Below are 56,442 nucleotides of genomic sequence, written 5' to 3'. Positions count from 1 at the left end.
CGGGCTCATCATCGCGATGACCATCGTCCACGTCGTCATCGCCGTCACCGGCGGACGGGTCACCGTCCTGGCCGGGGCGCTCACGGCGGTCGTCGCCCTCGGCATCGTCGTGTGGCTGCGCCGGAACCGGAAGCAGCTGCGACGTGTGCGCTTCGGAGTCGTCATCGCCCACACCCTCGCCTATGTGACGGTGACGACGTCGTTCACTCTCCATCTGGTCATCCGAGTCATCGCCTTGGGCTCCGGAGGGGACGCGAGCGGCGCGATCGGCGCCACCCTCCTCGGCGGCTCATGGTTCGGCGCCACCCTCGTCATGAGCGCACTGTGGGGGCTCGGTCTGCTCATCCACCTCATCGGCACCGTCCTCGGACGCGGCTGGGAAGACTGAGCGTGATGAGCCCAAGCAGGAAGGAGGCGGAGCACGCGGCCGAGACCCCTGGCGGCCGCCTCGGCGTAAATCGCCTCGGCGAGGAACGCCCCACGGAGGAGCAGGAATGGCTGTCCGATCGGGTCGATTCCTGGGTCGAGACCTACAAGAAGTCGATGCTCACCCCCGTCGTCCTCCACCTCGTCGCACGCCATCAGCCGACCGGGATCACCACGATCCTCACCGAACTCACCCGGAGAACAGGCTGGCAGATCACGGAACGCGGCCTCTATCGCACAATCAAACGGCTCCAGGACTCAGGGCTCCTGGTCAGCACCGACACCAGCGCCCCACGGACCGGAGCCAAGCGCAAAGAACTCTCGCTGACGACGCTCGGCCGAGCGTTCCTGTCCGGGATCGCAGAGAACCTCATCGAGCTGCCGGCTGCCGAGATTCAGCCGCCCGAGCCGCAGGACTCCCATGTAGAGTAGTCGGCATCAGACCGTGACTGTGATCACAGACCTCGAGGATGAGTCTCATGGACGACGATCAGATCCCGAACGACCGCTCGAACGAATCCCCCGCTGAGGGCACCGCGGCGAACGAGGCCCCTCCCCGCTGGAAGCTCCTGGGCCCCGGACTCGTCGTCGCCGCCACCGGCATCGGCGCGGGAGACCTGGTCGCCACCCTCGTCGCCGGATCGAAATTCGGCTACGCCCTGCTCTGGGCGGTCATCGCTGGTGTGGTCATCAAGATCTTCCTCGTCGAGGGTGCCGGACGGTGGTCGCTGGCGACGGGGCATTCGATCTTCGAAGGCTGGCGCAGACTCGGCGTATGGACGTCGATCTACTTCGGCCCCTACATCCTCATCTGGGGATTCGTCTACGGGGCCACCGCGATGTCGGCCTCCGCCCTGCCGATCTACGCCGCCTTCCCGCAGATCCCGTTCATCGCCTACGCGATCTTCTCCGGACTCGTCGGCGCAGGCCTCGTCTGGCTCGGCAAGTACCACACGCTGGAGAAGCTCGTCGCCGTCTTCGTCGGGCTGATGTTCCTCACTGTGGTGGGATCGGCCGCGTTCGCCGCGCCGAATCTCCTCGACGCCGTCAAGGGCCTCATTCCGCTCATCCCCGAGGGCGGTCTCATCAACACCCTGAGCATCGCCGGCGGGGTCGGCGGCACGATCACCCTCGCCGCCTACGGCTATTGGCTCAAGGAGAAGGGGTGGTATCAGCCGAAGTGGATGCGGGTGATGCGCATCGACAACTCTGTCGCCTATGTCATCTCCGGCGTCTTCGTCATCGCGATGCTCATCATCGGCGCCGAGCTGCTGTATTCGGCGAACATCGCCATCGAATCCGGCGATGAGGGGCTCGTCGAACTCTCCGGCGTCCTCGCCGACCGTTACGGTGCCTTCGTCGGCAACCTCTTCCTCGTCGGGTTCTGGGCGGCGTCGTTCTCCTCCGTCCTCGGCGTGTGGAACGGCGTCTCCATCATGTTCGCCGATTTCTGGGGCCGGCTGCGCAAGAAGCCCGAGGATCACCCGGACCGCCGCTCCGGTGGAAAGTACTATAAGTTCTACGTCCTCTGGCTCACCTTCCCGCCGATGCTGCTCCTCCTGCTCGGCAAACCGGTGACCATCATCATCGCCTATGGCGTGCTCGGCTCTCTGTTCATGCCCTTCCTGGCCATCACACTGCTCTTCCTCCTCAACGGTCGTCACATGCCGACACAGTGGCGCAACGGCTGGGTGCTCAACATCATCCTCGGAGTGATCGCCGCGATCTTCCTCGTCCTCGGTGTCAACGAACTCATCGGTTCGTTCTCACCGAGCTGATCCGCCAGGGCCCGAGGGGCCTCCGGGCGGCCCGGATGTGGGGGCCGCCCGGACGTGGGGGCCGCCCGGACGTGGGGGCCGCCCGGACGAGGGGCCGGGCATCCTCGTTGCTGTCATCTGAATACCGACTCCAGCGCCTCCAAGCGGGGAACGCTCACCCCGAGACGCCTCGCGTCCGCAAGCACTTCGCGCGGATAGATGCTCGTCATGTCATAGCTGCCGTGCCCGCTGTCGATCACCTGCTCCATGAGGTAGCTGTAGTCATTGTCTCCGCCGAGCACCTTCTGCAGACCGAAGGCGATGAGGCCAGCCGGCAAGCGGCGGATGGCGGCGGCCGCCCCAAGCCTCGGAGTCCCGCCTTTGGCTTCGAGGACGGCGGTCATCTCGCGAATCTGGAGCACTGATTCCTTTATGGCCGACCGCGATCGCGCGTATTCTCTGAAGCCGCCCAGACGGAGGATTCCGACCATGATGGCAGCGTCGAGGATGAAGTGGAACCACAACCAGCTCCTGAAGTCCGCCACCTCTGAGACCGAGAAGCCGGCTCCTTCGAAGAGCCCGTGCACCGCCTTGTGTCGCGCGGAGGGCTCCTCGGAGTCGATGAGCCCGAGGAAGACATTCCTGACCATGCCGCCGCGCAGAGTGCTGCCGAAGAACCCGCCGCCGGCACCGGGGAATCCCCATACGATCTGATCTTTCGGGAAGCCGGCCACCGCCTCCATAGGTTCGACCCAGATGTTGTTGAAGACAAGCACCGTCGCATCCCCGAGGCGCGGAGCGAGGAACTCGACAGCGCCGGCCAGCTGGTCATGATTGACGCTGAGGATGATGAGATCGTAGTCGTGGTCGGGCCCGAGCTCCTCGCGCATCGTGATCGCCCAGCGCTGCCTGACCTGCCGATTGCGCCGACGTTCGCGTCCGTCCCTGATCTCAAGATCGACGTGCGGGCCGAAGTCGGAGATCCGCCCGGGCCGGACATAGAAGTCGACATCGTGGCCGGCCTGCTCCAGGGCCCAGCCGTACTGCGTCGCGATCACTCCGCGTCCGAACATGAGAATCTTCATCTGCTTCTCTCTTCTCCGGCATCGCACCGGATCGTGACTCGATCGCCCCGTAGTGGACGAGGCTTTCCACTTAGACTAAGAGTCGAAGTGGTCGCATCATTCCGTTTTCGCAGAAGTGAGAGAAAGTCATGACCGAACCGACTCAGATCGAGGGCACGGACAGCACCCGACTCCGCTCGGATGCGGCACTCAACCGCCGACGCATCCTCGACGCGGCGGCAGAACTCTTCGCGCAGCGGGGACTCGACGTGCCGATGAGCGCAATCGCCCGTCGGGCAGGAGTCGGTGTAGCTACGGTGTTCCGACGGTTTCCCGATCGGAGCAGCCTCGTCAGGGAAACCTTCGACACGCAGCTCGACCATTGCGAGGCGGTGCTCGCAGATGCGGTGGCCGACCCCGACCCCTGGCGCGGCTTCCGCCGATTCCTCGAGGAGATCTGCCGCATGCAGATCGAGGACCGCGGATTCACCGACGCCTTCCTCTCGACGCGCGCCGCGGCAGACGATCGCTCCACACGCGGGGCAGGGGACAGGATCGGTGAGAGACGACGGCAGGCCGAAGTGGAGCTTTCACTCCTCATCGAACGTGCGCAGCGGGCGGGGATGCTCCGTGCGGATTTCACGGTCAGTGACCTGACGATGGTCATGTTGGCCAATTCCGGTGTGGGGACGGCCTCGAGCGACCATGCACACGAACTCTCCCGCCGTTTGGTCGCGTTCCTCCTCATTGCCTTCGGAACGGAGGCAGCGCGGGCTCAGATCAGCCTTCCGCCTCCGAGCCGAATGGGCATCGGCGACCTCTACACCGGCGAGGGCTGATCACGCCGCCGGCAGTCGGTTGATGTCGGAAGCGGACATCATCTCGCTGACCGTCTCGTCGTTGCCCCTCACATCTCTTCGTGCGTCAGCGGGTCCCGATCCTTCATCCGACCGCGCTCGAGTCCGGAGATCGCGTCCACCTCGGCGGGGGTGAGTTCGAAGTCGAAGACATCGGCGTTGAGTCGCTGTCGCTCGGGGTTCGCCGACTTCGGGATCGGGACGCTGCCGACTTCGATGTGCCAGCGCAGGACGACCTGGGCCGGGGTCACGTCGTGGTGGTCGGCCGCCTCGGTGATGGGGGCTTCGTCGAACAGTCCCTGGTCACGGTAGAGCGGGGACCAGGATTCGGTCTGCACGCCGATCGAGCGGTGGAAGGCGATGAGCTCGGCTTGCGGGAAATAGGGGTGGAGCTCGACCTGGTTGACCGCGGGCGTGACCCCGGTGGCGTCGACGAGCTCGGTGAGCATCGCCTCGGTGAAGTTCGAGACCCCGATCGATTTCACGAGCCCGCGTTCGCGCAGCTCGATGAGACCGCGCCAGGTGTCGATGTACTTCCCGACGCTGGGGTTGGGCCAGTGGATGAGGTGCAGGTCGAGGTAGTCGAGGCCGAGCCTGGCCAGGGACTCCTCGGTGCTGGCGATGGCCTCGTCGAAGCCGTGGTGGCGGCCGGGGATCTTGGACGTGACGAAGAGGTCCTCGCGGGCGACGGAGCAGTTCGCGATCGCCTCGCCGACTTCGCGTTCGTTCTCGTAGTTCACCGCGGTGTCCAGCAGACGGTAGCCGACGGTGTCGACGGCGCCCACGATCGCGTCGACGCCGGCTTCGCCCTTCATCGCATAGATGCCGAGGCCGAGCTGCGGGATCGCACGCCCGTCGTTGAGGTCGAGGGTGGGGATCGGTGAGTTCTGTGCTGAAGTGTTCGCTGAGGTCGCCATGACACCACCCTATGATCGCCGAGGTGATGTGGCCAGGGGGCGGGGGCGTTCGTGCCGTACTCTGCAGGTGTGCGCGAAAGCCAGTGGAATCTCGCCTCTCTGCGGTGGAACGTCATCGTGCCGTGGGCGCTCATCGCGGTCGCGGTTCTCACGGTCGTCACCGGACGCCTGCCGGGCGACGACCTCGCCGCACTCGCCGAGACGACTGGGCCCGTCCTCGTATTCGTCATCGCGATGACGATCGTCGCCGAGCTCGCCAGTGTCGCGGGCGTGTTCTCGGTCGTTGCCGAACGCCTGGCCGTCTGGGGACGGGGGCGGCGAGCGCTGCTGTGGGGCTTCGTCCTCGTCATGATCACACTGAGCACGGCGTTCATGTCCTTGGACACAACGGCGGTGCTCATCACCCCGGTCATCGTCGTCCTCGCCCGGCACGTCAGGGTCTCTCCGCTCCCGTTCGCACTCGCCACCGTCTGGCTGGCCAACACCGCTTCACTGTTCCTGCCGGTGTCGAACCTGACCAATCTGCTGGCCGCCGATGCACTCGGGAGTGCTCCACTGGGCTTCCTCGCCGAGTTCTGGGCTCCCGCGCTCGCAGCAGTGCTCATCACGATCGGTGCGCTCACTCTCATCCACCGCAGGAGTCTGGCGGGCCGATACGAACTCGCTGAGACCACGGTGATTCCGGACCGGCGTCTGCTCGTCATCACGGCCGTGGTCGTCGCCGTGCTGTTGCCGATGCTCGTCTCCGGGGTGCCGGTCGTGCTCGTCGCCGGTGTCGCGGCACTCGTGCTCCTGTCAGTCTTCGCCGTCCTCAGACGCAAGGTCCTCTCTCTTCGGCTTGTTCCGTGGCGGACGATCGCAATCGCGGCGAGCCTGTTCGTCATCGTCGAGGCGATCCACGTGCAGGGCTATGACGCGGCACTCGGCGCCGCAGCCGGTCACGGTGAGGGCCTGGTCGACCTGCTGCGGATCGCGACCATCGGTGCCCTCGGCGCGAACGCGGTCAACAACCTGCCGGCCTTTCTCAGCCTCTCGGCGTTCACGGACACTCCTCTGCGGCTCGGCGCTCTGCTCATCGGGGTGAACCTCGCTCCGATCATCACCCCGTGGGGGTCGCTTGCCACCCTGCTGTGGCATCAGAGGCTGACAGCGATGGGCGTCGAGATCTCGTGGCGGAAGTTCGCCATGCTCGGGTTGGGCCTGGCTCTCGTACTCGTACCCGTGACGACGCTGGCGCTGTGGCTGGGGTGAGGCGGGCGGTACTCTGGGCTCAAACGGTCCATCGAGAGGACGGACGATGAGCGGTGCAGTGGTCTCGGCGGTCGTGTGCCTTTTCCTCGCCCTGCTCATCCACCGCTCCATCGTCTCGAAGCGCACCTACGGTGTCGTGCTCGATGTCCCCGCCGCAGAGGCCGTTGCCGCCGTCGAGCCGTGCTTCCTGCGGGTGACCTGGGCGAACACCGCCGGTCCTGGACTCATCAACAAGGCCCGAGTGAACAACAGTCGACGCATGCTCATCGTCTCGGTCACCATGTGCGAACGCGACGAGGGCACCGAGGTCCGGGCCTGGGTGTCGAATCGCCACAGCATCGCCGGCCTCACGTACGCGCACGGAGCGCTCAAGGCGCTCCAGATCAGAAACCGGCTCCGCCGCCACCCGGCATATCTGCGCGACGCCAGCTGAATCGCAGTGCCCGCCCGTATGCGGCTGAAATAAGGCGAACGCACCGCAGAGCCTCCGCTGACCGCCTCAGCTTTTGCGCGTCGGGACGCTGTCGACGAGGAGATCGGCCAGCCGACGCACCGCCTCGACGCCGGTGAGCTCACCAGCCAGCAACGGCAGCTGGGCCACGGGCAGCGGATCAACGGCGGCGTGTAGGTGTGAGAGTTGCTCGTCTTCCAAGATCCGGCGGGCGGCAAGGAACTCTCCCGAATCGGCCGGAGACAGACGATTGACGATGACGCCGGTGAGGTCGACGTCGATCTCACGCAGCTGCCGCACCAATCCGAGAGTCTCGGCCACCGGCAGTCTCTCGGCCAGTGTGGTGATGAGGAAACCGGTCTGCTGAGCATCGGCGATGGTGCTGCGCAGCAGAGCGAAGCGGTCACGGCGGGCCAGCAGGGTCCGACGCATCTGGGCATCGGGGCCGGGAGTCTCCTCCTTCGGGCTGACCAGGGAGCGAGCGGCAGCCGCGAAGCGCTCCGAGCGGTCGCGGTTGGCCACCAGCGACTCAGCCCACCCGGTCAGGCGCTCCGGCAGAGACAGCAGATGGACGGTGTGCCCGGTCGGTGCCGTATCGAAGATCACGAGATCATAGGCACCCAACGCCTCTTCGCAGATCTCCGCGATCCGCTCGAGGACGGCGGACTCGTGGCTGCCCGGCGCCGTCTTCGCCGTGCGCAGATGATCCCTGGCCGCTGCGTGGGTACGTTCGGGCAGCATCCGCCGCATCATCGCTTCGACCGTGGCGAAGTGTGCGTCGATCGTCGCCTGCGGATCAACCTCGATGGCGTCGACGAAACCGGGAACCGCCTCGTCGACGGTCCCGGCCTCCGCCGTAAAGACGCGCCGAGCCTCGTCGGCCAGCTGTGTGCGCCAGATATCGCCGAGGTTGTGCGCCGGGTCCGTCGAAACCAGCAGCACACGTCCGCCGTCGAGGGCTCGGGCCATCGCCAAACCGGAGGACACCGAGGTCTTACCCGTTCCGCCCTTGCCGCCGACGAAGAGCAGTCGGCGGGAGCGTGCGATGTCTAACAGCATGCGATGTGGTCCAGGGGTGAGCGCGGCAGCCCCATGCGCCGGTGCCAGGCATGGAAGTCATCCCACAGCGCGGGTATGAGCTCAGCCGTGTAGTAGGCGGCGGGGTCGGGAACACCGAGGGCCTCGCCGAGGACGACGACGGAGAAGAAGTCGTCCTCGGCCTGCTGCTCGCGCTTGAGCGTCTGTCGGTAGGGACCGACGTAGAACTCGAGCAGGCCTGCCCGGAAAGCCGCCCACTTCTCGGGCAGCGCCCTGAGCCGGCGCGCAATCGGCCCTGTAGTCTCCCCTGACATGGGAAAGCTCAGACGTTCTCTCGCGTCGCCGTCAGCTTCTCATCCGCATCGGGCTCCTCCTGGGGTTCCTGGTAGGCCCGACGCATCGCGAGGATGGTCTCGACAGCGACCCAGATGCTGGCGATGATGATGACCACGTCGAGGGCAAAGAGCAGCCAGTCCGTGGAGCCCGGAGTGGCGAAGCTGATGAGCTGATCGATGGCCGCCCAGAACGACATCACGAAGACGAGGACCAGAGGAATCATCGCCGGAGCAGGATTGCGTCGCTTGCGGATGAGGATGACGGCGATGATCGCCAGCGACAGCGAGGCCATGAGCTGGTTGGTCGTGCCGAACAACGGCCAGATGCGCAGACCGCCCTCACCGCCGAGGCCCTGCGAGAACGTCAATCCGAGGCCGATGACGACGACGAGCAGAGTCGCGGGCACGTTGCTGATGCGCAGTTTGACGGTCTCGCCGATCTCCTGGATGACGAAGCGCAGCAGACGCATGCCCGTGTCCATGGTTGTGGCCGCGAACAGCACCGCCATGGTCGCCAGGACCGTCGCCGACAGGGAGGCGGGCAGTCCGAGGCCGTTCTCCATCAGGGCGCCTCCGCCCTGCACGAAGGCTTCCACGCCGCCTTCACCGAAGGCCGAGTAGATCTCCTTCCAAGCGGCGGTCGACTTGATGCCGCCGATGACCGCGAGGATCGTGCCCAGGGACAGCAGGCCTTCGCCGACTGCACCGAAGTAGCCGACGAAGCGAGCGTCGGTTTCCTTGTCGAGCTGCTTCGAACTCGTTCCCGAGGCGACCATGCCGTGGAAGCCGGAGATGGCACCGCAGGCGATGGTGACGAACAGCAGCGGAACCATGCTCGGCGTGCCGTCGGGAACGTTGGTGTTGATGGCGGGTGCGACGATCTCGGGCTTGATCGCGGAGAAGAGCGTAGCCGTGAGCACCGAGCCGAAGAGCAGGATGAGGCCGATGAACAGCTGGACGCCGTTGATGTAGTCACGCGGCTGCAGCAGCACCCACACCGGCAGCAGCGAGGCGATGGCGCCGTAGACGAAGAGGGTGACGATCCAGAAGGTCGCGGGGCTCATGCCCAAGAACGACTCGGGCAGGACCACGGGGACACTGTTGCCGAGGACGATGAGTCCGTAGAGGAGGATGACTCCGACGACGGTGACGGGGATCAGCGGAATCCGCAGACGGTAGACGCAGAGACCGACGAGCAGCGCCACTCCGATCGCACCCCAGGTCGGAATGACCGCGGTGGGCGTGCTGATGAGGAGGTTTTTGATGACGACTGCGAAGGCCGCGATGACCATGAGCAGCAGCAGGAAGATGACGATGAGGAAGAGGTTCGCCCCGCGCTTGCCGATATAGCGGGCGGACAGGGCGCCGATCGACCGGCCCTTGTTCCGCGCCGAGGCCCACAGAGTTCCGAAATCGTGCATTCCGGCGAAGAAGACCGTTCCGATGGTCACCCACAGCAGGGCCGGCAGCCAGCCCCAGATGACGGCGATGGCGGGACCGACGATCGGTGCAGCACCGGCCACCGAGGTGAAGTGGTGCCCCCAGAGGATGTACTTGTTCGTGGGGACGTAGTCGACACCGTCATTGAGCTCGTGCGAGGGAGTGACGAACGAGTCCTTGAGCTGGAAGATCTTACGGCCGAGGAACTTCGAATACAGGAGGTAACCGGCGACGAAAATCGCCAGTCCGATAAGCATGATGATCAGGGAACCCATAAGGCTCCTCCCTTCGCAGTGCACCGCTGCACCACATCGAGCTCAAAATGGATTGCTCCCCAATCTTAGCAGTTCCTGTGAGTTGTATCGCAGTTGCCTTCGGACTGCGGCGCCGGTGTCGGCCCGCTCGATTCTCTGCTGGCATCCGCTCCGAAGCGCGTCATTCCGGGCAGTCGCCAGCATCGCGCGAAACACCCGCTCTGAGGTGCCGAGATGTCTAGCCGAGGGCCGGGGCTGGAGCACGGACCACGAGTCGGTGTTCCTCGTCCTAACCGACGCGCCGAATATCCCAGCTGGAACTCGTCGAGCAGGTGCTCGGGTGGCAGGTCATGAACAGCGCGTATCCTTCGTCGCTGACGTGATGGAGCCGACCGCTCAAGTCGGAATCGATCACCACCCCGCGGCTGTCTATCGACGTCGCGCCCCCTGCAGCGTCGACGAAGAACCGACCGTCATACGCCCCGGATATCCCGTTGATGAAACGGTTCCGCACCTCGGCGACGTCGACTCCGGACTTCGTGCGTTCGAACACGATGGGGGACCCGAACCTCTGGCTGTCAGGGTCGGGAGTACTGTCGCACATCACTGTGGCCCCCTCTGCAGTGCACTGGCTGAGCCGCTTGCCGATCGTGCCCAAGATCGTGCCGCTGTCAGCGTCGAGGATCTCGGTGCCGTCGCTCCAGTTGACGATGAGCATGCCGGCCTCGAGCATGACGGTTCCGGGATGTTCGTCCTCCCTCACATCGGCAGAATCCCAGATGACGTCCTTGCCCTCGCCGAGGTCGAGCAGCTGAACGTCTTTGAGTTCCCTTTCGCCTCTGCTTCCGCTGGCCCTGCGCACCACCACGCTATCCTCGCCAAGAGCGACCGGGGTGACTCCGTGCTGAGTCCACACGTTCTTCGGGCTCGTCGGTGAGGAATAGTCGACGAGAACGGTTTGCTGGGAGTCGTCGTCACTGACGTCGATTGCTGCATGCGTGCTGCTCCGGACGTGCAGGTCGACATGACCATCCTCGCCACCGAGGGGGTGAAACGACTCGAGGTCGCCGGTCTTCCCGTCGACAGCCGCGGCTCCGATCTTGCCTCCGGACTTCGCCGCCATAAGAAGCGAAAACCCGTCGGAGGTGTCGATGATCGACGGATCGCCGTAGAGCCGGAAGACTGGAGCGACGTGCTCTCCCGCTGTGGTTGTCAGCTCCGTGGACTGGTCAAGAGTCCAGATCGGATCTGCCGTATCAGCCTCGATCGCTGCAACCACCGGGTCTTCATACCCCTTTCTCGAACCGCCGATGATGACCGATTCGTCCGCCAACGCGACTCCATTGACGCGGCGGAGATCGAGGGTATCGAATCCGGTCGATTCCGCAGCGCTCGACGAGAGGGGATCGCTCAGGCTGAGCGGATGGGCGCCCGTCGCCGTGGGACTGTCCGGGCCGGCTTCCGATTCGGCGGCATGGAACCCGCATTTCGCCCGTTCTTCGGCGCACGAGACGAGATAGTCCTCATTCATTGCGTGCGGAGAACCCGGGATGTCCTCCGCACGAACCTTGCCCGAGCGGTCCAGGGCTTGGAAGCGGTCGTTGTCGTCGGTCTCGTCCTTGGCGATCACCGTGTCAGCGAAGACGTCGAAGAGCTCCCAGTCCCTGCTGTCCTTGCCTGACCCATAGGGCGAGGAGCGCTCGATGCGTCCGTCGGAGGCCCCTACTGTCGTGAGCTGACCATCGTCAGCACACGCGATCATGGTTGAACTCGACGCACAGGTGGCGAAATCGCCGAGATCTTCTGCTGTCGAGCCGTCATCGATGTCGATCAGCTCAGTCGTGGGACCGACTGAGGCGTCATCCGACGCGGCTCCGTCCGCGTCGTCTCCTCCATCGGCATGGACAACGGCATAGTCTCCCGCTGCCGCCTGAACTCTGGCGCTGTCGAATCGGTCTGCGAGGTCCCAGACTGGCTTCCCCTTCTGGGCATCGACGGCTCTGGGCGCCGCGCCCTCCTTCCGCTCCGGGCCTTCGACCGTGTACAGCAGGCCGACATCGCTCGACTCCTCCACAACGACCGTATCCATGCTCAGTGCGGCCGGCCACACATCGTCCTGCGTCCAGCGGGTGCTTCCCGATTTCCCGTCGATTGCCCACGTTGTCAGCGAACCTGCTTTGTTCCGCTGGGCAGCGGCCGCCATAACGGTGTCGCCGGTTGCGACTACCGGACGAGCCATGAGCTTGTCCGCGTGTTCGTCATCGGTGATGAGCGGTTCGCTCAGCCACTCGGCCCGGCCGTCGGAACCGGACAGGGACGCCACACCGAGGCTCACAGTCTCGTCCGTCCCGCCGGCATCGACGTGGGAGACCGTCCGGTAGGGCACGAGAACCTCGAACTCGTCCTTGCCGAGGTCGCGGACGACAGGTTCGGCGGCATCATGCGGACTGCTGAGATCGACAACAGCAGAGTCGCCGCCGAGGATGGGGTCCCCATCGTCAGCGCTCCAGATCGTGCGCCCGGATTTCAGATCGATGGCGGCAAGCCTGCCACCGGAATGGTCGGTGGTTGCCACCAGCCCGATGTCACCGATCAGCTTCACACCGGAGAGGTCATCGGCCCCGACATCGGCACCGGTCAGCACGGCGGCGTCCGCGTACTCGAGCGGCTCGTCGGAGGTGTTCGTACATGCGGCAACCGCAACAAGAAGCAGGCACAGTGCCATAGCGCCCACGGCGCGCAGAGGCTGCTTCGTCGTCATGGAAGATCAACGTAGTTGACCCCGAGAGAGTCCTCCACCAGTCGACGAGACTCACGGGGGTGCCCGCAAAGCAGGGCCGCAGTCTGCCCACCACCCCCTAATTGCTACTTGACGGCGGCCCAGCAACCTTGCGCGAGGTTGCTGGGCCGCCGTCAAGTAGCAATTGGGGTCAGTTGCGGGCGGCTGCGAGGTCCTCCCGCAGCGCTCGGCCAGCCGCGCCGATGTCGCCGGCCGAGGTGATGAAGCGGAAACCCTGGTCCTTGCGCAGCTTGGCTTCCGCGCCGTCGCCGCAATGGATTCCCGGAACCACCCCGGCGGCATCGGCGGCCGAGCGGATCCGCACGAGCGCATCGGCGGCCGAGCGGATCCGCACGAGCGCCTCGGCGTGGGCCTCATTCGGCTGTCCGGGCAGGGCACCGACGGCGAACGCGAGATCAGCCGGACCGACGTAGACCCCGTCAACACCGGGCACGGCGCAGATGTCCTCGACCGCGGCCAGGCCCTCCTTGTTCTCGATCATGACGAACAGCAGCGGCCGCTCATCCCGGGTATCCTGCACGGCATCGTGCATGATCTCGGCCGTCGGTCCCCACGAGCGATCGCCCCCGCGGCTGGGATAGTCAAGCGCGGCCACGGCCTGCTTCGCCTCAGCCACAGACGACACCAACGGCACGATGATCGCTTCGACGCCGGCGTCGGCGAGCGCCCCGATCTCGGTGAACCGGTTCGCCGCGACCCGCGCGGTCACGAGCGCGGGCCCGCTGGCGCGCACGGCATCGGTCAGTCGCAGGACGTCGGTGGGGCGGACAAGACCGTGCTGCAGGTCGAGGCAGACATAGTCGAAGCCGGCGGCCGACCCGATCTTCGCCAGCTCCGGGCTCGTCGACATCATCCACAGTCCGTTGTAGATCTCCCCCGCGTGCAGGCGGGCCCGATGATTCTCAATCGCAGCAGTCATGACTGCATCGAATCACGGAACCGTCCGCCGGCACCAGAGGTGCCCGATATCCGGATGAACCTCGCCGAGGCGGCCGTGCCCGTCCGCACGGAACCTCAGTCCGCCTCGGCGCAGGGAATCGCTCGGGGCGACGAGCTGGTCAGCCGTCCTCGCGGAGGGGACCGACGACCCGGTGGCGCGCGATGACGAAGGGATCGCTGTGTCCGACTTCGATGAGTTCGAGGTCGAGGCGGCGCGGCAGCAGCGGACGGCCCTTGCCGAGCACGACGGGAGCCGTCCAGGTGATGATCTCGTCGAGGAATCCCTCGTCGGCGAACTGTCCGGCGAGGTCGCCGCCGCCCATCACCCACAGATCGCGGTCGCCGGTTGCCGTGCACATTTCGAAGTAGCGGTCGGAGACTGAGCCCTTCGCGAACCGGATGTCGGGCGTCTTCCCGTCCTCCCCGGCGTCCGGAAGCGGGAGCTTCCGGTGGGTCATCACCCAGGCGGGAACGCTGTAGGGCCAGGGCCCGTCGAGGTTGCGCAGCAGCCATTCGTAGGTTGTGGCACCCATGACGATCGCGCCGACGCCGTCGATGAACCCCTCGTCGGGCGGCTCTTCAGTCTGACGCAGCAGCCATTCGAGCGAGTCCTCGGGATCGGCGATGAACCCGTCGAGGGTGGTCGCGGTGTAGTAGACGGTGCGTGGCACGATGCGATGTCCTCCTCGACCCGCGCCCGCCTTCACCACGGTGAAGGCAGGCGGCAGATCACGTTTGCGGTCACCAGCATCCTACTGACCCGCTCAGCAGCTTGGCGGACCGACATCGGCTCGGCGCTCGACCGGACTGATGTCGACTCCCCTGGCGGCAGACAAACCTCAGCGCGCAGGCGCGAGATATCCACCCTGACTCTCGATCCAGTCGTCGAGGATTGCCGCGCGCTCGTCGAACTTCGCCGTTGGGAAAGCGAGTCCTTTCGTCGGTACGCTCGCACCGAGTTCGACGAGGAGGGGCCGCAGCGTCGTTTCGACGGCCAGGGTGTGCGCCGGGGACCCGATTGTGAAAACGGGGATCGCGGTCAGTCCGTGCAGGCCGTCAGCGTCGTACCGGTCGAGGAATGCTTTGAGCAGTCCGGTGTAGCTGGCTTTGTACGTCGGTGTGGCGATGACCGCATAGTCGGCAGTGGCCAGACGTTGGGTGAGCGTGTCGAGGCGGTCGGACTTCCATGCGAAGATCTCGTCGGTCACCTCGGCGAGTTCGATGGTTTCGTCGATCTCGGATCCGGTGATCTCGGCGATGTTGGCGGCGAGGTCTTCGGCCACTTGGCGGGTCCGCGATGTGGGGCTCGGGTTGCCGACGACGACGGCGATGCGGGTGGTCATATGGGGTTCTCCCGTTCGGCGTTGTGTGATCTCCACGGTGCCGGCGTGTGGCGGCTCCGATGCTGCTCACACTATTCCGCCTCGGCAGCTGACGGCCGGGTGTTCGACGCATCTCTTCATTCCGTCCACCCCGACCTGCGCGACGAGGTCTTGTGCGCCCTACTCCCCCGCCTGTTTCTTCGCGCCCAGGGCCAGGCGGGCGATATCGCGCAGCACTCCGAGCTCTTCGCTGCCGTCGAGGAGTGTGCGCAGCTCGACGGCCGCCTGCGACAGCAGGGTGCGGTAGGTGCCGGCGACGTTCTCCGGCTCCCGGGTCAGCGGGTAGGACACGCAGATCGCGAGCACGACCGCTCCGACCGTGAACGCCGCACTCGCCGAGGCGGTGCCGGCCACCCGCGCCTGCTTCGTCGCGTAGAACTCGGCCGGGTTGCCCGGCCCACACAGCGCCAGCGCGGCCGAACCGCCGTCGACGAGCGAGAGGACGGTGCCGACTCCGCGGGAGACCCGCAGCTCCTGGTCGGCTTCGACGTTGCGCACGCACACCCGGTCTTCACCGACGCGGATCCACAGCTGCACGGACTCCCCTGTCATCGACCGCAGATGTTCGAGCACCGAGTTCGTCGTGGCGATGCTGCGCCGTCCCGGGAACGGCCCCAGACGCAGGGTGCCCGAGGTGTCACGGACGATGAACCGGTGGGTGCGCAGATCGGCCAGCAGCCGGTAGGTCGTCGACTTCGAATAGCCGAGCCGACGACACACCTCGGCGGCGGTCATCGGTTCGTCCTGGAGCGCGGTGAGGATCGCGGCACTGCGGTCGAGGACGCCGACCTCCGCGGTCGGGGACTGCGCCGCGCGCCCGGCGCTGCTCTGTGCTGAACTCTTCATCGAACTCGTCACTTGTGCTCCTCAGGCCATCGTCACATCGGCGAGCAGCTTGCGCCGGCTCACCCACCAGCGGAAGAGGACCGGTCCGACGATCCCCAACACCATGAGGATGATGATCGACAGTGAGATCGGCCGGGTGACCAGCGGGGCGAACGATCCCCCAGAGATCTGGAGCATCCGGCGGAAGTTGTCTTCGAGCAGCGGAACGAGCACGAGGGCGAGGATCGCCGGCGCCAGGGGGATGCCGCCCTTCTCCATGAGGTAGCCGATGACGCCGAAGATGCCGAGCATCATGAGTCCGAAGAGACTGAACTCGATGGCGTAGGCACCGATGACGACGAGCACGAGGATCGCCGAGAACAGGATCTCCTTGGGCATCTTCAGCAGCTTGACGAAGACACCGACCAGCGGCAGGTTGAGGATGATGAGCGCGATGTTGCCGATGTACATGCTCGCGATGATCGTCCAGATCAGCCCGGTCTCGTCGCGGAAGATCAGCGGTCCCGGCTGAAGACCGTACATCGTGAACACGAACAGCAGCAGTGCTGTGGTCGCCGATCCGGGAATGCCGAGGCTGAACAGCGGAATCATCGCACCGCCGACGCCGGCATTGTTCGCCGCTTCGGGACCGGCCACGCCTTCGATGGCGCCGTGACCGAATTCGTCCTTCCGCTTCGAGATGCGCTTCTCCATGATGTAGGACATGAAGGATGCCAGGGACGGCCCGACGCCGGGCAGGATGCCGATGATGAAGCCGAGCACTGATCCGCGCGCCCACGGTCCGGCCGATCGCTGCCAGTCCTGTTTCGTCATCCACTTGTCGTCGCCGAAGCTCTGGATCTCATCTTTCGCCCCGCGTCCGAGCGCGAGGTTGCGGATCGCCTCGGGGATGGCGAAGAGGGCCATTGCGAAGATCGTGAAGTCGACCCCGTCGGAGAGCAGATCGATGCCGAACGTCTGCCGGGGCAGCCCGGTCTGGAAGTCGAGGCCGATGAGCCCGACGGCCAGACCGATGAAGATCGAGATGAGCGCCTTGGTCCGCGAGCCCGCCGACATCGTCGACGCCAGCAGCAGAGCCGTGGCCATGAGCAGGAAGTACTCGGTGGCGCCGAAGACGCTCGCGAGCTTGACGAGCACGGGCGACAGGAACGTCAGCCCGATGATCGCCAGCGTCCCGGCGAGGAACGACCCGATCGCCGCGGTCGCCAGGGCCGCTTTGCCGCGACCTCGGCGAGCCATCGCGTAACCTTCGATCGCGGTCACCGCGCTGGCCACCTCACCGGGGGTTTTGATGAGTGTGGCGGTGATCGAACCGCCGTACATCGAACCGTAGTAGATGCCGCAGAGCAGGATGAGCCCGTGCACGGGCTCCATCCCGAAGGACACCGGGATGAGGATCGCGATCGCCGAGATCGGGCCGATGCCCGGCAGGACGCCGACGACGGTTCCGAGCAGCACGCCGAGGAGGGCGAAGGCGAGGCTGGCCGGCTCCAGCGCCGAGGCGAAGCCGCCTCCCAGGTCGATGAGAGTGTCCATGTCCGCCCCCTTAACCCAGGATTCCGACCGGCAGGTACACGGCGAGTCCGTAGACGAACGCCGCGTAGACGACGACGGCGAAGACGAGGGAGAAGATGAGGTTGCGGATCCACTTCTCCGGCGCGTAGATGCTCGTCAGTCCCATGAGGAACGCCGCCGTGGACAGCAGGAAGCCGACGGGGATGAGGATCGCCAGGTAGACGAAGAACAGCGCGAACTGGAAGACGATCTTCCGCGCCGGCGGCTCCGGCGGTGCCTCGAGGACGACCCCGCTGCCGCCTTCATCCGACTCTGCGGACCCTGCACCCACATCGGTAGACCCCGCGGAACCGGACCGCGCAGACTCGGGTCTCGCAGACTCAGGCTCCGCCTCGGCGAGGGTGGCCTTCCGGTGGTGGTACACGGACTGCCCGGCGAGGAAGAGGCCGAGGAGGGTGAGAGCGATGCCGACGATCGCGGGGAAGGTGCGCGGGGTGACGATGTTCGCGGTCTCCTGGATGGCGAACGTCGCGATGTAGTAGACCAGGCCGATGGCGGCGATCGCGCCGCCAGTGATGAGGTCGGTGCGGTGAGCGGTCATTTGCTGTTGCCCAGGTCGGTCTCCTTGACGCCTTCCTCAACCGTCTTCGCCGCCTCTTCGACATAGGACTGGGCGTCATCGCCGGTGAGCAGCTCCTCGGACCACTGGTTGTTCTTCAACGTCTCCTGCCACGGATCGGTCTTGCTCATGTCCGTGAGCTTCTCGGCCCAGAACTCCACGGCCGAGTCCGGCATCTCGGCGGGTCCGTAGATGCCGCGCCAGTTGCCCAGGGTCACGTCAAAGCCGGAGTCCTTGGCGGTGGGCACCGTGTCGAAGGGCGCGGCCAGGGGCTCCTCGGCGAAGGTCACGAGCGGCTCGATGTCTCCTGATTCGAGCACCGAACGGAACTCGCTCATGCCGGCGATCGCGACCTTCGCATCCCCGTTGAGCATGGCCGTGGTCTGCTCGCCGCCGCCGTCGTAGTTGACGAAGTTGATGTCGCCCGGGTCGATGCCGGCTTCCTTCGCGAACAGCGCGAACGGCAGGGTGTCGTCTCCCGCGGCGGCGACGGTGACCTTCTGCGGGTCGTCCTTGAGCGCTTTGACCAGGGCGTCGAGGTCCTTGAAGTCCCCGCCCTTGGGCGTGACGACCATGAAGTCCTCGACGTAGAGGGTGGCGATGAGGGTGGCATCCTCGGGGCCGAATTCGCACAGGCCGCGGGCGTTCATCGTCTGGCTGGCCAGGGAGGTGACGGCGATCTGGTCGTCCTTGCCCTTCTCCTGCTGCATCATCGACGTCAGCCAGGAGCAGCCGGTGCCGCCGGGTTTGTTCTGCACCGGCAGCGGGGTGGAGACGAGGTCGTCCTTCTGCAGCGCTTCGACCATCGCGCGGGCGGTGGTGTCCCAGCCGGATCCGGGTTCGGCCGGGGCCGTGACCGTGACCGGCCCCTTCGGGTAGTCCCCGCCTTCGCCCGGGGGCTGCGCCTTGTTTCCACAGGCGGTGGTGACGAGGGCGACCGTGGCGAGGACCGCGCCGATCTTCGCGGCGCGCTTGCCGGTGGGTGTCGTGTTCGCTTTCGCCGAGGTGGCCGTGCGTGTGATCGTCGTTGATCGCATGAGTTGTCCCCTTGTGTGTTCGGTGATCGCCGTATGGTCCGGTGGTGCTGAGTTCTCGTGGTGCTGAGTTCTCGTGGTGCTGTGATCTGATGAGCGAATGGTCCGGTGCTGTGGTCCGGCGGAGCGGTCAGGTGGTGTGATCGGGTGGCCCGTTCGGTACGGCGGGGCCGTCCCGGTAATGGGCGTTGTGGTGTCCCGGCTCGGGCACATCGCTGCGCAGACCGAGCCTGCGACCGTCGAAGGTCAGCGGTAGCAGCGGCACATCGACGCTGTTGCCGGTCGGCAGCCCGGTGTGTGCCAATGCCCCGGAGGCGACAAGATGGGGGTCGGAATTGAGATCGGCCGGAGTGTTGACCGGGGCGACGGGCAGGCCGCGGCGGGTGCATTTCTCCTCGATCTCGGTCAGCCTCAGCTGCGACAGCGCCGCCTGGAGTTCGCGGTGGATGCGCTCACGCTGATCGACCCGCCCCTGGTTGGTCAGCATGTCCGGGTCCATGGCCAGTCCCGTCAGCCCGAACTCGTCGCAGAGGTCGCGCCACTGTCCGTCGGAGACCGCGGCGATGAAGACCTGATTGTCCGCGGCATCGCGGAAGATGTCGTAGACGGCCCAGGTCGCCTGCCTGGTCGGCATCGGGCGGGGCGGTTCGCCGCTGATCTGGGATTGGGCCATGTGGGTGCCGACGAGGAACGCATTGTTCTCGAACAGTGCGGAGTTGATGAGTTTTCCGCGCCCGGTGGTCTCGCGGACCCGCAGGGCCGACTGGATGCCGATGACGCCGAACATTCCGCCCATGATGTCGTTGACGCTGGCCCCGGCGCGCAGCGGCTGCCCGGGCGGGCCGGTCATATAGGCGAGTCCTCCGAGCATCTGCACGACCTCGTCGAGCGCCGCCCGGTTGCCGTACGGCCCCGACAGGAATCCCTTGAGCGAGCAGTAGATGAGGCGCGGGTTGCGGGCGGAGAGCTCCTCGTATCCGTACCCCATCGACTCCATCTTCCCGACACGGAAGTTCTCGAGCAGGACGTCGGCGGAATCGATGAGGTCGAGGACACGGTCACGGTCGGCCGCCTCGGCGATATCGAGCTGCACGCTGTGCTTGTTGCGGTTGAACGCGGGGAACAGTCCGGAGCCGGAGCCGGGCAGGTAGCGGGTCTTGTCGCCGGCCCCGCGGGGCTCGACCTTGATGACCTCGGCGCCGAGGTCGGCCAGGATCATCCCGCAGCTCGGCCCCATGACCATGTGCGAGAACTCGATGACGCGGATGCCTTCGAGCGGCAGCGGTTCGGTCGCCCGCGCGTGATCCGCGGTTCCAGTCGCGGAATCGGTCGCGGTGTCGGTCGCCTCGGTGCTCATCTCAATCCCTCACCGAGGCGGGGGCGAAGCGGCCGTCGAAGGCTGCGGGCACTGCGGGGATGTCCGACAGGCTCGACGTCAGCGGGTGTCCGACGGCGGCGATGAGCGGTTCCCGGACCTCGGCGAGGGCTTCGACATCGATGCCGGTGGCCACACCCTCGCGGTGGAGGAGGTGGACGAGGTCGTCGGTGCCGATGTTGCCGGCCGCACCCGGGGCGAAGGGACAGCCGCCGAGTCCGCCCATGGCCGCATCGAAGTGCGCGATGCCGAGGTCGAGGGCGGCGATGACATTGGCCATGCCGAAGTTGTACGTGTCGTGGAGGTGGAGGTTGACCGGTTTGTCGGGGAAGGCCGCGAGCACGGCCGCAGTGTTCCGCCGCACGAGCGAGGGACTGGCGTTGCCGATGGTGTCGGCGACTCCGATTCCGTGGGACCCGGCGTCGACGAACGGGCGGAGTACCTCGACGAGGTGGTCGGGCTCGGTGATGCCGTCGAAGGGGCAGATGAAGCTCACGGCCGTCGTGATGTCGAAGCGCAGCCCCTGGTCACGGGCGTAGACGGCGGCGTCCATGAGACGGTCGGAAGCCTCGGCGATGGAGGCGTCGGAGTTCGCCTTCGAATGGCCTTCAGAGGCGGAGAGGACGAGTTTGATGTTCTTCGCCCCGGCATCGACGGCCCGCTGAGCTCCCTTGAGGTTGAACACGAGGGCGTAGAACTCAACACCATCGGCCTCGTACGGAGCCAGGCGGCGCAGGAGTTCGTCGGTGTCGGCCATCTGCGGGACCTTCTTCGGGTTGACGAAGGAACCGACTTCGATCTGGGTCAGTCCTGCGGCGATGAACTTCTTCGCCAGAGCGACCTTGACGTCGGTGGGGACGATCGCCTTCTCGATCTGCAGACCGTCGCGCAGGGTGGTGTCGAGGATGTCGACGGTGGTCGGCCTGGCCATGGGACTCCTTTTCGCCGGCTCCCGGACAACGGGAAACGAATCGTCGCCGCGCTCCGGTGTGCGGCGTCACCTTCGTTATACATCGCGCTCAGCGCGCGGAACAGACATTGTTCGGCATGTGAGAGGTCAAGGCGAATTGGCGGCTGATTGTCCCGTTTACTGGGAAATACGCTCGCGCGGCACGCAGCATCACTCTTCCGCTGGTGTGCCGCCCATCGCCCCGAGGAGACAGGTCAACGTGTCACGCAACACCGTTTCTGGGTGGAGTTCGGCTGTGAAATGCAGCGACTTGTACATCGGCGCCACTTGCCCGTCGACGAATTCTCGCGGCTCCCGATCCGCGGCCTGTTGCGTGAGAGCACTTCCGATCACGAGATTGGTGGCCGCATATCCACTCGCAAGCGGGTTTGCGATACCTGTCTGCTGCAGTCTCATCAGCAGTGCTTCTGAAGCCTCGAGATAAAAGGGCCCACGGGGAGGCCTGGCAGCCAGGATTTGGATCGCCCACGGGTGGGAGAGCAGATGCCGGTACAGGCCGAGAAGAATGTCGATGACGCCGCCGTCACTCACCGCCCGCTGCACTACTCGATCAACCGAAAGCACGTAGTCGAGGGCCAGGTCATGAGCATCTGAGAGACTGCTGATTCTCGAATATAGGCTCGCAGGCGCTGCGCCCAAACGGTCAGCGAGCAAGCGGAGTGAGACGTTCCCATATCCTTCCTCATCCAGAAGAGCAGCGGCACTGCGCGCGATCATTTCGGGGCTGACCGCGCGATTGCGGCGCACGGGCCGTGCAGTCGACCAATAATTCATCATTTCTCCTCTTAAGCGATCAATGTTAGTTTAATCATATGATTGATTCCCAGCTACTGCCGGTCACTGATGAAAAGATAACGCTTCGGGCCCTGCAGCCGCAGGACGCACCCAGGTTCGCCGAAGGCACGCGCGACGGACTCGTCAGAGAGTTCGGGCACCTCCCGGAACCTGTCTACACAGTCGAATCGGTCGAACGATTGGCACAGACCGTTGCCGTCTCCGGCTTCAAGGACGGCAGCCTGGCGTTGCTGAGCATCGTCGACCCTGACGATCGGTTCCTCGGCAGCCTCGTCGTATTCGACATCACAGACTTCTCCGCCGAGGTGGGCTTCTGGCTGCATCCAGACGCGAGAGGATACTCTCATGCTCGGGGAGCTCTCGACCTTGCATCCGAATGGGCCGAAATGTGCGGCCTGAAAGAACTTCGAGCTCGCACCGCACCGGAAAACGAAGCCTCGCAGAGAAACCTCGAGCGCTCAGGCTTCGCTCTCATCGGCAGAGACGTCGATCGGGCCCCTTCACAGGTCGAAGTCGAGGTGCTCCACTACCGACGACCGCTTGTCGCCGAACACAGTTAGGACTCATCCCTCAACCTCATGTGCAACAGTGGGTACGGCCGCCCCGCCTCATCGGTCTCGCTGCGGCCGACGACATCGAATCCGTGGTGGATATAGAAGCCAGGTGCCGCCTCGTTCTGCTCATTGACGTCGACACGGTTCACAGCGAGTTCTCCGATCGCGTGGGTCAGAAGTGCGGAGCCGATTCCGCCAGATCGCCGGGTGGCATCGACGAAGAGCATCTCAAGGTTGCCGTCGAAAACTCCCGAAAACCCCACTGGGCGAGCACCGACCTCGGCGACCGAGAGTGTGACGGCCGGGAAATAGTCCGACTGCAACTGGCTCTCGATCTCCCTGCGGTCGACTGCAGCGAGAAAGTCGTGCGTGGCATCGACGGCACTGCGCCAGATCCTCGTGAGCGCCGGATATTCGACGGCGCCATACGCGGGCCGAATGCTCAGCGCGGGCAGGTCACCGCTCGGAGTCGTCGCCATCCGCTCAGCCTTCGCCAGCTTCGGAGCCCTTGCCGGTCTCGGCGCCTCGAGCGCTCCCAGGCTCGGCCAGTCCCAGCCATCGCAGCACCTCGTCGGTGTGCTCACCCAGATCCGGACCGAGGTGGTCGATGGCGACCGATTCGCCACCGACGACTGGGGTGATGCCGGGGAAGGCGACGTTCTCGAGGACCTCTTCGCCGGTGGAGACATCGAGGCTCTGGATCATGCCGCGGGCGGCCAGCTGCTCATCGGCGACGAGATCCTCGGCGGTGTAGATCGGTCCGGCCGGCACCCCGGCGTCCTCGAGGGTCTCGATGACGTCTTCGACCGAGCGTTCGGCGCACCAGGCCCCGATCGCCTCATCGAGCTCCTCGCGCCGGTCCCACCGTCCGGCGTTCGTCTGCAGTTCGGCATCCTCGGCGAGGTCGGGCCGCTCGATCGCGGTCATCAGCCTGGTGAAGATTCCGTCCCCGTTACCGGCGATGACGACGGACTTCCCACCGGCGCAGAGGTAGCCGTTCGAGGGCGCGATGCCCTCCATCCGACCCCCGGTGCGGGTGCGGACCTCACCGAAGGCCGAATAGTCGGGGACCAGCGATTCCATCACGGAGAACATCGCCTCATTGAGCGCGACGTCGACGGTCCGCTCCGACAGCGGGCCCTCCCCTTCGAAGCTGTGTGCGGAGCCGACGACCGCCTCGGCGGCTCCGGCGATCTTCTGCCGCTGACGGTCGAAGAGCATCATCACCGCGCCGAAGGCCGCCTGCATGCCGGCGATCGAATCGCCGATGGAGATCCCCACCCGCACGGGCGGGCGGTCGGGGTCGCCGACGAGCTCGCGGAAGCCCGAGTAGCCTTCGGCCACGGCGGCGAAGCCGGGACGGGCCGACATCGGGCCGGTCTGCCCGAACGCGGAGATGCGCACGAGTACAAGGTCGGCATTGGCCTCTTCGAGGACGTCCGGTCCGAGCCCCCACTTCTCGAGCGTGCCGGGTCGGAAGTTCTCCAACACGATGTCCGAGCGGCGGACGAGCTCGAGAGCAGCGGTCCGCCCCTCCTCGCTGCGCAGGTCGAGGACGACGGACTTCTTGTTGCGGTTGATCGTGCGGTAGAGCATCGAGGTGGTGCCGGCCTTGAGGCGCCAATTGCGCAGCTCGTCACCGGTCTCCGGGCGTTCGACCTTGATCACCTCGGCGCCGAAGTCCGCGAGCATCCTGCCTGCTGTGGGCGCGGCGATGTAGTTGCCGAGTTCGAGGACTCGCACACCGGTGAGGGGAAGTCGGCGCGTGCTCATTGCGATGCTCCTTCGTCGTGGCTGATCCTCTCCATGGTGCCACGATTGCGGCCTTGCCCGACCCCACCAACCATCTGCAGAAGCTGGCGCCGGCCATCTCGAATACACGCTGTCGGCGCAGTCCCACGCCCCACGACTGTGCGCCAGAGAACACACGCAGTAGCGTAGAGCCCATGACTCCTCCACCCGGTTCATTCGATCCCTCTCACGCTGACGAGCCCGAGCTTCTCGACCTGCTCGAGGAGGCCTCCCACAGCGAGAGTCCGGTCATGCTGCTCGACATCGCCAGCACCATGCTGGCCGCCTTCGGCCCGGACGACGACGATGACGAGGAGGCAGAAGAGCTGCCCCCGATTTCGGAGCTCGCCCTGCAGATGCTCGAGGCAACACCCGAAGAGACCGAACCGCTGGTGAGGATCTGGGCGCAGATGCTCGACGATATGCTCTTCGGCCGTCGGATCGCCAAAATGCTCCCGACCCCGAACACCAAACGCCTGCCGGAATGGATCCGCCGCGCCGATGAGATCAGGCCCTTCCGCGCCGCTGCCCTCGTGTCGCCGGTGAAGATCGAAGAGACGATCCTGCTCGAAATCTCCACGGCCGGCCGATCAGCCACTCTGGCTGTCGCCGTGGATCGCACCGGCTCACCCTATCTCGAAGACGCCTACCTCGCCGCTGGACCTCTGTCGAGTCTTGTCGAGTTCAGCCGCACCGACCTTCCGGCACCCGTCGACGTCGTCACCCTCAGCCTGCCCGATGCCGCCGCCAGGCTGAGTGAGGCCCTGGAGATGAGCACCCACATGCTTCCACCGATTGAGACCGAAAGCTGGCCGGGCACCCGACCGCTGCTCGAATGGATGCTGCGGAAGCTTCCCGACAGCGGCACCGGTTACGAGATCAGAATGTGGGAACCGGAGGAGATCGATGAACTCGTCAAGGACTTCCGCGCCTCACGCTTCGCTGAAGAACTGACCGAAGAGGAGATCGAGCACGCCCACCTGCTCTTCGACTTCCAATGCAACTACGGCAACAATGATCCGCTGAGGTGGTCAGGCACTTTCGTCGAGCGTCTCATGTGCGACCTCTACCCGCGCAAAGTGATGGCGCCCGAGGACAATCTGCTCACCATGCCGAGCGCCCTGGCCGCGCTCGTCCGCTATGCCAACGATCGCAGCGGAGTCGATCGCTCTTTCACGGACAATGCTCTTACCGCGATCGAGGACAACCGAGAGGAATACACGGCCCGAGTCCGCGGGGACCACCTCGGCGGCGAAAGCACGATGGACCTCTTCACACGGCTCCTCACCGGCAGAGACAACGACGACTCAATCTTCTCCTCGGACTTCGACGACGTGATCGCAGACGAGTCCTTCCTCAGCGATCACGCTTCGAAGCTGGCCGAGATCTTCGTCGGCAGCGGAGCCGAAGCGGTCGGCGGCATCGAGGCTCTGAAGGCACTGACCGAGGAGCCGCTGCCCGCCGAAGGCCTCGACACTGGCGGCGTGGCCGAAGACGTTGTCGACCGCCTCAACTCGTTGGTGCCGGAGATCTGGCGGATCGCGGACGAGGTGTTCGACGAGCCGGAGCTCGCGACGGCCGCACTGCGGTTCCTCACAACGATCGGACGAGGCGACCCCGCGATCTTCCGCCGTCGCATCGCCGACCGGAGTCTGCTCGCGGCACTGTTCTGGATCGTCGGGAAGGACAACAACCTCTTCTCGAGCCAATGGGGCAGCGAGAGCGACATGACGATTGGAGAGCTGCAGCGCCACCTCGGCGTCTCGACCTCGCCGAAGGCGCATGCCGAGAAGATGTTGCGCGCCGCCGGTTTCGAGCTCGATGAACCCCAAGTCGTCCTCGGCGACCCGAGATACCTCATCTCGCGGAGGCGGCAGCGCACCGTCGCCGACCGCGACACGTACTGGGACGATCTTCCCGAGGACTGGGAAGACTGGGCAGACTGAGGCTCAGCCCGTGACGGTCACGACCTGACGGTGCCGACCGAGACCTTCGAGCTCAAGCTCGACCGTGTCTCCATCGGCCAGGAACGGGTACTGTCCGGACATCGCCACGCCCTGCGGAGTGCCGGTGAGGATGAGGTCACCGGGCTCGAAGACCATCGCCTGGCTGAGCTGGTGGATGATGTCCCCGACGGAGAAGATGAGGTCGGCAGTCGTCGAATCCTGCCTCGCCTCGCCGTTGACCCAGCTGCGCAGTCGCAGGTCCCCGGGGTCCACCTCGGCGGCGGGCCTGATCCATGGACCGAGCGGAGTGAAGCCGGGCAGGTTCTTCCCCTTCGACCACTGACCGCCGGATTCCTCGATCTGCAGGCGACGCTCGGACAGATCGTTGGCGAGCACGTAGCCGGCCACGTGGGAATAGGCCTCCTCCGCCGAGGCGACCCGGAAGGCCCGGGAACCGATGACGACCCCCAGTTCGACCTCCCAGTCGGCCTTCTTCGCATACAGTGGGAGCTCGATGGGGTCATTGGGCCCGGAGATCGTCGAGGGCATCTTGAAGAAGATGACGGGACGCTCGGGCGGCTCGGCGCCGGCCTCTCGGGCGTGCGCGGCGTAGTTCATGCCGACGCACACGATGGACGATGGCTTGGTCAGAGGTGCGCCGATGCGCATCTCCTCGGCACCGGCCAACGGTGCGAGCTCACCGGAGTCGAGCGCGGCGCGGACGCGTTCGATGCCGTCGGAGGCGAAGAAGTTCGGGTCGATGTCGTCAGTCAGTGGGCGGAGGTCGAAGCAGACTCCGTCGCTGCCGACCACCGGAATCTCGTGGCCGATCGGTCCCAGGCGCAGCAGTTCCATGCGGTTCCTCTCTACTCTGTGTCGGCCACGTCATTGTGACCTGCGGCCACGCTAACGAAACCGGACGCGCTACATTGGAACCGTTCAAGTATTGGACACCCTCGGCGCCGTGCCGCTGCGAATGCAGCCCTCAGACGGTCTGCTGGCGGATGTAGTCGGCCTTCGCGCGGCGGGGCACGACGACGATCGGCACCGGGGAGTTCTGCAGGATCCGCATCGCATGGCTGCCCAAAGACACCCGTTTGAGCGCGCCCAGCCCGGACGACCCGAGCATCATCAGCTCCGGATGCTTCCACTCGACGGCGGTCAGCGCCGCAGCCCAATCCCGGCCAGTGCCCACAACGACATCGGTCTCACCAGGCTTGATGTGCAGCTGATCGATCGAACACAGGATCCTGTCGGTGTCGCGCCGGACGACCTTCGTCCACTCGTCGACGACACTCGACTCCATATCGAAGCCGACCCCGGCGGTCGCGACCACCCGCGAGCGCGGAGCGAAGGAGGCGATGCGGAAAGGCACATCCGACTGCGCGGAGACCATCGCGGCACCGAGGATGAGATTCGCCGAGGTGGTCGACCCGGAATACGCGGCCGTGATCCGCTCCAGCCGCGCCCCCTCCGGGGCACGGAAGTCCGCCGGAGCCAGCGCCACCGGCAGTCGGGCACTGTGGAGCAGCCCATTCGACACCGAGCCGAGACCGATCCGGCCGGGCTCACCGTCGGCGGAGGGGCCGATGACGAGCCGGTACGCATCGGCCGTCTCACACATCTCGAGCAGACCACGCCGGGATGACCGCGCGGTGTGGAGGACGACCTCGGACTCGATGTCGCCGGGAATGAGCGCTCGCGCCTCGTCGAGGGCCGCCTCGGCGATCTTGCGGTATTTCTTCTCGTACTGTCCCTCGAAGTGCACGGGCGCCATCGGGAAGGCGGCGGAGTTGATCGCGGTTGCAACGATCCGGTGACCGTAGGTGCGGGCGAGGACGATGCCGAGCTCGACCGCCGCGCGATTGTCCTGACCTGGGGCGATGCCGACAACGATGCTCATTTGTCTCCTCCTGCGGAGTCAGAGGTGGCGGGTCCCGCCTCGGCGAGCTGACGACCGAGGACGGAGGATTTGCGGCCGAAGATGAGGTAGAGGCAGAGGATGAGTCCGGTCCAGATGACGAAGACGACGATGGTGATCAGCTGCAGGCTCGAGATGATCCAGAAGCAGCCGATGATCGAGAGCACCGGCAGCACTGGATAGAACGGGACCTTGAAACCGCGTTCGAGGTTGGGTTCGCGCACGCGGAGGATGATCACGGCCAGGGACACGACGACGAAGGCGACGAGGGTGCCGATCGAGGTCATCTCAGCAAGGAAGTTGAGCGGGATGAACCCGGCGAGGATCGCGATGACGACGGTGACGACGATCGTGCCCTTGACCGGGGTGAGGGTGCGGGGATTGACCTCACGGAAGAGCTTGGGCATCATGCCGTCGCCGGCCATCGTGAACAGGATCCGCGATTGGCCGTAGATCGACACGAGAGTGACGGAGAAGATCGAGATCACTGCACCGGCGGCGACGACGGTGCCCGGCCATTGGGAACCGACGATGCCCTCGAGGATGGCCGACAGGCCTGCCGTCTGGCCCTCGAACTTCTCCCACGGCTGGGCGGAGAGGGCGGCGACGGCGACGAGGACGTAGACGCTGGTGACGATGATGAGAGCGGAGATGAGGGCCCGGGGCATCGTCTTCTTCGGGTTCTTCGTCTCATCTCCGGCCGTGGCGACGGCGTCCATGCCGACGTAGCTGAAGAAGATCAGTCCGGACCCGGCGACGACCCCGGAGATGCCGAAGGGAGCGAAGTCGGAGAAGTTGTCAGTGTTCCAACCGGTGACGCCGACGCAGACGAAGAAGATGAGGACGCCGATCTTCAGGCACACCATGATCGCGTTGACGACGATGGATTCGCCGGTGCCGCGGACCAGCAGGAAGCAGCACATCGCGAGCAGGAGGATCGCCGGGAGGTTGACGATGCCGCCCTCCTCGGGCGCGTAGGCCAGAGCGTGCGGGATCTGGAAGCCGAAGAGATTGAACAGCAGCTGGTTGACGTACTGCGACCAGCCGACGGCGACGGCGGCTCCGGCGACGCCGTATTCGAGGAGCAGACAGGCGGCCACGCCCATCGCCGGCAGTTCGCCGAGGGTCGCATAGGCATAGGAGTAGGAGGATCCGGAGACGGGAACGGACCCGGCGAGCTCGGCGTAGCAGATGACGGCGAGGCCGGCGACGACTCCGGCGATGACGAACGACCAGATCACGGCCGGCCCCGCCACGGGCACGGATTCGGAGAGGATGAAGAAGATGCCGGTGCCGATCGTCGAGCCGACGCCGACCATCGTCAGTGAGAACAGTCCGATCGTGCGCTTGAGGTCGGTCTCGACATCTTCCTTCTGCCGAGGCACCGGTTTGATCCGAAACAGCTGCTGTCGCAGGGTGGGCATCATCTTCTCCAGACATCCTTGTCAGTACGACCGCCGACGAACCCGGCCGCACATCCGGCAGATGCGTTTCCGGCTCGCCGCTATTGTGACAATACGACAGACTTCGCCGGAAGGTTCAATACCCGCGGGAAATCTTCGGTACGAAATCAGTCGACGACCACCGAGGCGGCCCCACCGTTGACTGCATCAGTCCAGGTGACAGCGGGAACCCGCGGCAACCGATTCCTTATTCAATGAAACGGTTGAATACTGTGCCGGACGGCGGTACCCTTAAATCAACCACTTGGTTGAATACTGATTTCGACGTCGATGCACGGGGGTTCCATGGCCGATCAGCTGTCCAAGATCTTTGCAGCGCTGGCCGACCCGACTCGGCGGGACATGGTGGCACGGCTCAGTGTTGCGAACGCGACGGTGAATGAGCTCGCCGAACCCTACGACATGAGCGTGCAGGCCGTGTCGAAACATCTCAAGGTGCTCGAGGACTCCGGACTGGTCTCCCGCACCCGTGAAGCCCAGCGCAGACCGGTCCACCTCGAAGACAACGTGTTCGATCTGATGACGAAGTGGATCGAAAGATACCGCCAGCAGGCAGAAGACCGCTATCAACGTCTCGATGCCGTCCTCGCACAGATGGACGCGGACGAGGCAACGCGCGACTCGGATGCGAGCGCCGCCTCGGCGAAGCGGTCCGAGGACACTTCATCCCACGGAAAATCACGCAAAGGAGCATGACATGACGACCACCAGCGACACCGCAGCCGACTATTCGACGCTCAAGCTCGACGTCCCCGAGGGGGTGCAGACCGTGTCGATCACCCGCGATTTCGCGGCCACCCCGGATCAGGTGTTCCGGGCCCATATCGACCCCGAGCTCTTCGTCCAGTGGTGCGGGCCGGACACGATCACGAACACGATCCGCGAATGGAATCCTCGTACGGGCGGAAACTGGAGCTACGTGTCGACCGATGATCGCGGCGAGTACGCGTTCTTCGGCTCGTTCCACGAGGTGCGGGAGAACGAACGCATCGTCCAGACCTTCACCTTCGAAGGCTTCCCGGATGCGGTCAACCTCGAGATCCTCACTCTGACCGACCTCGGCGACGAGCGGACGCGACTGACCGCGACGTCGGTCTTCGATTCGCTCGAGTCCCGTGACGGCATGGTCGCCTCGGGCATGGAGCACGGCATCGTCGAGGGCTACAACAAGCTCGACAGGCTTCTTGGCGAATCCTGACCCAATTGCCACCTGACGGCGGCGCAGCAACCTCGCGCGAAGTTGCTGCGCCGCCGTCAGGTAGCGCTGGGGAGTTCGGACATCATGGCGAAGTAGGAATCCCGACTGCGGCGGACGTGGCGTGCCATGACCTCGGCCGCCTTCTCCTCCTGGCCGGCGTCGATGGCCGCGATGATCTCCCGGTGTTCGGGCCAGGCCTGAGGCCCTCGGCGCATGAGGTTGAGAGAATACAGCCACTCGATCTTGCCCGAGATCTGACGCAGAAGGCTGATGAGGGACAGACTGCCGCTGAGGCCCGCGACGGCGAAGTGGAACCGCGTATTCAGTGCGGCGAGGTCGTCAAAGCGCTGTTGCCGGATGACGATATCGCCGGTTGCGAGGATCTCATCGATCTCCTCACGCAGCCGCTGCCACTGGTTGTCCGGCGCGTCCTCGGCTCCGAGTTCGGCCACTCGTCTCGCCGCACGCTTGGCGGTCGCAGCCTCGAGCACGATGCGGATCTCGAACAGGTCGTCGGCGTCCTCGACCGGTGAGGGCGCGACCATCGAACCGCTGTAGGCGCGGGATTCGACGAGCCCCTCGGCCTCCAACGCGCGCAGCGCCTCCCGGATCGGGATCCGCGAGACCGCGTATTGCTTGGCCAACGCCACTTCCCGAAGTTTGGCACCGGGAGAGTGCACTCCCCTGATGATGTCGCTGCGGATCTGCGCCCCGACGGCAAGACTGCTCGAGACCCCGGAGGCATCCGCACGACTGTGACTCGTATCCTCAGCCATCGACTCTGCCCCATTCCGCGGTACTCATCGCTCTGTCCTTCTGCAGTCCAACACATCACCATCGTCTCAGGCCCGCGGCAGCTGCAGGACCTCACCTCGCGGCCGCCCTATCTGCCCGCCGCGTATCCCTGTGCGCCACGCGGATTCGCTCCAGCAGTGATTCGTCCGGTCCCGGGATCGCGGGTCACGCAGGACAGCCGCCCCAACTCCCAGTCCCCCGCCCGTGTCACAACGTGTCCACGGGCGATCAACCCGTTGATGACATCCTCGCCGAGGCGGTCCTCGACCACGGCGCCACCCGGGACCCAGGTGCGCGGCCAGAATGAGGCCGCCAACGATGTGGTGTGCAGGGCCGGTGCGTCAATGGCCTGCTGCGCTTCGTAGCCGCCGACGAGCAGACGCAGGATCAGGAGAAGCTGCCACTGTTCCTGCTGGTCGCCGCCCGGAGATCCGAGTGCGATGACAGGATCGCCGTCCTTCGAGATCAGCGTCGGGGTCAGAGTCGTCCGCGGGCGCTTGCCGGGCGCCAGCGCCGATGGCGCCTTCTCATCGAGCCACGTCATCTGCAGACGGGTTCCGAGGCAGAATCCGAGCTGCGGGATGGTCGGTGAGGACTGCAGCCAGCCGCCCGACGGTGTCGCCGAGATCATGTTGCCCCATCGGTCGACGACGTCGATGTGGCAGGTGTCTCCGTTGTTCACACCGTTCTTCTGCACCGTGGGCTCACCGATGCCTGCTCTGATGAGCTCTTCGCGATCGGCGCCTTCGAGGAGGAGCGGAGGCGTGAACGCCGAGCGCTGGCCTGCCCGGGTCTCGCCGGGCCGGAACTCGGGTGATGCGACATCGGTGATGAGCCTCCGACGAGATGCGGCGTACTCGTCGCTGAGCAGCCAGTCGAGGTCGACATCGCCGTCGCCGTAATAGGTATCACGGTCAGCCATCGCCAGCTTGAGCGCTTCGAGGATCGTGTGCGCTCCGAGTTCGTTCGACGGGTCGAGGCGCTCGTCATCGAAGCCGTCGAGGATCTTCAGCGCCTGGAGCAGCACAGGACCTTGGCCCCACGCACCGATCTTCGCGATCTCGAATCCCCGGAACTCGATGGTCACCGGCGGTTCGAAGTGGGCATCGAAGCCGGCGATGTCCTCGACCGTCATGACTCCCGCATGATCGCCGCCCGTCGAATGGCGGTGCGGGGTGACGATGAACTCCGCAATCGCCTCGGCGACGAAGCCGGACTTCCACTCCCGTCGTGCCGCACGGATCCGCTCTTCCCGCGAATCCGCTGCCTCACCGGCAGCGATGAGTCTGCGCAGCACATCAGCATAGGCGTGATTGCACACCGTTTCGCCGGCCTCGGGGACCTCTCCTCGGGGCATCCACAGGGCCGCCGATGTCGGCCAGTGCTCGGTGAAGAGTTCGCGGACCTTGGCGATGGTGCCCGCCGCTCGCTCGAGGATCGGATGACCGTTGTCGGCATAGTCGATCGCGAACTCGAGGGCCTCGGCCAGTTCCCAGGTGCCATGGTGTTCGAGCAGGTTGAGCCAGGAATCGACTGCGCCGGGAACTGCTGCCGCAAGCGCACCGGCACCGGGGACCATGTCGAGCCCCTCGCCGCGGTAGTGCTCGATCGTGGCCGCCGCAGGAGCTGGCCCCTGGCCCATCATGACCTGCGGAGCACCGGGATCCGCGGCGGTCGCGAAGATTCCGGTCATGTCTCCGGCAGGGCCGTTGAGATGCGGTTCGACGACATGAAGCAGAAAGGCACCCGCCACCGCGGCATCGAACGCGTTCCCACCTCGCTCGAGTACAGCCTGTGACGCGGCGGTGGCGAGCCAATGCGTCGAGGCGGCCATGCCGAAGTGACCTTCGAGGGTCGGGCGAGTGGTGAATTCAGCGGGAGGCGTGAATGGCATCGATCGGATCCTTCGGAGAGTTCTCGAGGGCTGGACGGAACTGCTTGCCCTCTTCATAGTTGCACACAATTGCGGCACTGCTTATCGTTTTGTATACAAAATGACCGAAAGGGCACCTATGACACGTCGACTCGACCTGGCCATGCTTCTGTTGCTGACCTTCTCGACCGGCATGGTCGATGCCATCGGCTACCTCGGCTTCGACAAGGTCTTCACCGGAAACATGACCGGCAACGTCGTCATCCTCGGCATGGGCCTGGCCGGCGCCGAAGACGTTCCGGTTCTGCGCCCCGCCCTCGCACTCGTCTTCTTCATGATCGGCGCCGCCCTGTCCGGCCGGATCCTCGGCGACATCGGCGAAGCCTGGCACCGCCGGACGACGCTGATCTTCGGCATCGTCGCCGCTGGCTGCGCGGGCCTCTCGCTCTACGTCGGCCTCGTACCCGATCCCGAGATCGGCCTCGCCGGCACGATCTTCACCTCCGCGCTCTCGGCTCTCATGGGCGCGCAGGCCGCGGCGGCGAGGAAGATGAAGATCGCCGACGTCACCACCGTCGTCGTGACCTCGACGATCGTCGGGCTCGCCTCCGATTCCCGTTTGGCCGGCGGCAGCAGCGTCCGCTGGGTCCGGCGCCTGCTGGCCGTCATCCTCATTCTCGTCGGCGCCCTCGCCGGAGCCGCGACGCTGGCGCTCAATCAGTGGATCGGCATCGCCCTCGTCGCCGTCATGATCGCCATCGCAACCATCATCGGCCACCGCGGTCAGAAGCGCGCTCACGCCGAGGCGGCCGCCACCGTCCCATCGAACGCCTGATCATCCCTCGCGCCTCCTCAGCGCGGCCGCGACGTCCTGTTGTTCCACAAGATGGATCCTCGGCGACACCGGCGAGCGCCGCCGACGATAATCGAGACATGAGCAACGGAGCCGAGACGCGGAATCTGCCGCAGCCGACCTTTCCCCTCCAGACACCGGGAACCGCCGTCGTCCACGCCGGGCCGCCTCAGCACCCGCGCATCGTCTCCGTGCCCACCCGATTCACGGAGCACATCATCGACCTCACCGAAGGCACAGATGTCTTCGCCGCCCTCGAGCAGGCGCTGGCCGACTTCGCCGTCGAGGGTCTCACCGCCGAGTTCGTGTCCGGTCAGTTCGGGCCCATCGCCTTCGTCCACCCCGCCTACGGCCCCGACGCCGCGCACCCGATGTCCTTCACCGAAGCCTTCACGGTCGACCACCCCGCGCGGCTGGCCCATGCCGCCGCCACCGTCGGGTTCCGCGACGGCACACCTTTCTGCCACATCCATGCCTCGTGGACGCAAGACGACGGCACAATCAAGGGCGGCCACTTGCTGCCGGGCACCCTTGCCGGGCCGGAGGGTCTGCGGGTCCGCGTGTTCGCGCTGCCCGATGCCCGGCTGATCAGCGATGTCGATGCCGAAACCGGGTTCTCCGCCTTCGCTCCTCACCCGACCGAACCGGCCTCCCCCAGCCCGACGGCAGCACCGACTCCATCCGAGTCGGACCGCCTGACCCCGCGCCCACCCGATGCCGTGGTCTCGCGCATTCGTCCCGGTGAGATCCTCGACGAGGCGGTGCTCGCCGTCTGCCGGAGCGCCGGCTTCGACTCCGCCGAGGTGACCGCGAGCCTCGGAAGCACGACCGGAGCGGTCTTCGTCGACGGCTCCGCTCCGTGGCCGGCCGTCGAGTTCACGCACCTGAGCGGCACCGTGACCGGTGCGACCTCGACCGGGGCGATTTCAACCACGGCGACCTCACTCGGGTCGAGCCCAACCGGTGCGCAGGACGCAGCCCCGCAGGTCGTCCTCACCGGAGAAGTCGTCGACGTCGCGGGCCAGGTCACCCGAGGCACCCTCGAACCCGGCGCCAATCCCGTGGCCGTGACCTTCGAACTCTTCGTTCGCCGCACGGCCTGAAACGCACCCGCTGACCAGCTCATACAGGCGCCCCGGCACCTTCGTACACCGGGGCGTCTCCGCAGAGGCTCAGACTCAGCTCACGACATCACGGCCCCACCGTCCACACGCAGGATCTGTCCGGTCGTGAACGCGGCACCATCGGTGGCGAGGTAGGCGACCGCCTCGGCGATCTCATTCGGCTGACCCATGCGATCGAGCGCCTGCCCCGAGGTGTCGTACGTCTGCCCGACAGTGAGCGCGGACTCGACCGGGCCGGGCGCCACCGAATTGCAGCGGATGCCCTGCCGGCCGTATTCCTTGGCCACCCACTTCGTCAGGGCGATGATCCCGCCCTTGCTCGCCGCATAGGCAGGGCCGGACCGGGCACCGGCCTCCCCGTCGGAGACCGCTCCGCCGTTGATGCCCGAGATCGAGGAGATGTTGATGATCGACCCGGAACCGGCCTCGGCCATGTGCGGGTGGACGGCGGCCTTGATGAAATTGAACGTCCCGCCGAGGTTGGTCTCGATGTCGCGCTGCCACTGTTCGGCGGTGATCTCGTCGATGCCGATGCGCGCGGCCGTGCCCGCGTTGTTGACGAGGATGTCGAGGCAGCCGAAGGTCTCGACGAACGACCCCACCGCGGCGGTCACCTCGTCGACGTCACGGACATCGAGGGAGAACGCGGCGAACCGCTGCTCGGGGTACGTCTGCGCCAGGCCCGCCGCCGCATCCTCGGCACCCTCGAGGTCGACGATACCGACCGAGGCGCCCCTGTCGGCCAACGCCGTGGCAATGGCCAGACCGATGCCCTGGGCGGCACCCGTGACCAGCGCGGTCTTGTTCGTGAGCAGATACGGTTCCATGACTCTCCTTGAGAAGAATTGAGTGAAGCGCCGTCCGGCGCCCGGTCGAACTCACCCGGCACCGGCACCCGAAGGCGCCGATGCCGCGGCGGCAGCCCCGCCTACCCGACCCCGAGCAGATCGGGCAGCCAGTTCGACAGCGCCGGGATGTAGGTGATGAGCAGCAGGGCGATGATCGCGCAGACGAGGAACGGCACGACCCCGCGCACCACTTCCTCGAGCTTGATCTTCCCGATGCCCGCCCCCACGTAGAGGTTGAGCCCCACCGGCGGGGTGAACAGGCCGATCGCGAGGTTGACGGTCATGAACACGCCGATCGTCGTCATGTCCACACCGACGCCGATGAGGATCGGCACGAGGATCGGGATGAACAGGTAGAACGCACTGATCGCATCGACGAAGGCGCCGACGATGAGCAGGATGACCGTGACGACCGCGAGGATGAGGTACTTGTTGTCCGTCACCTCGAGCACGGCCGACGAGATCGCATCGGCAATCCCTTCGACGGTGATGACGTAGGAGAACAGGCTGGCCACGCCGACGATGAACATGATGACCGCGGTCGAGACCCCGGATTCGAGGAACACCTTCGGCATGTCCTTCCAGGTCAGTTCCCGGTAGACGAACACCCCGACGATGAGCGCGTACACGGATGCGACGGCTCCCGCCTCGGTGGGGGTGAAGATGCCGCCGTAGATCCCGCCGAGGATGATCACCGGGATGAGCAGACCCGGGATCGCCTTGACCAGAGCGGTGAGGATCTCCCCGAACCCGCCCTCGGGATCGACCGTGGCAGTCGGATCCCCAGACCCGACCGGTCCTGAACCGGAGACCCCGGAACTCGCCGAGGCGGCCTTCCCGTTCGTCGTCAGCAGCTGCGTCTTCGACCCTGCCGCACGGTCACCCGAACCGCCGGTTCCGGACGCACCGTTCGCCGACCCGGGCGCGCCGTTCGCCGCCGTGGAGGCGCCGGTTGCCGGTCCGGTCGCACCGGACCCGGCGGCCGCCTCGGTGTCGGTCTTCGCCTTCACCGGCAGGCCGGCCAGTTCACGCACCCGGGGCACGAACAGGGCGGCGATGAAGAAGGCGAGGGCCATGATGATGCCGGGCACGATGCCGGCGATGAAGAGCCGGGAGATCGAGATCGATCCGAACTCGGCGGCGACGACGGCGAAGATGATGAATGCGATCGATGGTGGGACGACGATGCCCATCGATCCGGAGGCCGCGACGAGGGAGACCGCGTGCTTCTTCTGGTACCCGTTGCGCACGAGCGCCGGGATGAGGATCGCACCGATCGCCGCCACGGTGGCAGGCCCTGATCCGGAGATCGCGGAGAAGAAGAACGCGGAGATGATCGTCACCGCGGCCAGGCCGTGGCGCAGGCGACCGAAGATGAGGAACGCAAGGTCGACGAGCCGCTGCGAGATGCCCGTGTACTGCATGACGATGCCGGCGAGGATGAAGAACGGGATCGCCAGCAGCGTGCCCGAACTCATCGACGGGAACATCACCGAGGGCACGACATCGAGGACCTGGATGCCGTCGGTGGTCACGAGGGTGACGACGGCGGCCAGGCCGAGGGAGAAGGCGACCGGGATCCCGAGGCCGAGGAAGAGGAAGAAGCTGCCGAAGAGCAGGAGCGTGATCATTTCCGGCCTCCCTGGAATTCGTCAGCGTCGATGACCGGGGCGGCTTCGACGGCGAGGCGCTCGATGACCGCCTCGGCGGAGGTGTCCTCATGCAGAGCCGTCCGCAGGGCTTGGATGCTGCGGATCACTCCGAGCGCACCGGCCAGCGGGATGGACAGGGTGAACAGCCATTGCGGGATCCCCAGCGACGGGGTGGCCCGGCCGCGCAGACCCTGCGCGATCGTCATCTCGCCGCCCCAGATCAGCAGCACGGCGAGGAAGGCGACGATGAGCACGGTGCCGGCGATGAGCAGGAAGCGGCGGACCTGGCCCTTCGCGTGCTCGACGAGGTAGGTGAACCCGAGATGCGCGCCGAGGCGGATCCCGACGACGGCTCCCATCATCGTGAGCACGACGAGGAGGTTGATGGTGATCTCCTCGGAGAAGGCCAGTGAGGCCTTGAAGATGTAACGGGAGAGGACGTTGACGAAGGTGACGAGGACGATCACCATGAACGAGGCGATGACGACCCAGTCCTCGAAGAATCTGATGGCTCTCATCTCACAGTCCTTTCGGAATGAACGCCTGGGCCATGTCCGGTCCCCAGACCTTGCGGTATTCGCTGTAGATCGGACTCAGCTTCGTGCGGAAGGCGTCTTTCTCCTCATCGCTGAGTTCGTTGACTTCCATGCCGGAGTCCTTGAGTTCGGCGATGAGCTTCTCTTCGCCGTCGCGGTTCTTCTCGATCTGGAACTCGTTGGCGTCACCGGCGAGGCGGGTGACAAGCTTCTGATCCTCCGGCGTCAGGGAGTCGAAGAGGTCCTTGTTCACGCCGAGGATGAGCGGATCGTAGGAGTAGTTCCACAGTGTCAGGTACGGCTGGACTTCCTGCAGGTTCGCCGAGTAGATGACGTCGATCGGGTTCTCCTGACCGTCGATCGCTCCCTGTTGCAGGGCGGTGAAGACCTCGCCGAAGGGCATCGTCGTCGGGTTTGCCCCGATCTGCCGGTAGAGGTCGGTGTACATGCCGAAGCCGGGAATGCGGAACTTCATGCCCCGCATGTCCTCGGGGGTGTGGATGGGCCGGTGCGTGTTCGTCAGCTGCCGCATCCCGGATTCGCCGAAGCCGAGCAGGTGCACTCCGCGTTCGGCGAGGTAATCGCCGTAGACGTCCCCGCCTTCGCCGGCGAGCGCCTTCTGCCCGTCCTCGACGGTGTCGAAGATGAACGGCGCGGTCACGGCACCGAAGCGCGGGTCGACGCCGGCGTAGATGATCGGCGAGTTGTAGGAGAAGTCCTTCGCCCCGTCCATGAGCTGTTCGACACCGGCGGTGGCTTCACCGGCGGAGAGCCGTTCATTGCCGAAGACCTTCATGGTGATCCGCCCGTCGGTCTCCGCTTCGAGGTCCTTCGCGAACTTCTCCGCCGCGAGGTACCACGTCGAGGTCGACCCGGTCGTCACCGTCATCTTCCACCGGTAGCGCTGCTTGCCGTCGTCCGTGGTGCCGAAGTTCGTTCCGCACCCCGCCAGCAGCAGGGCGCACACCATCAGCACGGCGGACCACACGAGCATGGTTCTCGTCGTCCGTGTTCTCGGCACCATTGCCTCCTTCATCTCCCTATTTCCCTGTCACATTCGTGGTCTCTCGGCGCGCTGCTGCCCCGAGGCGGCCCCGCCGGTCACCGCTTCGGCATCCCCGCCCAGTGGGTCAGTCCCCCGTCGACGGGGATGAGCGTGGAATTGATGTAGGCCGATTCGTCCGAGGCGAGGAACACCGCGAGATCCGCGACGTCCTCGGGCCGGCCCATCGTCCCCGTCGGCGACTGCGCGTGCCGGGCGGCGAGCATGTCCTCGACCGAGTCGTAGTGGCCCGTGATCGAACGGTGGATGAGCGGGGTTTCGATGAGGCCCGGGGCGATCGAGTTCGCGCGGATGCCCTCGCCCGCGTACTGCGCGCCGACGACTTTCGTCAGTTCGATGAGTCCGGCCTTCGAGGCCGCATACGCCGGGTAGTCATACCCCATAAAGCGCATCCCGCCGATCGAGGACACCGTGATGATCGACCCGGTGCCCGCGGCACGCATGTGCGGCAGCGCGTGCTTGATCGCGGTGAACGCGCCGGTGAGGTTGATGTCGAGGGCCCGGCGGAAACCGTCGCTGGGAAGTTCGTCGACTCCCCCGTTGACGACGACGCCGACGTTGAAGTGGAGCACGGTCGGTCCGCCGAGGCGCTCGGCGCAGTGGGCGAAGGCCGCGGCCAGGGAGTCCTCGTCGGCGACATCGGCGACGGCCGTGGTCAGGTGGGATTCCAGATCGACCCCGCCGAGGCGGCCCTGCCCGCCGTGGCCACCGCGGTCGGTCTCGGGCCGGGCGGCCGCCTCGGCGAGGGCGCGCTGTGCCTGGTCGAGGGCGTTCGGATCGCGGTCGACGATGCACACGCGCGCACCCTCGCGCAGGAACGCGATCGCTGCGGCGAAGCCGTTGTTGACCTCCCCGTCCGGGGTGCCGCACCCGATCGCCATGATCGTCGTGCCCGCCAGCCTGCCTGCCGTGTTCATCGTGCGCTGCCCCGTCCCTGCGAATATTCGGCTTTGATCTCCTTGCGGGCGAGCTTGCCGTACGCCGTGACCGGCATGGTCTCGACGAAGTGGATCTCCTTGGGCACTTTGTATGCGGCGAGCCTTGATCGGCACAGCCGGTCCAGTCGTTCCTCCAGGTCATCGGCAGCGGCGGGGACCGTCCGTTCGATGACGGCTACGCCGATCTCTCCCCACTGCGGATCGGGCACGCCGACGACGACGGCTTGGGCCACCTCGGTGTCGGTGAGGAGGAGTTCTTCGATCTCACGCGGATAGACGTTCGATCCGCCGGAGATGTACATATCCGACTTCCGGCCGGTGAGGAACAGGTAGCCGGCCGCGTCGAGGTAGCCGATGTCGCCGGTGTGGAAGACGCCTCCTGCGAAGGATTCGGCGTTCGCATCGGGACGGCCGAGGTAGCCGGCGCACACGGTCGGCCCGGCCACGCAGACTTCGCCCTGAACGCCGACGGGCAGTTCCGCGCCTGTGTCGTTCAGGATGATGATCTCGACTCCGGTGCGGGCACGCCCGCAGGTGCCGATGCCGGCGGAGTCGACGGGGATCCGGCCGTGGTCGTCGGGACCGAGGACCGTGATCGCTCCGGTCACCTCGGCGAGCCCGAAGTACTGGACGAGGCAGGGGCCGAGACGCTCGAGAGCGCGTGCCTGGTCGGCGGCGAGCATCGGGGCACCGGCGTAGATGATGCGCTCCAAGGTGTGGTCCTCGGGTCCGCGTCCGTCCGGGCAGCCGGCGACGATGCGGTTGAGGATCGTCGGCACGGTGAAGGCGTTCGTGATGCCGTAGGCGTCGATGGCCGGCCACAGCGACTCCTGGCTGGGCTTGCCGCCTGGGTGGATGATCGACGGGGTGCCGCCGAAGACCTGCGCGAGCATGTGGATGCCCGCCCCGTGCGACAGTGGCGCGAGCACGAGGGAGGCTCCGGTCTCGTCCTCGTTGGGGAAGAGGTCGCAGCGATGGTTCGTCAGCACCGCGCCGAGGTGGCGGTGCGTGAACGTCGCGGCCTTGGGTCGGCCGGTCGATCCGGAGGTGAAGAAGTACCAGCAGGGGTCGTCTTCGTCGACGGTGGAGTCGACGGCCGCAGGCGCGTGCGCCGAGGGGACCACTTCGCGTCGAGAGGACTCGTTGGAGCCGGTCCCCTCGGCGCGAAGTGGTCCGCTCGATGAGGGCAGCTCGCCGATCCACAGGACGGGGCCGGTGAAGCCTTCGGCCACCAGCGCGGTGACGAAGTCGGAGTGGGCACGGTCGGCGATGACGGCGGCGGGGGCCACCTCGGCGCTGATGCCCAGCAGCTCCTCGGTCGACAAGGCCGCGTTCGGTGGGGCGATGACGCCTCCGGCACGGAGGATCCCCCAGAAGGACTGGATCACCTCGGCGTGGTTGGCCGAGAGCAGGAGGACGGTGTCGCGACGGCCGACCCCGCCTGCTTGGAGGGCGGCGGCGAGCGCCTCGGCGCGGGCGTCGAGTTCGGCCCAGGTCCAGCGCTGCCCGTGATCGTCGTCGACGACGGCAAGCCGCTCGGGCAGGCGTCGGGCGGTCTGTGTGAGGAAGTGGGAGACGTTGACCCCGCGCCGAGGTGTGGGCGTGAAGTCCTTGGCCGGGGAGGTCTGGGAGATTGTGCGCATCAGCGAACGCGCTCGAGCACGGAGGCGAAGTTCGACACGGCGGCGCCGCCCATGTTGAAGACTCCCGCGAGTTCCGGGTCCTCGATCTGGATGCCGGGCGAGCGGCCGGTCAGCTGGGCGGCGGCCAGGGCGTGCATGGACACTCCGGTGGCGCCGATGGGGTGCCCCTTGGCTTTGAGCCCGCCGGAGGGGTTGACGGGCAGGCGGCCGTCGATGGCGGTCGCACCTTCGTCGAGGAGGGTGTGGCCCTGACCTGGGGCGGCGAGTCCGAAGGCTTCGTATTCGAGGAGTTCGGCGATTGTGAAGCAGTCGTGGGTCTCAAGGAGGTCGAGGGCATCGATGCTGATGCCGGCGGACTGCAGCGCTTGGTCCATGGCCGCGCGGGCGCCGGCCATCTCCAGCGGATCACGCTGTGACAGCGGCATCACGTCGTTGGCGTTGCCCATTCCGCGCCAGGTCACGGCCTGCGGGGCGGAGGCGGCGACCTCCTCGGCGCCCATGACCAGGGCGACGGCACCGTCGGAGACCATCGAGCAGTCGGTGCGGCGCAGGGGTTCGGCGACGTAGGGGTTGGTGGCACCGACGGTGTTGCAGAAGTCGAAGCCGAGGTCCTTCTGCATGTGGGCCAATGGGTTCTGTGCGCCGTTGGCGTGGTTCTTCGCGGCGATCTTCGCCAGGGCCTCGGAATGATCGCCATAGCGGTCGAAGTATTGTCGGGCGATCTCGCCGAAGACTCCGGCGAAGGACTTCAAGTGCTCTTCCTCTTCGCGAAAACTGGCGCTGAGCAGCACTTCGTTGACGTCGTGGCCCGAGGCCTGGGTCATGCGTTCGGCGCCGATGACCAGTGCGGTGCGGTGGCGGCCGGCGGCGATCGTGTCGTGGGCGGCGAAGATCGCGGCGGATCCGGTGGCACAGGCGTTCTCGTGCCGGTGGGCCGGGATGCGGGCGAGTTCGGGGAACACGGTGCCCGGCAGTGCGGCTTCGAAGCCCTGGCGGGAGAGTCCGTTGTTGAATACGCCGACGTGGATGACGTCGATATCGGTCGGCTCGAGGCCAGCATCGGCGATGGCATCACGGGCGACGTCGGCCATCATCTGCGGCAGCGGTGACTCGGACCGGCCGAACCTGCCGTGGGACCAGCCGATGATTGCAGGCGTTGACATGGACACTCCTTCGGGTACCGGGCTCTGCGGGACGAGCACTGTCCCTCATACTTTCCCGGTCCCATCAGATGGTCAAAGAAAATCCACGATATGGAACATCGGTGTCGTGGCAGTCCGGCCGTCTCCCCTCGCCGCCGCAGCTCAGCACGTGCCCGCCGAGACACGCATTGAGTGTCGAGACACGCGTGCGCACACCCGTTTCTCGACACTCAATGCGTTTTTCGATGAATTCCGGCCCCTGCAGCCGGAGTGCCCGCCCACCTAACCTTTGAGGCGCGTCATCTCCGGGTCGAAGATGGGTTCGGCCGTGACGGTGGCCGGCACACGGCGCCCGAGGTACTCGATCTCGACGCCGTCGCCGACGCTCAGTGTGTTCGGCAGCCAGGCGTAGGCGATCGACTTCCCGATCGAGTACCCATAGGCCGCCGAGGTGACATAGCCGTCCGCACCGCCCGTCGAGGCAGGCGTCCGGCCCGTCGCCGAGGCGGTGCCCACCTCCGCCTCGGTCGTGCCCGCGGAGCTCGACATCAGGTACACGGGCTCACTGCCCAGCACAACGTCCTCGCGCCGATCGAGCGTCAGGCATGTCAGTTTCTGCGTGGCCGCCGCAGCCCGGTCCGCAAGGGCGGCCTTTCCGCGGAAGTCATCGGTCTTCGAAGCCTTGACCGCGAAGCCGAGTCCTGCCTGCACCGGTTCGTGTTCGCTGGTCATATCGGAGCCGAAGGACCGGAACCCCTTCTCCAGGCGCAGCGAGTTGAAGGCCTCGCGTCCTGCGGCGATGAGGCCGTAGTCCCGACCGGCTTCCCACAGCACGTCCCACAGGCGATGCCCCAGGTCAGCGGAGGTGTAGAGCTCCCATCCCAGCTCTCCCACATAGGACAGGCGCATCGCTGTGACGGGGATGCCGCCGAGGGTGATCTGCTTAGTGCGGAAGTACTTGAGTCCGTCGTTGCTGAGGTCGTCGGCGCTGACTTGAGAGATGACTTCGCGGGCGAGCGGTCCCCACAGTCCGATGCAGCAGGTGCCCGGGGTCGTCTCTCGCACGGTGGCCCACCTGCTCGGGTCGGCCGCGCTCTGGTGCTTGGCCGCCCGGGTGATGGAGGCGAAGTCGATGTTCGAGTTCGCTCCCACCTGGTAGGTCTCTTCGTCGAGGATCGCGACGGTGATGTCGCTCGTGATGCCGCCGGCCTCGTCGAGCAGCAGGGTGTAGCTGACGGCGCCGGGTTTGCGCAGCATCGACGAGGTCGTCAGTCCGTGGAGCAGCTCGCCGGCGCCCGGGCCTTTGACCTCGAAGCGCTTGAGCGCGGTCATGTCGTACATGGCGACATTCGTCCGCGTCTTCCAGGCTTCGACCGCTGCGATCGGCGAGTGGAACCTGTCGGCCCATTCGTCCCGCGGCGGTGCCTTCCACTCCTCCGACAGCTCGTTCAGCAGAGCGGCATTGGCTTCGTACCAGTGCGGGCGCTCCCACCCGTTCGTCTCGAGGAAGAACGCGCCGAGGGCCTTCTGCTGTTCGTTGAACGGGCTGAGCCGCAGGTCACGCGGTGATACGCGCGGCTGCAGCGGGTGGATGACGTCGTAGATTTCGACGAAGTTCTGCTGCGAGGTCTCGCTGACGTACTCGGGTGTCGTCAGCGCGTCCTCGAAGCGGTTGAGGTCGATGCCGGACAGGTCGGTGTTCGAGCGCCCGAGGGCGATGAGTTCGGCCACGGCCTTCGCGATGCCGGCACCATGGGTGACCCAGACCGCCTCGGCGACGAAGAACCCGTCGACCTCCCGCGATTGGCCCACGAGCGATCCGCCGTCGGGGGTGAAGGAGAAGATGCCGTTGAAGCCGCGCTGGACCTGTGTCTGCGCGAGCTCCGGCAGCAGCTCCTGGCTGGCCTCCCATTCGCGGACGAAGTCCTCCGGGGTGAAGTCGAGGCTCGAGGGCATGACCTCCTCCGTGATCTCTTCGGGCGAGTAGGTCCGCAGGGTGTCGAGGTCGACGGGCATCGGGCGGTGGGCATAGGAGCCGATGCCGATCCGCTCGCCCCACTCGCGGTAGTAGAGGTCTTTGTCCTGGTAGCGCAGGATCGGAGCCTGAGCCCCGGCCGGCGGCTCGTTCTTCCCCACGAGGGACGGCACCTCGGTCGTCCACGCGAACTGGTGGCCCAAGGGCAGCAGGGGAATCGTCGTGCCGACCATCTCACCGATCTTCGGGCCCCAGAAACCGGCGCAGGAGACGACGATGTCGGCAGGAATCCGATCCTCACCGGCGATGACGGCGCTGACCCTGCCGCCGGTCGTTTCGATGTCGGTGACCGTCGTCCGGTCACGGAATTCGACTCCTGCGGCTCGGGCGCGGTCAATGACGAGCTGGGTGCCCTTCGCGGCCAGAGCGAGTCCGTCGCCGGGGGTGAGCAGCCCTCCGAGGACCATGTCCCGGTCGAGCATGGGGAAGAGCTTCGCGCACTCATCTGCGTCGATGACATGGGCTTCGACGCCGTAGGACCGGTTCCAACCGGCCCGTCGGTGCAGATCCTGCAGCCGCTCTTCGGTCGTGGCGACCTCGAGCCCGCCGACGGGCAGGAACGAGCCGCGACCGTCGGGGCCGGTGAGAGACGTGAGTTTGTCGATCGTGTACTGCGCGAACTCGGTCATCGACTTCGAGGGGTTCGAGGAGAAGACGAGACCCGGCGCGTGCGAGGTCGATCCGCCGGGAATCGCCAGCGGCCCCTGCTCGACGACGAGCGTATTGGCCCAGCCCAACTGCGCGAGTTCGTCGGCGAGATTGGCGCCGACGATGCCGGCTCCGATGATGACGACTCGTGGTGATGCGTTCAGCACAGAGTACTCCTTGTTGGTGAGGGTGGTGGAGGGTGATGTCGCAGTGGGCGTTCGAGCAGCGCTCAGGCGTCCAAGGCGGAGTATTTGGTTTCCGGTGCCCAGAAGATCGAAGCGATGAACCCGATGAGCGGGAAGATCGCCGCGATGAGCAGGGTGCTCGATACCCCGAGGTGGTCGAGCGTGACCGGGAAGAGATAAGTGGCTCCAGCGGCCCCGACACGGCTGAACGCCGCGGCATAGCCGACGCCGGTGCTGCGGAAGCGAGTCACGAACATCTCCGGCGGGTAGACGTACTGGATGCTGTTCGAAGCGGTGATGATGAGCACGAAGGCTCCGAAGACCATGAGAGTCACCAGCGGCGGCAGTTCCGTCCACCCGCCGAGGAAGACGAGCAGAACCACCATGAGAGCGAAGGTCCAGTTCACGAAGGTGCGGCGTGGCAGCAGCCACAGAAGCCACAGTCCCACACCGGCGCCGAGGAGCTGGAGCCCGTTCATGAGCAGATCCGTCGAGAATCCGTTATTCAGGCCGAGGTCGTCGAGGACAGGAACGATGAACGTGAAGATCGCGAACAACGGCCCCACCTGACAGAACCAGAACAGTCCGGAATACACGATGGTGCGGGTGTCGTTCTCAGCGAAGAAGTCGCGCAGCCGAGTCTTGACGACCTCTGCGGGGACAGGCGGCAGGGCGTACTGCGGCCCATAGTGTGCGGAGATGATCGCCTGTGCCTCCTCCGTGCGCCCCTGCGCCTGCAGCCACCGCGGAGACTCGGGCAGTGCCATCCGCACGATGAGCACCACGAACGCCGGCAGCGCGCTGCTTGCCAACAGCAGACGCCAGGAGTCGGGGCTCGAGAGGTGGGCGACGACGAAGGCTGAGATGAAGCCGATGAACCAGAAGGCCGCAATCGAGCCGAGCAGGACGCTGCGGTGACGACGCGGAGTGAACTCCGCGAGCAGTGCCGTGCCGACCGCATACTCGACGCCGATGAGCAGACCGAGCAGCAGCCGCATCGCCACGAGATCCCACGTGCCGACGACGAAGAGTTGAGCCAGTGAGACGAGGACGAAGCCGACGAGGTTCCAGAAGAACACCCGTTTGCGTCCGTAACGATCGGCGATGCGCCCGAAGAACAGCCCGCTGATGAAGATGCCGATGAGTGCGCTGGCCGCAATGAGCCCCTGGCCGAGCGCCGAGAGCTCCAGTTCGGCCGCCGCCGGACCGACCGCGCCGCCGATGACGCCGAGGATGTAGCCGTCGATGAAGATGCCGCCGAAAGCCGCGATCGCCACGACGATGACGAGTCGGTTCAGTGGAGCTTCGTCGACCGAGATGCTCCCCTCACCGATTCGGCGAGCGGAGACATCGGGGCGGACGGGGTCGATGCCATCGATGTCCTTCTGCTGTGTCATGTGGTCTCCTTCGACTCACTCGGCGACTGTGCCCGAACCGACCGGTTCAGGCGTCGATGACGAGGTCGGACTTCGCCGTCGAGCAGCACGGCAGGAACTTGCCCGCGTCGATCTCTCTGGCGCGGATGCCGCCCTGATGATTCATCTCGACGTCGCCGTCGAGCTTGATGGACTTGCAGGAGCCGCACATGCCCTCCTGACAGTTCGCGGGAATCTTCACTCCCGCCTTCCGCGCGGCCTGGAGCACGGTCTCCTCATCCCCGATGCGGACGTTGAGACCCGAGCGCACGAACGACATCGTGTGCTCCCCCTCCCCCACCGTAGGCAGGACGGCGGGGTCGACGACGGCGGTTTCGTCATCTTCGTTCGAATCCGTCGCCGAGGCGGGGCTCGGGTCCTCGTCGGGCACGACCGCCTCGGCGTCGACGGCTTCGATCGGCGCACCCGTCGCTTCGATCGGACCGTCGGCGTCGTACTCGGGCTCGTACATGTCAAGCGCGGCCGGCTGGGACTCGTAGTATTCCTCGGTCGACGCCGCGATCTCCTCGGCGATCTCACCGGCGATGGCGACCTCTTCGGCGTATTCGGCCCGGATCTCGCGGTCGCCGGAGAAGAACTCCATGAACACCGAGGTGTCATCGACTCCGACGGCGCGCAGCAGGTCGGTCGCCGAGTTGAGATACCCCTCCGGGCCGCAGGCGAAGACCTGCCGGCCGTTCGCGTCGGGGACGAGGTCATCGAGCAGCGATGCCGACAGCCGACCGGTCCGACCCGGCCACTCCTCGTCGCACTCCCGATCGCCGAGGCAGTAGACGACCTTGATCCGGAAGTCCACCGTGGCGAGGAAGTCGAGCTCGTCGGAGAAGGCGAAGGAGTCCGGTGCCGCACCATGGTAGACGAGGACGACATCGGCCTGGCCGGGCAGCGAATGCACGGTGCGGATCATCGACATCAGCGGGGTGATGCCGGCTCCGGCCGCCAAGAGCAGGAGACGGGCCCGGCGATCGTAGTCGGCGAGGTGGAAGGCACCGACCGGCCCGAGCATGTCCAGCGTCGTGCCGGGCCTGATGTTCGCGTGCGCCCACTGCGAGACCTTCCCCTGGGGATCCCGTTTGATGGTGATCGAGAATGTCCACGGCTCGGTCGGCGCCGAGGAGATCGAGTAGCTGCGGGACACCGGTTCCGCATGCGGTCCGTCAGCGGGGAAGTCGATGTTGATGTACTGCCCCGATCGGAACGCCAGGGGCGCACCGTCCGTGCGACGGAAGACGAAGACCATCATTCCTCCCGCCTCGGGGATGGTCTCCACGCATTCGGCCGTGAACTCCTGCGGATGCCAGGGCCCCAAGGCGGTGGCGGCTCCGGCCGGGCCGGAGGTACCCGAGAGCACGCGGTTCCACGGCATCTCCAGGCCTCGGACCCGCTGGGCCAACGGCAGCGCGGGCACTGCGGAGGATCTCATCCCACGTGCTCCCGCATCCGCTGCACGTACCAGTTGATGAAGGCCTCGACCTGGTACTCGCTCTTCATATAGGGCCCCTGCTCGTAGAACGGACTCGCCGCCCCCTGCTGGCAGAGTTCGACGAAGGCCTTGTCCTGCAGGTTCGTCTGCTTCCAGGTGTGGGTGAGCGTCTCGAGGTCGTAGTCGACCCCTTCGACCGCATCGTCGGCGACGAGCCATGTCGTGCGCACGAGGGTCTTGTCCGTGCCGATCGGGAAGACGGCGAAGGTGACGACGTGATCGGCCAGCAGGTGGAACCAGGAGTTCGGCTGCAGGTGCATCGAGCAGCGACCCAGTCGGAAGTCCGGCAGATCGCCGAGGAGCTTCTTCGAGAGCCTGCGTCCGTCGGCCGAGAAGGACTCCCCCTGCCCGTCGAGGGATTCCCGGGAGATGCGGATCCCGCCGATGCGGGTGTCGAGCTCCTCGACGACGTCATAGGGCAGTCCGTAGCGGCGGCAGCGGTACTCCAAAGCGGCCTGGGCCTGCTGGTTGCGATCCCAGACGTCTTCGAGGTGGGGCGGGATGGTCTCATCGGTCAGTCCCCAGGTCGGGAACAGCGAACAGGCGAGTTCCGGGTGACCATCGCAGTGGTAGCACTCGCGATTGTTCTCCATCACGAGCTTCCAGTTGGCCTCCTCGACGATGTTCTGCTGGTAGGCGACCTTCGTCTTCGCCAGCTCATGCGGGCCGACATAGGGCTCGAAGATCTTCGCCGTCTCGTGGAAATCCGTGGGCGGCTCCTCCGCCAGACAGAGGAACACCAGACCGGCGACGATCGTGCCGTGAGCCCGCTTGAGCGAGTAGCAGGACTTGTCGAAGGTCATCTCGCCGGGAGCCGAAGCATGGATGAGGTCACCTTCGGGAGAGTACGTCCAGGAGTGGTAGCCGCAGACGAGGTTGCCGGTCGTTCCCTTGAGCTCAGTGAGCACGCGGGCGCCGCGATGCCGGCACACGTTGTGGATGACGTTGACGCCGCCGTCGTCGTTGCGGAGCACGATGATCGAATACGGACCGTAGTCGAGCGTGACGAAGTCACCCGGCTCGGGGATCTCAGCGACGCTGCATGCGAAGACCCAGTGCTGTCCGAACACGGCCTGCATGTCGAGGTTGAAGATGTTCGGGTCCGTGTAGAACGGCGCCTCGAGCGAGAAGCCGACCCGACGGGTGTCGAGCCGGACCCGGAACTCATCGAGCCGCTCCTCGGTGATTCCGGCGGGAAAGCCCTTCTTCGTCGGGGCCAGGTTGGTAGCAGTCAATTGTCATCTCCCTTGATGTCTGCTGGATGCGAGATACCTGCCTGCGCCGGCCCGACAACGGAATGGCGAACTCCTCATCGACGACCGCGGGGACCGTGCTTGCCGGGACCTGCTCGACTGTCACACTAGCGACCAAGATACTGCAGAAAAAGCGCGAGATTTTGTTCAGTATCGTGCGGAATGACTGCATAATGTTACTCATGATCGATCCTCGTCTGGCGACGCTGCGCACCTTCGCCGCCTGCGGCACCGTCGCCGCCACGGCCGAACTCACCGGGTACTCTCCGTCGGCCGTCTCCGGCCAGCTCAGAGAGCTGCAGCAGTCCCTGGGCATGACGCTGCTCGTCAAGGACGGGCGCGGCCTGCGCCTGACCTCGACGGGGCGCTATCTCGTGCGGCGATCCGACGCTCTGACCGCCGCTTGGGAAGACATCCGCGCCGGCGCCTTCGGGTCCGGCGACCAGGCGCCGACGCATTTCGGCATCGGAGGATTCTCGACCGCCTCGTCGAACCTCTTGGCACCGCTGGCCGCCAAGCTGCGCACGACCCGCCCCACGGTCAGCGTCCACGTCATCGAGGCTAGTCCGACGCGCTGCTTCGAACTCCTCATCGCCGAGCGCATCGACCTCGCTGTCATCGTCTCCATGCAGGGCAATGTGCAGGTCGAGGACGATGCTCGGTTCGAGAGCATCGACCTGCTCGATGATCCCCTCGATGTCATGGTCCCCGCCGACCATCCGGTCGCCGATCGCGAATCGGTGACCCTCGGCGAACTCGCCGGCGAGGAGTGGATCACCGCGAGTCCGGGATCTCCCTACCATTCGCTCTTCGTCGCCGCCTTCACCGCGGCCGGGGTGACCCCGACGGTGGCCCACGAGTCCGTCGAGTGGGAGACCTCGGCGGCACTCGTCGGTGCGGGCGTCGGAGTCAGCCTGCTGCCGCGGATGTCCAGCCTCGCCGGAGAGGCGAACGTTCGCCGTGTCCGGCTCGCGGGAACCGGCCGACTGAGCCGGAAGATCATCGCAGCGGTGCGGGCCGGCAGCCGCAGATCTCCGCTCATTCGGGAATCGATGCAGCACCTGCGCACCATGTCGCAGCACATCCTCTCGACTCGCCTGCGCGAGGACTCCTGAGCGGCTCCCGGAGGACTCCGGGCCGGCTCAGGGGAGAACTCCGGGCCGGTTCGCGGAGGATTCCGGGCCGGCTCAGGGGAGGGTTGCCGAGCGCTCGCACTGCGCCTGCATGAACTTCCGCCGAGGGTCTTGACACGGCTCTCCCACGACGGCGAGACTGCATCTACGTCTGATGTCAGACTGATATGTCAGTGGTGTCGTCCGACTCACTCACATGTCCGACAACTCCCACGCATTCGCACACATGGAGGCTCAACGATGAGCAACAAGGCAATCAGCTACGCCGGCCCCGGGAAGGTCGAAGTCGTCGACACCGAGTACCCGGACTTCGTCCTCAAGGACGGCCCGGGAGTCAATCCCGCCAACGTCGGCCGTACAGTCGATCACGGCGTCATCCTCAAGACCGTGGCGACGAACATCTGCGGCTCCGACCAGCACATGGTCCGGGGCCGCACGACTGCCCCGGAGGGTCTCGTGCTCGGCCACGAGATCACCGGAGAGGTCGTCGAAGTCGGCCGCGATGTCGAGTTCGTCCACGTCGGCGACCTCGTCTCCGTGCCGTTCAACATCGCCTGCGGCCGCTGCCGCAACTGCAAGGAGGGCAAGACCGGCATCTGCCTCAACGTCAACCCCGATCGCCCGGGCTCGGCCTACGGCTACGTCGACATGGGCGGCTGGGTCGGCGGTCAGGCCGAGTACGTGCTCGTGCCCTACGCGGACTGGAACGTCCTGAAGTTCCCGGACAAGGATCAGGCGATGGAGAAGATCCTCGATCTCACGATGCTCTCCGACATCTTCCCCACCGGCTTCCACGGTGCCGTCAGCGCCGGGGTGGGCGTGGGCTCGACGGTCTACGTCGCCGGTGCCGGCCCGGTCGGAATCGCCGCAGCCACCTCGGCGCATCTGCTGGGCGCGGCCTGCGTCATCGTCGGCGACCTCAATGAGGACCGGCTGGCTCAGGCACGCGGATTCGGCTGCGAAACGGTCGATGTCTCCCAGGGCGACCCGAAGGACCAGATCGCCCAGATCCTCGGCGAGCCCGAGGTCGACTGCGGCATCGACGCGGTCGGCTTCGAAGCCCGCGGACACGGCAAGGACGCCAGCCACGAGGCTCCCGCCACGGTGCTCAACTCGCTCATGGACATCACTCGGGCCGGCGGCAGCCTCGGCATTCCGGGACTCTATGTCACCGGCGACCCGGGAGCCCCCGACGAAGCGGCCAAGGAAGGATCGCTGTCGATGCGCTTCGGCCTCGGCTTCGCGAAGTCGCACGTCTTCGTGACCGGCCAATGCCCGGTGATGAAGTACAACCGGGGCCTCATGCAGGCGATCCTGCATGACAAGGTCTCGATCGCGAAGAACGTCAACGCGACCCCGATCCGCCTCGAGGACGCACCGCAGGGGTACGCGGACTTCGATTCGGGCGTGGCGAAGAAGTTCGTCCTCGACCCGCACGGGCTCATCACCACCTGAGACTCTCAGATCTCACGCTGAACCCGAGCTTCTCAAGGCCGAAAGTCGGGTGAAGTGGTGAGAAATGGTCACATTCGGATAGTGCGAGCCGAAACATAGGTCGTAACCGGATACTCAGGAGGCGCTGAAAGTATCCGGTTACGACCTATCATTCTGCGCCCACGTGTTTTGGTGGCTGGCAACTGGCACCCAGCAGTCGGCACCAGTAACGTCCGACATCAGCAGCTGGCCTTCAGCCCCGCTCCGCTTCGTCCGCCAGCCGCGCAAATGCCAGGTGGGCGAGCGCCGCGGCCTGATCGCCGAGCAGTCCGTCATCGAAGACCGCTCTGGGCGAGTGGTTCGTCTCCGCGTCCGGGTCGATGCCCTCGGGCGTCGCGCCGAGGAAGACGAACGTCCCCGGCACTCTCTCGAGTACAAAGGAGAAGTCCTCCGACCCCATCCGCGGATGCTCCATCTCGACGACCCGCTCGGACCCGAATGCCGAGACCAGCCGCTCGAGCACGACCGCCGACTCAGCGGGGTCGTTCACGGTCACGGGGAATCCCACCTGGAAGTCCACCTCGGCGGCGCAGCGATGCGCCCTGGCGATGTTCTCGGCGATCTCCGTCACCCGCTCCTGCAGCAGCGCCAAAGACTCGGCCGAAAGGAAGCGGATGGAGGCGGTGAGCTTCGCCGATTCCGGGATGACGTTGCTGGCATGCGCGGCTGCGAGCTGGGTGACCGAGACGACGACGGGATCGAAGATGTCGAAGGACCGGCCGGTCATCGTATTCAGGGCCAGCACCACCTCGGCGAGCGCCGGCACGGGGTCGCGAGTCGACTGCGGTTGGCTGCTGTGTCCGCCGGCGCCGTGGATGGTCAGGTTGAGATCGGCGAACCCGGCCATGAGCGGCCCGCCCTTCGTCGCGAAGCGACCGCGGAGACCGGCTTCGACGTGGATGCCGTAGGCCGCGACGACGGGGACACCGGCGGCCTCGAGCACGCCCTCGGCGATCATCGGCTCGGCCCCGCCCTCGACCTCCTCGGCGGGCTGGAACATGAAGATGATCGACCCGGGGAGCTCCGCTCGGTGCGCGGCGAGCAGGCGGGCGGCGCCGACGAGACCGGCCGTATGCAGGTCGTGCCCACAGGCGTGCATGTTCCCGTTCGTCGACGCGAAGTCCAGGCCGGTGTCTTCGACGACCGGCAGCGCATCCATATCCCCGCGTAGCAGCACCGCGGGTCCGGGCTTCCCACCCTTGAGGACGGCCACCACCGAGGTGAGTGATTCACCCGTGGTGACCTCGAGCCCCAGCCCGGCGAGCTCGTCGAGCACCGTGCGCTGTGTGAAGGGAAGGTCGAATCCCAGTTCGGGGTTCGCGTGCAGTTTCCGTCGCAGGGAAATGAGATCGCCGAGGTGGCTGTGCGCTTCTGCGCGGAAGTCGGGGGCGGTCATGAACTCTCCTCAGCAACGGGCCCAGGCCGGGCGGATCGATCCCAGCTCTCACACCGTATCGCCGTTCGTGCGCACGGCATCTTCGTAGGCGTCCAGAAGCCGGGTGAAGCTGCCCAGGAAGTCCTCGGCGTCGTCACCGAGCGCGTCGAGTCCCACCTGCAGCGCGGCACGTGACTTCTCGACATCACGCTCGAAGGCGGTGACGCCCTGCACGGTCGGAGAGATCCGCCGCGCCGCGCTTCCGGCCTCCCGCGAACGCTGCAGGAGACCCTCGTTGATGGCGGCGTTGATCTGACGGTTCACGGTGGACTGCTCGAGGCTGAGGTCCTCGGAGATCTCCTTGAGCGTGCGGGACCGCCCATCGGCGAACAACCAGAGGATCCGCAAGTCGGCTGTACCGAGATCCATCTGGTTCGTCTGCATTCGACGAATTCGTTCGAGCCTCGTGACGAGCACTCCCATCCTCCGCGCCGGGGGCAGGTCGGAGAATTCGACGAGGGCCTCGTCGCTGCCGCTCCTCCGCCTCGTTCGAATCTGCGGGATTGTTTCATCGCTCATAAGTATGTAGTCTACATACAAGCTAAATGTGTAGATTACACATTACTGTTTCTCGGAAAGTGAGCACCGGTTGGACGACCAGACTCAGGCACATCCTCAGACGCCCAGGCACCCCCATGCCGAAACCACACCGAAGACCGAGCCGAGGGTGGCCGCGGCTCCGATCCTGGCCATCATGGTGCTTGGGTTCTCGAGCCTGTGCGCCTCGCTCATGCAGTCCCTGGTCATTCCGATCCAACCGGAGCTGCCGCACCTGCTGAACACCTCGGCGGCGAACGCCTCCTGGGTCGTCACCGCCACCCTCCTGGCGGGAGGCGTGTCGATGCCGGTCTCCGGCCGCTTGGCCGACATCTACGGCCGCAAGCCGATCCTCATCGCCTCGGCGATGATCCTCATTGTCGGTTCCCTCATCTGCGCCCTGTTCTCGAGCATCGGCCCCGTCCTCATCGGCCGCGTCCTCCAGGGTGTGGCCATGGGCTACATCCCCGTCGCCATCAGCTTCGTCCGCGAGATCACCCCACCGCACATGCGCAATTCCGCCGTCGCCGGAATCAGCGCCACCCTCGGCGTCGGCGGCGCACTCGGACTGCCGCTCGCGGCATGGATCGCACAGGACTTCGACTGGCACATGCTCTTCTGGCTCTCCGCCGCCCTCGCCGTCCTCATGACCGTCTTCTCGGCCCTGGCCCTGCCCCATGTCGCACCCGTCGACCGTGCCGGATTCGACGCCCTCGGCGCGATCGGCCTCGCCCTGGGCATCGTCGGCATCCTCACCGGCGTCTCAAAGGGCAACGACTGGGGATGGACCGCACCGTCGACCCTGGTCACGATCCTCGGCGGCCTCATCGTCCTCATCGGCTGGGGCTTCTACGAGGTCCGCCACCCCCATCCGCTCGTCGATCTGCGCACCACCGTCAAACGCCCGATCCTGCTGACGAATATCGCCGCGCTGCTCATCGGCTTCGGTATGATGGCGCAGTCGATCGTCGTCCCGCAGCTGCTGCAGATGCCGACCGAGGTCGGCTACGGACTCGGGCAGACGATCCTGCAGGCCGGACTGTGGATGGCTCCGGGCGGACTGATGATGCTTGCGTTCACTCCGATCTCGAGCCGTCTGCTCACCACCCTCGGCGGTCGTGCGACCTTGGCCCTGGGTGCCTTCGTCATCTCTGCGGGTTACGTCTTCGCCGTCTTCTTCGACGGCGAACCCTGGCAGCTCATGGTCGCCACGTGCATCGCCTCGGCCGGAGTCGGCATCGGCTATGCGGCCATGCCCACGCTCATCCTCGAGAACTCCCCCGCCTCGGAAGCCGGCGCCGGAGTCGGCGTGAACTCGCTCATGCGCTCGATGGGCACGACCGTCGCCGGTGCCGTCATGGCCATCGTCCTCACCAGTCGGACGATCCCGATGGGTTC

The 56,442-nt window shown here is 66.0% G+C and carries 51 protein-coding genes (2 of these 51 cut by a window edge); 15 read left to right on the top strand and 36 right to left on the bottom strand.

The genetic code is table 11. The annotated features are described in order from the left end of the window. The 3 genes in view from ACPUD7_RS04195 to ACPUD7_RS04185 are tightly spaced (at most 47 nt apart) and all read left to right on the top strand, a layout consistent with a single transcriptional unit that may run on beyond the window. Window positions 1-388, top strand: the 3' portion of a protein-coding gene (locus tag ACPUD7_RS04195) for a hypothetical protein (RefSeq protein ID WP_425119230.1). Its footprint begins 65 nt before the window's first position; only the last 388 of its 453 coding nucleotides appear in the window; the start codon falls outside the window, past its left edge; the stop codon is at window positions 386-388. 5 nt (window positions 389-393) lie between these two features. Beyond that, entirely contained in the window at window positions 394-858 is a 465-nt protein-coding gene (locus ACPUD7_RS04190) for a PadR family transcriptional regulator (protein ID WP_425119229.1), read from the top strand. Window positions 859-905: 47 nt separating this feature from the next. After that, window positions 906-2,204 carry an Nramp family divalent metal transporter gene (locus tag ACPUD7_RS04185; RefSeq protein ID WP_425119228.1) on the top strand — a complete coding sequence of 433 codons (1,299 nt, stop codon included), beginning with the start codon at window positions 906-908 and terminating at the stop codon, window positions 2,202-2,204. Window positions 2,205-2,317: 113 nt separating this feature from the next. On the opposite strand, the gene ACPUD7_RS04180 is transcribed toward ACPUD7_RS04185, so the two are convergent. Beyond that, complete coding sequence (locus ACPUD7_RS04180) at window positions 2,318-3,268, bottom strand: ketopantoate reductase family protein (RefSeq protein WP_425119227.1); 951 nt, start codon at window positions 3,266-3,268, stop codon at window positions 2,318-2,320. A gap of 128 nt (window positions 3,269-3,396) precedes the next feature. Between ACPUD7_RS04180 and ACPUD7_RS04175 the strand changes: the two genes are divergently transcribed. After that, on the top strand, window positions 3,397-4,086 hold the full coding sequence (locus ACPUD7_RS04175; RefSeq protein ID WP_425119226.1) for a TetR family transcriptional regulator: 690 nt from the start codon (window positions 3,397-3,399) through the stop codon (window positions 4,084-4,086). A gap of 68 nt (window positions 4,087-4,154) precedes the next feature. On the opposite strand, the gene ACPUD7_RS04170 is transcribed toward ACPUD7_RS04175, so the two are convergent. After that, window positions 4,155-5,021 carry an aldo/keto reductase gene (locus ACPUD7_RS04170; RefSeq protein WP_425119225.1) on the bottom strand — a complete coding sequence of 289 codons (867 nt, stop codon included), beginning with the start codon at window positions 5,019-5,021 and terminating at the stop codon, window positions 4,155-4,157. A gap of 69 nt (window positions 5,022-5,090) precedes the next feature. On the opposite strand from ACPUD7_RS04170, the gene ACPUD7_RS04165 reads away from it, so the two are divergent. Together ACPUD7_RS04165 and ACPUD7_RS04160 are read left to right on the top strand one after the other, a co-directional pair. Further along, window positions 5,091-6,272, top strand: a complete 1,182-nt coding sequence (locus ACPUD7_RS04165) for an SLC13 family permease (protein ID WP_425119224.1) — start codon at window positions 5,091-5,093, stop codon at window positions 6,270-6,272. 46 nt (window positions 6,273-6,318) lie between these two features. Beyond that, window positions 6,319-6,705 carry a hypothetical protein gene (locus ACPUD7_RS04160; protein WP_425119223.1) on the top strand — a complete coding sequence of 129 codons (387 nt, stop codon included), beginning with the start codon at window positions 6,319-6,321 and terminating at the stop codon, window positions 6,703-6,705. 66 nt (window positions 6,706-6,771) lie between these two features. Here ACPUD7_RS04160 and ACPUD7_RS04155 read toward each other — a convergent pair whose 3' ends face one another. The 14 genes from ACPUD7_RS04155 to ACPUD7_RS04090 form a co-directional block, all read right to left on the bottom strand. Continuing rightward, window positions 6,772-7,782, bottom strand: a complete 1,011-nt coding sequence (locus ACPUD7_RS04155) for an ArsA family ATPase (RefSeq protein ID WP_425119222.1) — start codon at window positions 7,780-7,782, stop codon at window positions 6,772-6,774. Beyond that, the gene (locus ACPUD7_RS04150; protein WP_425119221.1) at window positions 7,773-8,075 is read right to left on the bottom strand and encodes a cory-CC-star protein; all 303 of its coding nucleotides are present in this window, start codon (window positions 8,073-8,075) and stop codon (window positions 7,773-7,775) included. Before ACPUD7_RS04150 ends, ACPUD7_RS04155 begins: the two co-directional genes overlap by 10 nt. A gap of 8 nt (window positions 8,076-8,083) precedes the next feature. After that, window positions 8,084-9,811 (bottom strand): carbon starvation CstA family protein, encoded by a 1,728-nt coding sequence (locus ACPUD7_RS04145; RefSeq protein ID WP_425119220.1) that lies wholly within the window; start codon window positions 9,809-9,811, stop codon window positions 8,084-8,086. A 268-nt stretch (window positions 9,812-10,079) separates the two neighbouring features. Continuing rightward, window positions 10,080-12,551: a hypothetical protein gene (locus ACPUD7_RS04140; protein ID WP_425119219.1), complete on the bottom strand. Its 2,472-nt coding sequence runs from the start codon at window positions 12,549-12,551 to the stop codon at window positions 10,080-10,082. 169 nt (window positions 12,552-12,720) lie between these two features. After that, window positions 12,721-13,509: an HpcH/HpaI aldolase family protein gene (locus ACPUD7_RS04135; RefSeq protein WP_425119218.1), complete on the bottom strand. Its 789-nt coding sequence runs from the start codon at window positions 13,507-13,509 to the stop codon at window positions 12,721-12,723. Window positions 13,510-13,648: 139 nt separating this feature from the next. Next, the gene (locus ACPUD7_RS04130; protein ID WP_425119216.1) at window positions 13,649-14,200 is read right to left on the bottom strand and encodes a dihydrofolate reductase family protein; all 552 of its coding nucleotides are present in this window, start codon (window positions 14,198-14,200) and stop codon (window positions 13,649-13,651) included. Window positions 14,201-14,368: 168 nt separating this feature from the next. Next, window positions 14,369-14,872: an NADPH-dependent FMN reductase gene (locus ACPUD7_RS04125; RefSeq protein WP_425119215.1), complete on the bottom strand. Its 504-nt coding sequence runs from the start codon at window positions 14,870-14,872 to the stop codon at window positions 14,369-14,371. Between the two features lie 159 nt (window positions 14,873-15,031). Next, entirely contained in the window at window positions 15,032-15,769 is a 738-nt protein-coding gene (locus ACPUD7_RS04120; RefSeq protein WP_425119214.1) for a helix-turn-helix domain-containing protein, read from the bottom strand. A 9-nt stretch (window positions 15,770-15,778) separates the two neighbouring features. Further along, window positions 15,779-17,293, bottom strand: coding sequence for a tripartite tricarboxylate transporter permease (locus ACPUD7_RS04115; protein ID WP_425119213.1), 1,515 nt, complete (start codon window positions 17,291-17,293; stop codon window positions 15,779-15,781). A 10-nt stretch (window positions 17,294-17,303) separates the two neighbouring features. Beyond that, on the bottom strand, window positions 17,304-17,873 hold the full coding sequence (locus tag ACPUD7_RS04110; protein ID WP_425119212.1) for a tripartite tricarboxylate transporter TctB family protein: 570 nt from the start codon (window positions 17,871-17,873) through the stop codon (window positions 17,304-17,306). Next, window positions 17,870-18,928 carry a Bug family tripartite tricarboxylate transporter substrate binding protein gene (locus ACPUD7_RS04105; protein ID WP_425119211.1) on the bottom strand — a complete coding sequence of 353 codons (1,059 nt, stop codon included), beginning with the start codon at window positions 18,926-18,928 and terminating at the stop codon, window positions 17,870-17,872. The genes ACPUD7_RS04110 and ACPUD7_RS04105 overlap by 4 nt, the downstream gene beginning before the upstream one ends. A gap of 127 nt (window positions 18,929-19,055) precedes the next feature. Continuing rightward, window positions 19,056-20,282, bottom strand: coding sequence for a CaiB/BaiF CoA transferase family protein (locus ACPUD7_RS04100; RefSeq protein ID WP_425119210.1), 1,227 nt, complete (start codon window positions 20,280-20,282; stop codon window positions 19,056-19,058). Window position 20,283: 1 nt separating this feature from the next. Next, window positions 20,284-21,231: a hydroxymethylglutaryl-CoA lyase gene (locus ACPUD7_RS04095; RefSeq protein ID WP_425119209.1), complete on the bottom strand. Its 948-nt coding sequence runs from the start codon at window positions 21,229-21,231 to the stop codon at window positions 20,284-20,286. A gap of 189 nt (window positions 21,232-21,420) precedes the next feature. Continuing rightward, complete coding sequence (locus tag ACPUD7_RS04090) at window positions 21,421-22,047, bottom strand: TetR/AcrR family transcriptional regulator (RefSeq protein WP_425119208.1); 627 nt, start codon at window positions 22,045-22,047, stop codon at window positions 21,421-21,423. A 35-nt stretch (window positions 22,048-22,082) separates the two neighbouring features. Between ACPUD7_RS04090 and ACPUD7_RS04085 the strand changes: the two genes are divergently transcribed. Further along, entirely contained in the window at window positions 22,083-22,625 is a 543-nt protein-coding gene (locus ACPUD7_RS04085) for a GNAT family N-acetyltransferase (RefSeq protein ID WP_425119207.1), read from the top strand. On the opposite strand, the gene ACPUD7_RS04080 is transcribed toward ACPUD7_RS04085, so the two are convergent. Further along, window positions 22,622-23,098 (bottom strand): acetyltransferase, encoded by a 477-nt coding sequence (locus ACPUD7_RS04080; protein WP_425119206.1) that lies wholly within the window; start codon window positions 23,096-23,098, stop codon window positions 22,622-22,624. The two genes, ACPUD7_RS04085 and ACPUD7_RS04080, sit on opposite strands and share 4 nt — an antisense overlap. Window positions 23,099-23,102: 4 nt before the next feature. Beyond that, window positions 23,103-24,392, bottom strand: a complete 1,290-nt coding sequence (locus tag ACPUD7_RS04075) for a CaiB/BaiF CoA transferase family protein (protein ID WP_425119205.1) — start codon at window positions 24,390-24,392, stop codon at window positions 23,103-23,105. Between the two features lie 173 nt (window positions 24,393-24,565). Here ACPUD7_RS04075 and ACPUD7_RS04070 point away from each other — a divergent pair, with 173 nt between their 5' ends. Then, on the top strand, window positions 24,566-26,356 hold the full coding sequence (locus ACPUD7_RS04070; RefSeq protein ID WP_425119204.1) for a hypothetical protein: 1,791 nt from the start codon (window positions 24,566-24,568) through the stop codon (window positions 26,354-26,356). Window positions 26,357-26,359: 3 nt separating this feature from the next. Here ACPUD7_RS04070 and ACPUD7_RS04065 read toward each other — a convergent pair whose 3' ends face one another. From ACPUD7_RS04065 to ACPUD7_RS04055, 3 genes are all read right to left on the bottom strand, one after another. Further along, window positions 26,360-27,211, bottom strand: a complete 852-nt coding sequence (locus ACPUD7_RS04065) for a fumarylacetoacetate hydrolase family protein (RefSeq protein WP_425119203.1) — start codon at window positions 27,209-27,211, stop codon at window positions 26,360-26,362. A gap of 130 nt (window positions 27,212-27,341) precedes the next feature. After that, window positions 27,342-28,259, bottom strand: a complete 918-nt coding sequence (locus tag ACPUD7_RS04060) for a universal stress protein (protein WP_135537533.1) — start codon at window positions 28,257-28,259, stop codon at window positions 27,342-27,344. Beyond that, window positions 28,256-29,701: an APC family permease gene (locus ACPUD7_RS04055; protein ID WP_135537840.1), complete on the bottom strand. Its 1,446-nt coding sequence runs from the start codon at window positions 29,699-29,701 to the stop codon at window positions 28,256-28,258. Before ACPUD7_RS04055 ends, ACPUD7_RS04060 begins: the two co-directional genes overlap by 4 nt. A 324-nt stretch (window positions 29,702-30,025) precedes the next feature. On the opposite strand from ACPUD7_RS04055, the gene ACPUD7_RS04050 reads away from it, so the two are divergent. Together ACPUD7_RS04050 and ACPUD7_RS04045 are read left to right on the top strand one after the other, a co-directional pair. Further along, complete coding sequence (locus ACPUD7_RS04050; RefSeq protein ID WP_135537534.1) at window positions 30,026-30,436, top strand: ArsR/SmtB family transcription factor; 411 nt, start codon at window positions 30,026-30,028, stop codon at window positions 30,434-30,436. A gap of 1 nt (window position 30,437) precedes the next feature. Next, the gene (locus ACPUD7_RS04045; RefSeq protein WP_135537535.1) at window positions 30,438-30,938 is read left to right on the top strand and encodes an SRPBCC family protein; all 501 of its coding nucleotides are present in this window, start codon (window positions 30,438-30,440) and stop codon (window positions 30,936-30,938) included. A gap of 56 nt (window positions 30,939-30,994) precedes the next feature. Here the strand turns inward: ACPUD7_RS04045 and ACPUD7_RS04040 are convergent, their stop codons facing one another. Together ACPUD7_RS04040 and ACPUD7_RS04035 are read right to left on the bottom strand one after the other, a co-directional pair. Beyond that, entirely contained in the window at window positions 30,995-31,714 is a 720-nt protein-coding gene (locus ACPUD7_RS04040; protein WP_135537536.1) for a GntR family transcriptional regulator, read from the bottom strand. 107 nt (window positions 31,715-31,821) lie between these two features. Beyond that, window positions 31,822-33,627 carry a gamma-glutamyltransferase family protein gene (locus ACPUD7_RS04035; RefSeq protein WP_135537537.1) on the bottom strand — a complete coding sequence of 602 codons (1,806 nt, stop codon included), beginning with the start codon at window positions 33,625-33,627 and terminating at the stop codon, window positions 31,822-31,824. 118 nt (window positions 33,628-33,745) lie between these two features. Here ACPUD7_RS04035 and ACPUD7_RS04030 point away from each other — a divergent pair, with 118 nt between their 5' ends. After that, window positions 33,746-34,441 carry a YoaK family protein gene (locus ACPUD7_RS04030; protein ID WP_135537538.1) on the top strand — a complete coding sequence of 232 codons (696 nt, stop codon included), beginning with the start codon at window positions 33,746-33,748 and terminating at the stop codon, window positions 34,439-34,441. A 98-nt stretch (window positions 34,442-34,539) separates the two neighbouring features. Beyond that, complete coding sequence (locus ACPUD7_RS04025; protein ID WP_425119202.1) at window positions 34,540-35,562, top strand: PCC domain-containing protein; 1,023 nt, start codon at window positions 34,540-34,542, stop codon at window positions 35,560-35,562. An 80-nt stretch (window positions 35,563-35,642) separates the two neighbouring features. Here the strand turns inward: ACPUD7_RS04025 and ACPUD7_RS04020 are convergent, their stop codons facing one another. The 11 genes from ACPUD7_RS04020 to ACPUD7_RS03970 form a co-directional block, all read right to left on the bottom strand. Beyond that, a complete protein-coding gene (locus tag ACPUD7_RS04020; RefSeq protein ID WP_425119201.1) occupies window positions 35,643-36,410 on the bottom strand; it encodes an SDR family NAD(P)-dependent oxidoreductase in 768 nt (255 codons plus the stop codon). A 101-nt stretch (window positions 36,411-36,511) separates the two neighbouring features. Then, entirely contained in the window at window positions 36,512-38,062 is a 1,551-nt protein-coding gene (locus ACPUD7_RS04015; protein WP_425119200.1) for a TRAP transporter large permease, read from the bottom strand. After that, a complete protein-coding gene (locus ACPUD7_RS04010) occupies window positions 38,059-38,601 on the bottom strand; it encodes a TRAP transporter small permease (protein WP_425119198.1) in 543 nt (180 codons plus the stop codon). Before ACPUD7_RS04010 ends, ACPUD7_RS04015 begins: the two co-directional genes overlap by 4 nt. A 1-nt stretch (window position 38,602) precedes the next feature. Further along, window positions 38,603-39,643: a DctP family TRAP transporter solute-binding subunit gene (locus tag ACPUD7_RS04005; RefSeq protein WP_240689553.1), complete on the bottom strand. Its 1,041-nt coding sequence runs from the start codon at window positions 39,641-39,643 to the stop codon at window positions 38,603-38,605. 77 nt (window positions 39,644-39,720) lie between these two features. Continuing rightward, window positions 39,721-40,599 carry an SDR family NAD(P)-dependent oxidoreductase gene (locus tag ACPUD7_RS04000; protein ID WP_425119197.1) on the bottom strand — a complete coding sequence of 293 codons (879 nt, stop codon included), beginning with the start codon at window positions 40,597-40,599 and terminating at the stop codon, window positions 39,721-39,723. Next, window positions 40,596-42,263, bottom strand: coding sequence for an AMP-binding protein (locus tag ACPUD7_RS03995; RefSeq protein ID WP_425119196.1), 1,668 nt, complete (start codon window positions 42,261-42,263; stop codon window positions 40,596-40,598). Before ACPUD7_RS03995 ends, ACPUD7_RS04000 begins: the two co-directional genes overlap by 4 nt. Next, window positions 42,263-43,426 (bottom strand): thiolase domain-containing protein, encoded by a 1,164-nt coding sequence (locus ACPUD7_RS03990; protein ID WP_135537544.1) that lies wholly within the window; start codon window positions 43,424-43,426, stop codon window positions 42,263-42,265. Before ACPUD7_RS03990 ends, ACPUD7_RS03995 begins: the two co-directional genes overlap by 1 nt. A gap of 261 nt (window positions 43,427-43,687) precedes the next feature. Continuing rightward, the gene (locus tag ACPUD7_RS03985) at window positions 43,688-46,252 is read right to left on the bottom strand and encodes a GcvT family protein (protein WP_425119256.1); all 2,565 of its coding nucleotides are present in this window, start codon (window positions 46,250-46,252) and stop codon (window positions 43,688-43,690) included. 65 nt (window positions 46,253-46,317) lie between these two features. Then, window positions 46,318-47,670, bottom strand: coding sequence for an MFS transporter (locus ACPUD7_RS03980; RefSeq protein ID WP_425119195.1), 1,353 nt, complete (start codon window positions 47,668-47,670; stop codon window positions 46,318-46,320). Between the two features lie 46 nt (window positions 47,671-47,716). Next, window positions 47,717-49,132, bottom strand: a complete 1,416-nt coding sequence (locus ACPUD7_RS03975) for a 2Fe-2S iron-sulfur cluster-binding protein (protein ID WP_425119194.1) — start codon at window positions 49,130-49,132, stop codon at window positions 47,717-47,719. Beyond that, window positions 49,129-50,379, bottom strand: a complete 1,251-nt coding sequence (locus ACPUD7_RS03970) for an aromatic ring-hydroxylating oxygenase subunit alpha (RefSeq protein ID WP_240689588.1) — start codon at window positions 50,377-50,379, stop codon at window positions 49,129-49,131. The genes ACPUD7_RS03975 and ACPUD7_RS03970 overlap by 4 nt, the downstream gene beginning before the upstream one ends. Window positions 50,380-50,627: 248 nt before the next feature. Here ACPUD7_RS03970 and ACPUD7_RS03965 point away from each other — a divergent pair, with 248 nt between their 5' ends. Both ACPUD7_RS03965 and fdhA read left to right on the top strand, forming a co-directional pair. Beyond that, window positions 50,628-51,560: a LysR family transcriptional regulator gene (locus ACPUD7_RS03965; protein ID WP_135537549.1), complete on the top strand. Its 933-nt coding sequence runs from the start codon at window positions 50,628-50,630 to the stop codon at window positions 51,558-51,560. 258 nt (window positions 51,561-51,818) lie between these two features. Next, complete coding sequence (gene fdhA, locus ACPUD7_RS03960) at window positions 51,819-53,033, top strand: formaldehyde dehydrogenase, glutathione-independent (protein ID WP_135537550.1); 1,215 nt, start codon at window positions 51,819-51,821, stop codon at window positions 53,031-53,033. 232 nt (window positions 53,034-53,265) lie between these two features. Here fdhA and ACPUD7_RS03955 read toward each other — a convergent pair whose 3' ends face one another. Next, complete coding sequence (locus ACPUD7_RS03955; RefSeq protein ID WP_135537551.1) at window positions 53,266-54,468, bottom strand: M20 metallopeptidase family protein; 1,203 nt, start codon at window positions 54,466-54,468, stop codon at window positions 53,266-53,268. A gap of 48 nt (window positions 54,469-54,516) precedes the next feature. After that, a complete protein-coding gene (locus ACPUD7_RS03950) occupies window positions 54,517-55,026 on the bottom strand; it encodes a MarR family winged helix-turn-helix transcriptional regulator (protein WP_205683280.1) in 510 nt (169 codons plus the stop codon). Window positions 55,027-55,096: 70 nt separating this feature from the next. On the opposite strand from ACPUD7_RS03950, the gene ACPUD7_RS03945 reads away from it, so the two are divergent. Next, on the top strand, window positions 55,097-56,442 hold the 5' portion of the coding sequence (locus ACPUD7_RS03945; protein WP_425119193.1) for an MFS transporter. 154 nt of this gene lie beyond the right edge of the window; 1,346 of the gene's 1,500 nt are visible here — the first part of the coding sequence; it begins with the start codon at window positions 55,097-55,099; the stop codon falls past the right edge of the window.

The sequence above is a fragment of the Brevibacterium sp. FAM 24630 genome (assembly GCF_049804075.1).
Taxonomy (GTDB): domain Bacteria; phylum Actinomycetota; class Actinomycetes; order Actinomycetales; family Brevibacteriaceae; genus Brevibacterium.
Note: the sequence above shows the minus strand (reverse complement) of the source record. Positions and strands in the feature narration are given on the sequence as shown.

Bases quoted from the DNA above. Each gene is read 5' to 3' on its own strand.
- ACPUD7_RS04190 (WP_425119229.1), top strand. From the start codon at position 394: ATGAGCCCAAGCAGGAAGGAGGCGGAGCACGCGGCCGAGACCCCTGGC.
- ACPUD7_RS04185 (WP_425119228.1), top strand. From the start codon at position 906: ATGGACGACGATCAGATCCCGAACGACCGCTCGAACGAATCCCCCGCT.
- ACPUD7_RS04180 (WP_425119227.1), bottom strand. From the start codon at position 3,268: ATGAAGATTCTCATGTTCGGACGCGGAGTGATCGCGACGCAGTACGGC.
- ACPUD7_RS04175 (WP_425119226.1), top strand. From the start codon at position 3,397: ATGACCGAACCGACTCAGATCGAGGGCACGGACAGCACCCGACTCCGC.
- ACPUD7_RS04170 (WP_425119225.1), bottom strand. From the start codon at position 5,021: ATGGCGACCTCAGCGAACACTTCAGCACAGAACTCACCGATCCCCACC.
- ACPUD7_RS04160 (WP_425119223.1), top strand. From the start codon at position 6,319: ATGAGCGGTGCAGTGGTCTCGGCGGTCGTGTGCCTTTTCCTCGCCCTG.
- ACPUD7_RS04155 (WP_425119222.1), bottom strand. From the start codon at position 7,782: ATGCTGTTAGACATCGCACGCTCCCGCCGACTGCTCTTCGTCGGCGGC.
- ACPUD7_RS04150 (WP_425119221.1), bottom strand. From the start codon at position 8,075: ATGTCAGGGGAGACTACAGGGCCGATTGCGCGCCGGCTCAGGGCGCTG.
- ACPUD7_RS04145 (WP_425119220.1), bottom strand. From the start codon at position 9,811: ATGGGTTCCCTGATCATCATGCTTATCGGACTGGCGATTTTCGTCGCC.
- ACPUD7_RS04140 (WP_425119219.1), bottom strand. From the start codon at position 12,551: ATGACGACGAAGCAGCCTCTGCGCGCCGTGGGCGCTATGGCACTGTGC.
- ACPUD7_RS04135 (WP_425119218.1), bottom strand. From the start codon at position 13,509: ATGACTGCTGCGATTGAGAATCATCGGGCCCGCCTGCACGCGGGGGAG.
- ACPUD7_RS04125 (WP_425119215.1), bottom strand. From the start codon at position 14,872: ATGACCACCCGCATCGCCGTCGTCGTCGGCAACCCGAGCCCCACATCG.
- ACPUD7_RS04115 (WP_425119213.1), bottom strand. From the start codon at position 17,293: ATGGACACTCTCATCGACCTGGGAGGCGGCTTCGCCTCGGCGCTGGAG.
- ACPUD7_RS04110 (WP_425119212.1), bottom strand. From the start codon at position 17,873: ATGACCGCTCACCGCACCGACCTCATCACTGGCGGCGCGATCGCCGCC.
- ACPUD7_RS04105 (WP_425119211.1), bottom strand. From the start codon at position 18,928: ATGCGATCAACGACGATCACACGCACGGCCACCTCGGCGAAAGCGAAC.
- ACPUD7_RS04100 (WP_425119210.1), bottom strand. From the start codon at position 20,282: ATGAGCACCGAGGCGACCGACACCGCGACCGATTCCGCGACTGGAACC.
- ACPUD7_RS04095 (WP_425119209.1), bottom strand. From the start codon at position 21,231: ATGGCCAGGCCGACCACCGTCGACATCCTCGACACCACCCTGCGCGAC.
- ACPUD7_RS04090 (WP_425119208.1), bottom strand. From the start codon at position 22,047: ATGATGAATTATTGGTCGACTGCACGGCCCGTGCGCCGCAATCGCGCG.
- ACPUD7_RS04085 (WP_425119207.1), top strand. From the start codon at position 22,083: ATGATTGATTCCCAGCTACTGCCGGTCACTGATGAAAAGATAACGCTT.
- ACPUD7_RS04080 (WP_425119206.1), bottom strand. From the start codon at position 23,098: ATGGCGACGACTCCGAGCGGTGACCTGCCCGCGCTGAGCATTCGGCCC.
- ACPUD7_RS04075 (WP_425119205.1), bottom strand. From the start codon at position 24,392: ATGAGCACGCGCCGACTTCCCCTCACCGGTGTGCGAGTCCTCGAACTC.
- ACPUD7_RS04070 (WP_425119204.1), top strand. From the start codon at position 24,566: ATGACTCCTCCACCCGGTTCATTCGATCCCTCTCACGCTGACGAGCCC.
- ACPUD7_RS04065 (WP_425119203.1), bottom strand. From the start codon at position 27,211: ATGGAACTGCTGCGCCTGGGACCGATCGGCCACGAGATTCCGGTGGTC.
- ACPUD7_RS04060 (WP_135537533.1), bottom strand. From the start codon at position 28,259: ATGAGCATCGTTGTCGGCATCGCCCCAGGTCAGGACAATCGCGCGGCG.
- ACPUD7_RS04055 (WP_135537840.1), bottom strand. From the start codon at position 29,701: ATGCCCACCCTGCGACAGCAGCTGTTTCGGATCAAACCGGTGCCTCGG.
- ACPUD7_RS04050 (WP_135537534.1), top strand. From the start codon at position 30,026: ATGGCCGATCAGCTGTCCAAGATCTTTGCAGCGCTGGCCGACCCGACT.
- ACPUD7_RS04045 (WP_135537535.1), top strand. From the start codon at position 30,438: ATGACGACCACCAGCGACACCGCAGCCGACTATTCGACGCTCAAGCTC.
- ACPUD7_RS04040 (WP_135537536.1), bottom strand. From the start codon at position 31,714: ATGGCTGAGGATACGAGTCACAGTCGTGCGGATGCCTCCGGGGTCTCG.
- ACPUD7_RS04035 (WP_135537537.1), bottom strand. From the start codon at position 33,627: ATGCCATTCACGCCTCCCGCTGAATTCACCACTCGCCCGACCCTCGAA.
- ACPUD7_RS04030 (WP_135537538.1), top strand. From the start codon at position 33,746: ATGACACGTCGACTCGACCTGGCCATGCTTCTGTTGCTGACCTTCTCG.
- ACPUD7_RS04025 (WP_425119202.1), top strand. From the start codon at position 34,540: ATGAGCAACGGAGCCGAGACGCGGAATCTGCCGCAGCCGACCTTTCCC.
- ACPUD7_RS04020 (WP_425119201.1), bottom strand. From the start codon at position 36,410: ATGGAACCGTATCTGCTCACGAACAAGACCGCGCTGGTCACGGGTGCC.
- ACPUD7_RS04015 (WP_425119200.1), bottom strand. From the start codon at position 38,062: ATGATCACGCTCCTGCTCTTCGGCAGCTTCTTCCTCTTCCTCGGCCTC.
- ACPUD7_RS04010 (WP_425119198.1), bottom strand. From the start codon at position 38,601: ATGAGAGCCATCAGATTCTTCGAGGACTGGGTCGTCATCGCCTCGTTC.
- ACPUD7_RS04005 (WP_240689553.1), bottom strand. From the start codon at position 39,643: ATGGTGCCGAGAACACGGACGACGAGAACCATGCTCGTGTGGTCCGCC.
- ACPUD7_RS04000 (WP_425119197.1), bottom strand. From the start codon at position 40,599: ATGAACACGGCAGGCAGGCTGGCGGGCACGACGATCATGGCGATCGGG.
- ACPUD7_RS03995 (WP_425119196.1), bottom strand. From the start codon at position 42,263: ATGCGCACAATCTCCCAGACCTCCCCGGCCAAGGACTTCACGCCCACA.
- ACPUD7_RS03990 (WP_135537544.1), bottom strand. From the start codon at position 43,426: ATGTCAACGCCTGCAATCATCGGCTGGTCCCACGGCAGGTTCGGCCGG.
- ACPUD7_RS03980 (WP_425119195.1), bottom strand. From the start codon at position 47,670: ATGACACAGCAGAAGGACATCGATGGCATCGACCCCGTCCGCCCCGAT.
- ACPUD7_RS03975 (WP_425119194.1), bottom strand. From the start codon at position 49,132: ATGAGATCCTCCGCAGTGCCCGCGCTGCCGTTGGCCCAGCGGGTCCGA.
- ACPUD7_RS03965 (WP_135537549.1), top strand. From the start codon at position 50,628: ATGATCGATCCTCGTCTGGCGACGCTGCGCACCTTCGCCGCCTGCGGC.
- fdhA (WP_135537550.1), top strand. From the start codon at position 51,819: ATGAGCAACAAGGCAATCAGCTACGCCGGCCCCGGGAAGGTCGAAGTC.
- ACPUD7_RS03955 (WP_135537551.1), bottom strand. From the start codon at position 54,468: ATGACCGCCCCCGACTTCCGCGCAGAAGCGCACAGCCACCTCGGCGAT.
- ACPUD7_RS03950 (WP_205683280.1), bottom strand. From the start codon at position 55,026: ATGAGCGATGAAACAATCCCGCAGATTCGAACGAGGCGGAGGAGCGGC.